Annotated in this window: 59 protein-coding genes and 1 pseudogene (1 of these 60 cut by a window edge); 22 read left to right on the plus strand and 38 right to left on the minus strand. The window is 63.3% G+C overall.

Annotation, left to right across the window (positions count from 1 at the left end):
* Positions 1-190: 190 nt before the first annotated feature.
* The 5 genes from NKJ72_RS09395 to mnmE form a co-directional block, all read right to left on the minus strand.
* The gene (locus NKJ72_RS09395) at positions 191-1,072 is read right to left on the minus strand and encodes a ParB/RepB/Spo0J family partition protein (protein WP_352476790.1); all 882 of its coding nucleotides are present in this window, start codon (positions 1,070-1,072) and stop codon (positions 191-193) included.
* A 40-nt stretch (positions 1,073-1,112) separates the two neighbouring features.
* Positions 1,113-1,913, minus strand: a complete 801-nt coding sequence (locus tag NKJ72_RS09400) for a ParA family protein (protein WP_254817943.1) — start codon at positions 1,911-1,913, stop codon at positions 1,113-1,115.
* 47 nt (positions 1,914-1,960) lie between these two features.
* Complete coding sequence (rsmG, locus tag NKJ72_RS09405) at positions 1,961-2,602, minus strand: 16S rRNA (guanine(527)-N(7))-methyltransferase RsmG (protein WP_352476791.1); 642 nt, start codon at positions 2,600-2,602, stop codon at positions 1,961-1,963.
* The gene (mnmG, locus tag NKJ72_RS09410; protein WP_352476792.1) at positions 2,599-4,503 is read right to left on the minus strand and encodes a tRNA uridine-5-carboxymethylaminomethyl(34) synthesis enzyme MnmG; all 1,905 of its coding nucleotides are present in this window, start codon (positions 4,501-4,503) and stop codon (positions 2,599-2,601) included. The genes rsmG and mnmG overlap by 4 nt, the downstream gene beginning before the upstream one ends.
* Before the next feature lie 218 nt (positions 4,504-4,721).
* Positions 4,722-6,050, minus strand: a complete 1,329-nt coding sequence (gene mnmE / locus NKJ72_RS09415; protein ID WP_352476793.1) for a tRNA uridine-5-carboxymethylaminomethyl(34) synthesis GTPase MnmE — start codon at positions 6,048-6,050, stop codon at positions 4,722-4,724.
* A gap of 59 nt (positions 6,051-6,109) precedes the next feature.
* Between mnmE and NKJ72_RS09420 the strand changes: the two genes are divergently transcribed.
* Positions 6,110-8,125 (plus strand): thioredoxin domain-containing protein, encoded by a 2,016-nt coding sequence (locus tag NKJ72_RS09420; RefSeq protein ID WP_352476794.1) that lies wholly within the window; start codon positions 6,110-6,112, stop codon positions 8,123-8,125.
* Between the two features lie 178 nt (positions 8,126-8,303).
* On the opposite strand, the gene rho is transcribed toward NKJ72_RS09420, so the two are convergent.
* The 3 genes from rho to hemE all read right to left on the minus strand — a co-directional run bounded on the left by rho (position 8,304) and on the right by hemE (position 11,312).
* Positions 8,304-9,569: a transcription termination factor Rho gene (rho, locus tag NKJ72_RS09425; RefSeq protein WP_023675925.1), complete on the minus strand. Its 1,266-nt coding sequence runs from the start codon at positions 9,567-9,569 to the stop codon at positions 8,304-8,306.
* Between the two features lie 166 nt (positions 9,570-9,735).
* Entirely contained in the window at positions 9,736-10,281 is a 546-nt protein-coding gene (hemJ, locus tag NKJ72_RS09430; RefSeq protein ID WP_502895555.1) for a protoporphyrinogen oxidase HemJ, read from the minus strand.
* Between the two features lie 2 nt (positions 10,282-10,283).
* On the minus strand, positions 10,284-11,312 hold the full coding sequence (hemE, locus tag NKJ72_RS09435) for a uroporphyrinogen decarboxylase (RefSeq protein ID WP_352476795.1): 1,029 nt from the start codon (positions 11,310-11,312) through the stop codon (positions 10,284-10,286).
* A gap of 401 nt (positions 11,313-11,713) precedes the next feature.
* On the opposite strand from hemE, the gene NKJ72_RS09440 reads away from it, so the two are divergent.
* The 5 genes from NKJ72_RS09440 to dnaQ all read left to right on the plus strand — a co-directional run bounded on the left by NKJ72_RS09440 (position 11,714) and on the right by dnaQ (position 15,527).
* On the plus strand, positions 11,714-12,532 hold the full coding sequence (locus NKJ72_RS09440) for a pyruvate, water dikinase regulatory protein (protein ID WP_254817949.1): 819 nt from the start codon (positions 11,714-11,716) through the stop codon (positions 12,530-12,532).
* A gap of 170 nt (positions 12,533-12,702) precedes the next feature.
* Positions 12,703-13,302, plus strand: a complete 600-nt coding sequence (locus NKJ72_RS09445) for a Maf-like protein (RefSeq protein ID WP_352476796.1) — start codon at positions 12,703-12,705, stop codon at positions 13,300-13,302.
* The gene (locus NKJ72_RS09450) at positions 13,295-14,137 is read left to right on the plus strand and encodes a shikimate dehydrogenase (RefSeq protein ID WP_352476797.1); all 843 of its coding nucleotides are present in this window, start codon (positions 13,295-13,297) and stop codon (positions 14,135-14,137) included. Before NKJ72_RS09445 ends, NKJ72_RS09450 begins: the two co-directional genes overlap by 8 nt.
* The gene (gene coaE, locus NKJ72_RS09455; RefSeq protein ID WP_352476798.1) at positions 14,134-14,736 is read left to right on the plus strand and encodes a dephospho-CoA kinase; all 603 of its coding nucleotides are present in this window, start codon (positions 14,134-14,136) and stop codon (positions 14,734-14,736) included. The genes NKJ72_RS09450 and coaE overlap by 4 nt, the downstream gene beginning before the upstream one ends.
* An 86-nt stretch (positions 14,737-14,822) precedes the next feature.
* Positions 14,823-15,527: a DNA polymerase III subunit epsilon gene (gene dnaQ / locus NKJ72_RS09460; RefSeq protein WP_352476799.1), complete on the plus strand. Its 705-nt coding sequence runs from the start codon at positions 14,823-14,825 to the stop codon at positions 15,525-15,527.
* A gap of 278 nt (positions 15,528-15,805) precedes the next feature.
* Here the strand turns inward: dnaQ and secB are convergent, their stop codons facing one another.
* Both secB and NKJ72_RS09470 read right to left on the minus strand, forming a co-directional pair.
* Positions 15,806-16,306 carry a protein-export chaperone SecB gene (gene secB, locus NKJ72_RS09465; protein ID WP_254817954.1) on the minus strand — a complete coding sequence of 167 codons (501 nt, stop codon included), beginning with the start codon at positions 16,304-16,306 and terminating at the stop codon, positions 15,806-15,808.
* Positions 16,307-16,419: 113 nt separating this feature from the next.
* On the minus strand, positions 16,420-16,911 hold the full coding sequence (locus NKJ72_RS09470) for an FxsA family protein (protein ID WP_352476800.1): 492 nt from the start codon (positions 16,909-16,911) through the stop codon (positions 16,420-16,422).
* Between the two features lie 198 nt (positions 16,912-17,109).
* Between NKJ72_RS09470 and NKJ72_RS09475 the strand changes: the two genes are divergently transcribed.
* From NKJ72_RS09475 to NKJ72_RS09490, 4 genes are read left to right on the plus strand one after another with little or no spacing between them, the layout of a single operon-like run.
* A complete protein-coding gene (locus NKJ72_RS09475; protein WP_352476801.1) occupies positions 17,110-17,817 on the plus strand; it encodes a Tim44/TimA family putative adaptor protein in 708 nt (235 codons plus the stop codon).
* A 23-nt stretch (positions 17,818-17,840) separates the two neighbouring features.
* Positions 17,841-18,947 (plus strand): murein transglycosylase A, encoded by a 1,107-nt coding sequence (gene mltA, locus NKJ72_RS09480; protein ID WP_352476802.1) that lies wholly within the window; start codon positions 17,841-17,843, stop codon positions 18,945-18,947.
* Positions 18,944-19,480, plus strand: a complete 537-nt coding sequence (locus tag NKJ72_RS09485; RefSeq protein ID WP_352476803.1) for a Smr/MutS family protein — start codon at positions 18,944-18,946, stop codon at positions 19,478-19,480. The genes mltA and NKJ72_RS09485 overlap by 4 nt, the downstream gene beginning before the upstream one ends.
* A 53-nt stretch (positions 19,481-19,533) precedes the next feature.
* On the plus strand, positions 19,534-19,902 hold the full coding sequence (locus tag NKJ72_RS09490; protein WP_023675912.1) for a helix-turn-helix domain-containing protein: 369 nt from the start codon (positions 19,534-19,536) through the stop codon (positions 19,900-19,902).
* Positions 19,903-19,911: 9 nt separating this feature from the next.
* Here NKJ72_RS09490 and NKJ72_RS09495 read toward each other — a convergent pair whose 3' ends face one another.
* From NKJ72_RS09495 to NKJ72_RS09505, 3 genes are all read right to left on the minus strand, one after another.
* Positions 19,912-20,529, minus strand: a complete 618-nt coding sequence (locus NKJ72_RS09495; protein WP_352476804.1) for a transglutaminase-like cysteine peptidase — start codon at positions 20,527-20,529, stop codon at positions 19,912-19,914.
* Between the two features lie 212 nt (positions 20,530-20,741).
* On the minus strand, positions 20,742-22,019 hold the full coding sequence (locus NKJ72_RS09500) for a polyhydroxyalkanoate depolymerase (RefSeq protein ID WP_352476805.1): 1,278 nt from the start codon (positions 22,017-22,019) through the stop codon (positions 20,742-20,744).
* 271 nt (positions 22,020-22,290) lie between these two features.
* Complete coding sequence (locus tag NKJ72_RS09505) at positions 22,291-22,650, minus strand: septal ring lytic transglycosylase RlpA family protein (protein WP_352476806.1); 360 nt, start codon at positions 22,648-22,650, stop codon at positions 22,291-22,293.
* A 303-nt stretch (positions 22,651-22,953) separates the two neighbouring features.
* Between NKJ72_RS09505 and NKJ72_RS09510 the strand changes: the two genes are divergently transcribed.
* Positions 22,954-23,139: a hypothetical protein gene (locus tag NKJ72_RS09510; protein ID WP_352476807.1), complete on the plus strand. Its 186-nt coding sequence runs from the start codon at positions 22,954-22,956 to the stop codon at positions 23,137-23,139.
* Between the two features lie 58 nt (positions 23,140-23,197).
* Here the strand turns inward: NKJ72_RS09510 and NKJ72_RS09515 are convergent, their stop codons facing one another.
* The 7 genes and pseudogenes from NKJ72_RS09515 to NKJ72_RS09545 all read right to left on the minus strand — a co-directional run bounded on the left by NKJ72_RS09515 (position 23,198) and on the right by NKJ72_RS09545 (position 28,218).
* The gene (locus tag NKJ72_RS09515) at positions 23,198-23,380 is read right to left on the minus strand and encodes a hypothetical protein (RefSeq protein ID WP_352476808.1); all 183 of its coding nucleotides are present in this window, start codon (positions 23,378-23,380) and stop codon (positions 23,198-23,200) included.
* A gap of 6 nt (positions 23,381-23,386) precedes the next feature.
* Positions 23,387-24,253: an ABC transporter permease subunit gene (locus NKJ72_RS09520; protein ID WP_352476809.1), complete on the minus strand. Its 867-nt coding sequence runs from the start codon at positions 24,251-24,253 to the stop codon at positions 23,387-23,389.
* A complete protein-coding gene (locus tag NKJ72_RS09525) occupies positions 24,250-25,023 on the minus strand; it encodes a taurine ABC transporter ATP-binding protein (RefSeq protein ID WP_352476810.1) in 774 nt (257 codons plus the stop codon). Before NKJ72_RS09525 ends, NKJ72_RS09520 begins: the two co-directional genes overlap by 4 nt.
* Before the next feature lie 112 nt (positions 25,024-25,135).
* The gene (gene tauA / locus NKJ72_RS09530) at positions 25,136-26,149 is read right to left on the minus strand and encodes a taurine ABC transporter substrate-binding protein (RefSeq protein WP_352476811.1); all 1,014 of its coding nucleotides are present in this window, start codon (positions 26,147-26,149) and stop codon (positions 25,136-25,138) included.
* A 368-nt stretch (positions 26,150-26,517) separates the two neighbouring features.
* Positions 26,518-26,670 (minus strand): annotated as a pseudogene (locus NKJ72_RS09535) (lipo-like protein); the annotation flags it as partial.
* 133 nt (positions 26,671-26,803) lie between these two features.
* Positions 26,804-27,748, minus strand: coding sequence for a CHAD domain-containing protein (locus NKJ72_RS09540; protein WP_352476812.1), 945 nt, complete (start codon positions 27,746-27,748; stop codon positions 26,804-26,806).
* Positions 27,745-28,218 carry a CYTH domain-containing protein gene (locus NKJ72_RS09545; protein ID WP_352476813.1) on the minus strand — a complete coding sequence of 158 codons (474 nt, stop codon included), beginning with the start codon at positions 28,216-28,218 and terminating at the stop codon, positions 27,745-27,747. The genes NKJ72_RS09540 and NKJ72_RS09545 overlap by 4 nt, the downstream gene beginning before the upstream one ends.
* 88 nt (positions 28,219-28,306) lie before the next feature.
* Here NKJ72_RS09545 and NKJ72_RS09550 point away from each other — a divergent pair, with 88 nt between their 5' ends.
* From NKJ72_RS09550 to NKJ72_RS09565, 4 genes are read left to right on the plus strand one after another with little or no spacing between them, the layout of a single operon-like run.
* Complete coding sequence (locus NKJ72_RS09550) at positions 28,307-29,023, plus strand: CerR family C-terminal domain-containing protein (protein ID WP_352477088.1); 717 nt, start codon at positions 28,307-28,309, stop codon at positions 29,021-29,023.
* On the plus strand, positions 29,020-29,973 hold the full coding sequence (locus NKJ72_RS09555; protein ID WP_352476814.1) for an HlyD family secretion protein: 954 nt from the start codon (positions 29,020-29,022) through the stop codon (positions 29,971-29,973). The genes NKJ72_RS09550 and NKJ72_RS09555 overlap by 4 nt, the downstream gene beginning before the upstream one ends.
* Positions 29,970-30,890: an ABC transporter ATP-binding protein gene (locus NKJ72_RS09560; protein ID WP_352476815.1), complete on the plus strand. Its 921-nt coding sequence runs from the start codon at positions 29,970-29,972 to the stop codon at positions 30,888-30,890. Before NKJ72_RS09555 ends, NKJ72_RS09560 begins: the two co-directional genes overlap by 4 nt.
* 8 nt (positions 30,891-30,898) lie before the next feature.
* Entirely contained in the window at positions 30,899-32,035 is a 1,137-nt protein-coding gene (locus NKJ72_RS09565; RefSeq protein ID WP_352477089.1) for an ABC transporter permease, read from the plus strand.
* A gap of 35 nt (positions 32,036-32,070) precedes the next feature.
* Here NKJ72_RS09565 and NKJ72_RS09570 read toward each other — a convergent pair whose 3' ends face one another.
* From NKJ72_RS09570 to NKJ72_RS09580, 3 genes are all read right to left on the minus strand, one after another.
* Entirely contained in the window at positions 32,071-32,724 is a 654-nt protein-coding gene (locus NKJ72_RS09570) for a glutathione S-transferase family protein (RefSeq protein WP_352476816.1), read from the minus strand.
* A 92-nt stretch (positions 32,725-32,816) separates the two neighbouring features.
* Complete coding sequence (locus tag NKJ72_RS09575) at positions 32,817-33,794, minus strand: threonine/serine dehydratase family protein (RefSeq protein ID WP_254818025.1); 978 nt, start codon at positions 33,792-33,794, stop codon at positions 32,817-32,819.
* A 202-nt stretch (positions 33,795-33,996) separates the two neighbouring features.
* Positions 33,997-34,314: a hypothetical protein gene (locus NKJ72_RS09580; protein WP_254818024.1), complete on the minus strand. Its 318-nt coding sequence runs from the start codon at positions 34,312-34,314 to the stop codon at positions 33,997-33,999.
* A gap of 180 nt (positions 34,315-34,494) precedes the next feature.
* Between NKJ72_RS09580 and mbfA the strand changes: the two genes are divergently transcribed.
* Positions 34,495-35,478: an iron exporter MbfA gene (mbfA, locus tag NKJ72_RS09585; protein WP_352476817.1), complete on the plus strand. Its 984-nt coding sequence runs from the start codon at positions 34,495-34,497 to the stop codon at positions 35,476-35,478.
* Positions 35,479-35,484: 6 nt separating this feature from the next.
* Here mbfA and NKJ72_RS09590 read toward each other — a convergent pair whose 3' ends face one another.
* The 3 genes from NKJ72_RS09590 to NKJ72_RS09600 all read right to left on the minus strand — a co-directional run bounded on the left by NKJ72_RS09590 (position 35,485) and on the right by NKJ72_RS09600 (position 36,474).
* The gene (locus NKJ72_RS09590; RefSeq protein WP_254818022.1) at positions 35,485-35,829 is read right to left on the minus strand and encodes an antibiotic biosynthesis monooxygenase family protein; all 345 of its coding nucleotides are present in this window, start codon (positions 35,827-35,829) and stop codon (positions 35,485-35,487) included.
* The gene (locus NKJ72_RS09595; RefSeq protein ID WP_352476818.1) at positions 35,826-36,158 is read right to left on the minus strand and encodes an NIPSNAP family protein; all 333 of its coding nucleotides are present in this window, start codon (positions 36,156-36,158) and stop codon (positions 35,826-35,828) included. Before NKJ72_RS09595 ends, NKJ72_RS09590 begins: the two co-directional genes overlap by 4 nt.
* A gap of 97 nt (positions 36,159-36,255) precedes the next feature.
* Entirely contained in the window at positions 36,256-36,474 is a 219-nt protein-coding gene (locus tag NKJ72_RS09600; protein WP_352476819.1) for a DUF1127 domain-containing protein, read from the minus strand.
* A 68-nt stretch (positions 36,475-36,542) separates the two neighbouring features.
* Between NKJ72_RS09600 and NKJ72_RS09605 the strand changes: the two genes are divergently transcribed.
* A complete protein-coding gene (locus NKJ72_RS09605; RefSeq protein ID WP_352476820.1) occupies positions 36,543-37,217 on the plus strand; it encodes an ArsR/SmtB family transcription factor in 675 nt (224 codons plus the stop codon).
* 124 nt (positions 37,218-37,341) lie between these two features.
* Here NKJ72_RS09605 and ligD read toward each other — a convergent pair whose 3' ends face one another.
* From ligD to NKJ72_RS09620, 3 genes are all read right to left on the minus strand, one after another.
* Complete coding sequence (gene ligD, locus NKJ72_RS09610; protein WP_352476821.1) at positions 37,342-39,843, minus strand: DNA ligase D; 2,502 nt, start codon at positions 39,841-39,843, stop codon at positions 37,342-37,344.
* A 9-nt stretch (positions 39,844-39,852) separates the two neighbouring features.
* A complete protein-coding gene (ku, locus tag NKJ72_RS09615; protein WP_352476822.1) occupies positions 39,853-40,704 on the minus strand; it encodes a non-homologous end joining protein Ku in 852 nt (283 codons plus the stop codon).
* Positions 40,705-40,831: 127 nt separating this feature from the next.
* The gene (locus NKJ72_RS09620) at positions 40,832-41,338 is read right to left on the minus strand and encodes a YciE/YciF ferroxidase family protein (RefSeq protein WP_254818016.1); all 507 of its coding nucleotides are present in this window, start codon (positions 41,336-41,338) and stop codon (positions 40,832-40,834) included.
* Positions 41,339-41,746: 408 nt separating this feature from the next.
* On the opposite strand from NKJ72_RS09620, the gene NKJ72_RS09625 reads away from it, so the two are divergent.
* The 3 genes from NKJ72_RS09625 to NKJ72_RS09635 all read left to right on the plus strand — a co-directional run bounded on the left by NKJ72_RS09625 (position 41,747) and on the right by NKJ72_RS09635 (position 44,333).
* Positions 41,747-41,893, plus strand: coding sequence for a hypothetical protein (locus tag NKJ72_RS09625; RefSeq protein ID WP_254818015.1), 147 nt, complete (start codon positions 41,747-41,749; stop codon positions 41,891-41,893).
* Between the two features lie 257 nt (positions 41,894-42,150).
* Positions 42,151-42,531: a thiol-disulfide oxidoreductase DCC family protein gene (locus tag NKJ72_RS09630; protein ID WP_352476823.1), complete on the plus strand. Its 381-nt coding sequence runs from the start codon at positions 42,151-42,153 to the stop codon at positions 42,529-42,531.
* A gap of 50 nt (positions 42,532-42,581) precedes the next feature.
* Complete coding sequence (locus NKJ72_RS09635; RefSeq protein WP_352476824.1) at positions 42,582-44,333, plus strand: saccharopine dehydrogenase family protein; 1,752 nt, start codon at positions 42,582-42,584, stop codon at positions 44,331-44,333.
* Here the strand turns inward: NKJ72_RS09635 and NKJ72_RS09640 are convergent.
* The 3 genes from NKJ72_RS09640 to NKJ72_RS09650 all read right to left on the minus strand — a co-directional run bounded on the left by NKJ72_RS09640 (position 44,222) and on the right by NKJ72_RS09650 (position 47,721).
* Complete coding sequence (locus NKJ72_RS09640) at positions 44,222-44,605, minus strand: DUF1850 domain-containing protein (RefSeq protein ID WP_352476825.1); 384 nt, start codon at positions 44,603-44,605, stop codon at positions 44,222-44,224. The genes NKJ72_RS09635 and NKJ72_RS09640 overlap by 112 nt on opposite strands.
* Positions 44,602-46,698 (minus strand): TRAP transporter permease, encoded by a 2,097-nt coding sequence (locus NKJ72_RS09645; protein ID WP_352476826.1) that lies wholly within the window; start codon positions 46,696-46,698, stop codon positions 44,602-44,604. The genes NKJ72_RS09640 and NKJ72_RS09645 overlap by 4 nt, the downstream gene beginning before the upstream one ends.
* Before the next feature lie 63 nt (positions 46,699-46,761).
* Positions 46,762-47,721 (minus strand): TAXI family TRAP transporter solute-binding subunit, encoded by a 960-nt coding sequence (locus tag NKJ72_RS09650; protein WP_352476827.1) that lies wholly within the window; start codon positions 47,719-47,721, stop codon positions 46,762-46,764.
* 237 nt (positions 47,722-47,958) lie between these two features.
* On the opposite strand from NKJ72_RS09650, the gene NKJ72_RS09655 reads away from it, so the two are divergent.
* Together NKJ72_RS09655 and NKJ72_RS09660 are read left to right on the plus strand one after the other, a co-directional pair.
* Positions 47,959-48,327, plus strand: coding sequence for a YciI family protein (locus NKJ72_RS09655; RefSeq protein WP_352476828.1), 369 nt, complete (start codon positions 47,959-47,961; stop codon positions 48,325-48,327).
* A 7-nt stretch (positions 48,328-48,334) separates the two neighbouring features.
* Positions 48,335-49,591, plus strand: a complete 1,257-nt coding sequence (locus tag NKJ72_RS09660) for an RNA polymerase sigma factor (RefSeq protein WP_352476829.1) — start codon at positions 48,335-48,337, stop codon at positions 49,589-49,591.
* A gap of 15 nt (positions 49,592-49,606) precedes the next feature.
* Here the strand turns inward: NKJ72_RS09660 and NKJ72_RS09665 are convergent, their stop codons facing one another.
* The 6 genes from NKJ72_RS09665 to hrcA form a co-directional block, all read right to left on the minus strand.
* On the minus strand, positions 49,607-50,230 hold the full coding sequence (locus NKJ72_RS09665) for a glutathione S-transferase family protein (protein WP_352476830.1): 624 nt from the start codon (positions 50,228-50,230) through the stop codon (positions 49,607-49,609).
* Between the two features lie 140 nt (positions 50,231-50,370).
* Positions 50,371-51,351: a cysteine synthase A gene (gene cysK, locus NKJ72_RS09670; protein WP_254818008.1), complete on the minus strand. Its 981-nt coding sequence runs from the start codon at positions 51,349-51,351 to the stop codon at positions 50,371-50,373.
* A gap of 162 nt (positions 51,352-51,513) precedes the next feature.
* Positions 51,514-52,131, minus strand: coding sequence for a LysE family translocator (locus tag NKJ72_RS09675; protein ID WP_352476831.1), 618 nt, complete (start codon positions 52,129-52,131; stop codon positions 51,514-51,516).
* An 87-nt stretch (positions 52,132-52,218) separates the two neighbouring features.
* Positions 52,219-53,574, minus strand: a complete 1,356-nt coding sequence (locus tag NKJ72_RS09680) for a PQQ-dependent sugar dehydrogenase (protein ID WP_352476832.1) — start codon at positions 53,572-53,574, stop codon at positions 52,219-52,221.
* A gap of 100 nt (positions 53,575-53,674) precedes the next feature.
* On the minus strand, positions 53,675-53,872 hold the full coding sequence (locus NKJ72_RS09685) for a hypothetical protein (RefSeq protein ID WP_254818005.1): 198 nt from the start codon (positions 53,870-53,872) through the stop codon (positions 53,675-53,677).
* 33 nt (positions 53,873-53,905) lie between these two features.
* Positions 53,906-54,367: the end of a heat-inducible transcriptional repressor HrcA gene (gene hrcA, locus NKJ72_RS09690; RefSeq protein ID WP_254818004.1), read on the minus strand. 651 nt of this gene lie beyond the right edge of the window; the window shows 462 of its 1,113 coding nt (coding positions 652-1,113); its start codon lies beyond the right edge, outside the window; the stop codon is at positions 53,906-53,908.

Genomic DNA, 54,367 nt, shown 5'->3' on the forward strand with positions numbered 1-54,367 from the left:
GTCGCTCCTTCGCTCAACTGCCTCTCCAAAGAATCCTTTCTCAGCCTAAACTCAACCCCAAAATCGCCATATGCGATTCCCCTGCCCTCACGGGGGGGAGATTAACTACTTCGACGATTTAGCCAATCACCGGCGCGGCGGCAGCCACACTTTGTTTGCCGGCTAAAGGCCTCGATGTCTTAGCAACCCACTACTCCCGCTTCAGCCTTCGGCAAAGCTCGTCAAGCTGCTCCAGCGTCCGGTATGCGACGCTGATCACGCCGCCGCGCTGGTTGTGCTCGATCGTGACGATCATGCCGATCGTATTGGTCATCAATTTTTCCAGCGCCAGCGTGTCGGCATCCTTTTGCGGCGGCGCTGCGGGCTGGCGCTTTGCCGCCGGCGCGCCGACCGGCATTTGCGCCAGCGCCTCGGCCTGGCGCACCGAAAGCCCTTCGTCGATGATCCGCTTGGCAAGCCCGGCCGGGTCGTCGGCCGTCACCAGGGTACGGGCGTGGCCGGCCGAGAGCGCGCCGTCGACCAGCATGTCGCGGATCACGTCGGGCAGTTTGAGCAGTCTCAAGGTGTTGGCGACATGGCTGCGGCTCTTGCCGATCACCTGGCCGAGATCGGCTTGGGTATAGCCGTGGTCGTCGATCAACTGCTGGTACCCCAACGCTTCCTCGACCGGGTTGAGGTCGGTGCGCTGGACATTTTCGATGATCGCCAACTCGAGCGCCGTGCGGTCGTTGACGTCGCGTACGATGATCGGGATTTCGGTCAGCCCGGCGCGTTGCGCCGCGCGCCAACGACGCTCGCCGGCGATGATCTCGTAGCGGCCCGTTTGGGATTTCGACGGCCGCGCCACCACCGGCTGCACCACGCCATGTTCGCGGATCGACTGGGCGAGGTCGGTCAGGTCGGCGTCGCCAAAATGCCGGCGCGGGTTCTTCGGGTTGGGGCTGAGGAACTCGATCGGCACCTTGCCGTCGGCCGCCGGCCCGGGCTTTTCCGGAGCCGCCGGGCGATCGATTTCGCCGATCAGCGCCGCCAGTCCCCGTCCCAGTCTTTTTCTCGAAGGGTCTTCGTTCATCGTCCGTCCAGATCGTTTCGGTGTCGAATCGGCTTATCGTTCAGGCGGCCCGCAATTTGCGCTCGCGGCGGATCACTTCCGAGGCAAGCTGCAGATAGGCCTGGCTGCCCGAGCATTTGAGGTCGTAGAGAATCGCCGGCTTGCCATAGGACGGCGCCTCGGAAACGCGGACATTGCGCGGAATGACGGTCTCATAGACTTTGTCGCCCATATGTGCCCGGACATCCTGCACCACCTGGTTGGCGAGATTGTTGCGCCCGTCAAACATGGTTAGCACGATGCCCTGGATCGTCAGGTCGGGGTTGATCGAACGGCGCACCTGCTCGACCGTCTCCAAAAGCTGGCTCAGGCCCTCCAGCGCGAAAAACTCGCACTGCAGCGGCACCAGCACCGAATCTGCCGCAGCCATCGAATTCAGTGTCAGCAGGTTGAGCGAGGGCGGGCAATCGATCAGCACATAGCCGAAATTGGCCGAGCGCGCGGCCGAAGCCCGCAGCGCGTTGCGCAGCCGCAGCACCCGATCCGGCGCCGAGGCGATTTCCATCTCGATGCCGAGCAGGTCGAGCGTCGACGGCACGATCGACAGGCCGGGCACCGCCGTCGGGATTGCCGCCGCTTCGAGGTCCAGTTCGCCGGTCAGCACATCATAGGAGGAGACGGTGCGGTCGCGCCGGTCGATGCCAAGCCCGGTGCTGGCGTTGCCCTGCGGGTCGAGGTCGACGATCAGCACCTGTTCGCCTATGGCCGCCAATGCGGTGGCCAGGTTGATGGCCGTCGTCGTCTTGCCGACGCCGCCTTTCTGGTTGGCGACGGTGATGATTCGGGGGCCGTTCTTCATCATGGGTCTATGCCAGAAATTCATGCCAGAAATTCATTTGGGGTCGCCGGTCACAAGCCAGAGTGCGGTCGCAAGTCGGATACTTCGAGAATGACGCCCACCGCGTCGGTTGCACTGGCATGTTCTACCAGATCGAAAGACCATCGTTGAGCGCTTTCTGCCACTTCGGCGCGGTAATCCCGGCCTTTGTGAAACAGGCCATGCGACCCCTTGATCAGCCACGGCGCCGCCAGGTCGAGCAAGTCGGGCAGCGAGGCGAGTGCCCTGGCTGTGACGATTTGCGGCGCAGGAACAAGAGGATAGCTATCGTCGATGCGGCGGGCGATGACCTTGGCGGGCAGGCTGAACTGTCCGATAACCGTTTGCAGGAACGATGCCTTTTTCCGGTTGCTTTCGACAAGATCGATGCTGGCGCCGTCCCGCTCGGCAAGCAAAAAGGCCAGCACGAGGCCGGGAAACCCGCCGCCCGAGCCGAGATCGACCCAGCGCTTCGCCTCGGGTTTGATTCGCGCCAGCTGCGCGCTGTCGAGGATGTGGCGGCGCCAGACATCGTCCTGCGTCGACAGCGCGGCCAGATTGATCCGGCGGTTCCATTTCTGGAAGACGGCCTCGAACGCGACCAGGCGATCGAATGTTTCACGTGAAACCGGGCCTGCTGCCTCTTGCAGGTTTGCCCAGGACGCAGCGCTCACGCGACCTGCTTTCGCGCAGCCGCCTCGGCATTGCGTACATGGGCGACGATGATCGCCAGCGCCGCCGGCGTCATGCCCTCCATACGCTGCGCATCGGCAATGGAGCGCGGCTGGCGTGCCAGCATCTTCTGCCTCAATTCATTGGACAGGCCGGGAACAGAGGCAAAGTCGAGCGATTCGGGAATCAGCCTGCTCTCCTCATGCCTGATCTGCGAGACGTCAGCCCGCTGGCGGTCGAGATAGACAGAATATTTGGCTTCCGTTTCAAGACGTTCGGCCGTTTTGCTGTCGATCGCCGCGAAAGCCGGTTCGATCCGCGCCAGCCAGGCGATGTCGACGCCGGGATAGGCCAGCAACCCATAGGCCGAGCGACGGACGCCGTCCCGGTTGATTTCGAGCCCATGGCGCGCCGCCTCATTGGGAGTCATGGTGGTGCCGAGGGCGAGCTGTCGCGCCTTCTCAAGGTCTTGCACGACATTGTTGAACCGCTGCATCCGCTCGGGCGAGGCAATCCCCAGTCTCATCGCCAGCGGCGTCAACCGCTCATCGGCGTTGTCGGCTCGCAAAGACAGCCGGAACTCGGCGCGCGAGGTGAACATGCGGTAGGGTTCGGCGATGCCGCGGCTGGTCAAATCGTCGACCATCACCCCGATATAGGCTTCGGTGCGGCTGAGCACGATTTCATCGCTCGCCGAAGCCTTGCGCGCCGCGTTGAGGCCGGCGAGCAGCCCTTGCGCGCCGGCCTCCTCGTAGCCGGTGGTGCCGTTGATCTGCCCGGCGAGGAAAAGCCCGCCGATCCGCTTTGTCTCCAGCGTTGGCTTGAGCTCGCGCGGGTCGACATGGTCATATTCGATGGCATAGCCCGGCTGCAGCATGGTTGCCCGCTCCAGCCCTGGAATGGTCTTTAGAATATCCAGTTGCACATCTTCCGGCAGCGAAGTCGAGATGCCGTTCGGGTACACCGTGTCGTCGTCCAGCCCTTCCGGCTCCAGAAAGATCTGGTGGCCGTCGCGGTCGCCGAATTTGACGATCTTGTCTTCGATCGACGGGCAGTAGCGCGGCCCGACGCCTTCGATTGACCCCGAATACATCGCCGAGCGGCCGAGATTGGCGCGAATCAGCTCATGCGTGGCATTGGTCGTTCGGGTAATGCCGCAATGGATCTGCGGGTTTTCGATGCGCTCGGTGAGCAGCGAGAACGGTACGGGATCTTCGTCCGCCGCCTGGCTCTCCAGCGACGCCCAATCGATCGTCCTGCCGTCCAGCCGCGGCGGCGTGCCGGTCTTCAGCCGCCCGAGCTTGAAGCCGGCGCGGCTCATTGTCGCCGACAGGCCGGCGCTCGCCTGCTCGTTCATGCGGCCGGCGACGATCTTCTTCTCGCCGATATGGATCAGCCCGCGCAAGAAAGTGCCGGTCGTCAGCACCACGGCGCCGCAGGCGAGCCGGCGTCCATCCGCCAGCAGCACCGCCGCGATGCGTCTGTCGTCGATTTCCCCGTCGTTGATTTCCCTGCCGTTGATTTCGAAGTCCAGCACCTCGCCTTCGATGACCTCGAGCCGGGCCTGCTGGCGGATTGCCGCCTGCATGGCGAGACGATAGAGCTTTCTGTCGGCTTGCGTCCGCGGACCACGTACCGCCGGCCCTTTGCGGCGGTTGAGCAGCCGGAACTGGATGCCGGCCGCATCGGCAACGCGCCCCATCAGCCCGTCCATGGCATCGATCTCGCGAACCAGATGGCCCTTGCCGAGGCCGCCGATCGCCGGATTGCAGGACATCACGCCGATCGTATCGAAGCGCAGCGTCACCAGCGCCGTTCTGGCGCCAGCCCGCGCAGCGGCGCTTGCGGCCTCGCACCCAGCATGGCCGCCGCCCACCACAACCACATCGTAGCGATTGGTCATTTGTATATTCCGATTCAAATCTGCCGACACATGTGCCCACAGCCACATGCTGTCAAGAACACTGCTCGTTTCACGTGAAACAATGTAGCGGTATCGGCGCCTGGTGTTTCACGTGAGTCACGGCGTTGGTCCCTTCGGTGGCGCAGAACGTCGGCGGGACGGCGAAGGACCGCCGTCGCTCGCCTTCCGTCACCGTTGCTTGCAATGTTTCACGTGAGTCATTTGCCGATACAGAACTGCGAAAAGATAACGTCCAGCATATCCTCGACATCGACCGCCCCGACGATTCGTCCAAGCCGATCCGCTGCCAGGCGCAGTTCCTCGGCCCGTAGCTCCTGCCCGCGATGACCACTGACCACTGCTGCGACCAGGAAGCGTTTCGTCTCGTTGAGCAACTCGACGTGCCGCAGCCGCGACGGCAGGATATCGCCGGCCTTGCCGATCTGCGCTGCGGCACGACGCCCGATCTCGTCCAGCAATTCGGCCAGACCCGTGCCGTCCCGCGTCGAGATGGCGAAATCATAGTGCGCCGTGGGCGAGGGTGACTTGTCCCCCAACAGGTCAATTTTTGTTCCGACCCTCAGCGCCGGCATGTTGCCCGGCAGCATACCGATCGCGACTGGCTCCGCCAGATCCTCCAGCAGCAACAACAGATCAGCGCTGTGCGCCTTGGTCCTGGCCTTCTCGATGCCGATCGCCTCGATCTTGCCGGGCGCCTCCCGCAGACCGGCGGTGTCGGTTACCCTGACCCGCACCCCTTCCAGGTCCAGCACCACTTCTAGCAGGTCGCGGGTCGTGCCGGGCTCGTCGGTGACGATGGCCGCTTCGCGCCGCGCCAAGGCGTTGAACAGGCTGGACTTGCCGGCATTCGGCGCGCCAAGGATGACGACTTCGAACCCGTCGCGGATAATTTCGGCGGCACGAAAGCCGGCGACATGGCGCTCGATTTCGTCGATCATGGTCTGAACATCGGACCAGACCGTATCGGCGACCGAACCCGGCACGTCGTCCTCGTCGGCAAAATCGATCTCGGCCTCGATCATCGCCCGGGCGTGGATCAGCCGTCGGCGCCAGCCCAGATAGAGTTCGCTCTGCACGCCCTGAGCGTTGCGAACGGCAAAGCGCCGCTGCGCTTCGGTCTCAGCGTTGATGAGATCGGCCAGCGCCTCGGTCTCGACCAGATCGAGCTTGCCGTTGAGAAAGGCGCGGCGGGTGAATTCGCCAGGCTCGGCATGCCTGACGCCATCGAAGCCGGCGATCGTTTCCAGCATCCTCGCCACGACGGCGCGTCCGCCATGCACGTGGAACTCGGCGACGTCCTCGCCGGTGAAACTGTCGGGCCCGGCAAAGAAGACGACCAGGCCGCTGTCCAGCACCGATCCGTCGCGCGCCCGCAGCTTGCGATAGCTGGCCACGCGGTTCGGCACGGTCGATCCGGAAATCGTTTCGACAACGAATCGACTCTGCGGCCCGGAAATCCGGATCACCGCAATGCCGGCCGGCAGGCGCCCGCTCGACAGCGCTACGATGGAGTCTTTCAAAATCATTTGCCCGCTCTGCCGAAGCGCCCTAGCTATGCCTGTTCAATCCGCCATCGAGTAGCGCCGTGACATTGCCTGCACAAAACCTGCTTGCCGAAGAGGCCAGCCCCTATCTGCAGCAGCACAGCGGCAATCCGGTGCACTGGCGGCCGTGGTCGCCCGCCGCTCTGGCCGAAGCAAAGGCGCTCGAGCGTCCGATCCTGCTCTCTGTCGGCTACGCCGCCTGCCATTGGTGCCACGTCATGGCGCATGAGAGCTTCGAGAACGACGACGTCGCCGCCGTCATGAACCGTCTCTTCGTCAATATCAAGGTCGACCGCGAGGAGCGCCCCGACATCGACCAGATCTATATGGCGGCGCTGTCCTCGATGGGCGAGCAAGGCGGCTGGCCGCTGACCATGTTCCTGACCCCGGACGGCAAGCCGTTCTGGGGCGGCACTTACTTTCCGCGCGAGGCCCGCTACGGCCGGCCGGGCTTCGTCCAGGTGCTGGAGGCGGTTGACAAGGCTTGGCGGGAGAAGAAAGAAAGCGTTAACCAAAGTGCCGACGGCCTAACCACGCATGTCGAGACGCGGCTGGCGGGCAGCCATGCCAAGGCCGTGCTCGACCGCGGCATGCTGGCAAAGTTCGCCACCGGCATTGACGGCATGATCGACCGCGAGCTGGGCGGCCTGCGCGGCGCGCCGAAATTCCCCAACGCGCCGTTCATGCAGAGCCTCTGGCTGTCCTGGCTGCGCGGCGGCACCGCATCCCACCGCGACGCCGTTCTCCTCAGCCTCGAAAAGATGCTGGCCGGCGGCATCTACGACCATATAGGCGGCGGTCTTAGCCGCTACTCGACCGACGCCGGATGGCTGGTGCCGCATTTCGAAAAAATGCTCTACGACAATGCCCAGCTCGTCAGGCTAAGCAACTGGGCCTATGCCGCGACCGGCAAGGAATTATTCCGGCTGCGAATCGAAGAGACGATTGCCTGGCTGTTGCGCGAAATGCGGGTCGAGAGCGGTGCCCTTGCCGCCAGCCTCGATGCCGATAGCGAGGGCGAGGAGGGGTTATTCTACACCTGGAGCAGGGATGAAATCGAGACCGCCCTTGGCTACGACTCAGCCTTGTTTTTCAAACACTTCACACTTGCCGATCCGCATGGCTGGGAAGGCAAGCCGATCATCCACCAAACCGAAGCCCAGCAAACACAAAGCGTCGTCGATCGTGACCTTCTGGTTGCGCTCAAGCAAAGGCTGCTGGCAGCGAGGGAACAGCGCGTTCGGCCGGGGCGTGACGGCAAGGCCCTGACCGACTGGAACGGCTTGATGATCGCAGCCCTTGCCGAGGCCGGACGATCGCTTGGCCGATCCGACTGGATCGAAGCGGCGGCAGCGGCCTTTGCCGCCATTGCGGGCGCCGCCCGCGACGCCCGCCTGCCGCATTCCATGCTCGGGGAGAAGAAATTGTTTCCCGCGCTGTCCAGCGACTATGCCGCCATGGCGAATGCCGCCATCTCGCTGTTCGAGGCGACCGGCAATCCCGACTATATCGATCGCGCCGGGAACTTCATTGAGCAACTCGATCTTTGGCACCGGGACAGCGACAAGACCGGCTACTATCTGACCGCGTCCGACAGCGCGGATGTGCCAATCCGCATCCGAGGCGATGTCGACGAAGCCATTCCTTCGGCTACCGGCCAGATCATCGAAGCCCTGGTCCGATTGTCGTCGCTGACCGGCGATCTCGATCTCTGGGAAAAAGCCTGGACAGTCGCCGAGCATGCGGCTGGGCGGGCCGAGCACCAGCCCTATGGCCAGGCGGGTATAGTCAATGCCTGTACCTTGGCGTTCGAGCCGTTGAAATTGGTGATCGTGGATAGATCTGAGAATCCAAGGCTTGTTCCGGTTGCGAATCGAAATCCGGACCCGCGCCGGGTGGACATCGTCGTGCCTGTCGGCTCGGCGACAAACCTGCCGACGCTGCCAGGCGGCGTCCTGCCACCAACCGAAAAGCCCGGCGCCTGGCTGTGCACCGGGCAGGTCTGCCTGCCGGTGATAACGGAAGCTGAGGAGCTGGAACGGATGCTGCGGCGGTGATGGACCTGGCGCTCCGTCCCTTCTCCCTTGTGGGAGAAGGTGGATTGGCGCGCAGCGCCGAGACGGATGAGGGGTGTTGGACGGAGTGCCGTCGTTGCCAAGCTGGAGCACCCGTCATCCGACCGAGCTTCGCTCGCCACCTGCTGCTCCCACACGGGAGAAGGGAAGGCCCGCAACCCTACGTATTCATCGAATCGAAGAAATCCGCATTGGTCTTGGTCTGCTTGAGCTTGTCGATAAGGAACTCGATAGCGTCGGTTGTTCCCATCGGCGCCAGGATGCGGCGCAGCACGAAGATCTTCTGCAGGTCCTGGCGCGGAACCAGAAGGTCCTCCTTGCGGGTGCCGGACTTGAGGATGTCCATGGCCGGGTAGATGCGCTTGTCCGCCACCTTGCGGTCGAGCACGATTTCCGAATTGCCGGTGCCCTTGAACTCTTCGAAGATGACTTCGTCCATGCGGCTGCCGGTGTCGATCAGCGCGGTGGCGATGATGGTCAGCGAACCGCCTTCCTCGATATTGCGGGCAGCACCGAAGAAGCGCTTCGGGCGCTGCAGCGCGTTGGCGTCGACACCGCCGGTCAGCACCTTGCCGGATGACGGCACGACGGTGTTGTAGGCGCGGCCGAGGCGGGTGATCGAATCCAGCAGGATGACGACGTCGCGGCCGTGCTCGACGAGGCGCTTGGCCTTCTCGATGACCATTTCGGCAACCTGGACGTGGCGAACCGCCGGCTCGTCGAAGGTCGAGGAGACGACCTCGCCCTTCACCGAGCGCTGCATGTCGGTGACTTCCTCCGGCCGCTCGTCGATCAGAAGCACGATCAGGTAGCATTCCGGGTGGTTGGTAGTGATCGAATGGGCGATGTTCTGCAACAGTACCGTCTTGCCGGTGCGCGGCTGCGCCACGATCAGGGCGCGCTGGCCCTTGCCCAGCGGCGCCACCAGGTCGATGACGCGCGCCGAAATATCCTTGGAGGTCGGAACCTCCATCTCCATCTTCAGCCGCGAGGTCGGATAAAGCGGCGTCAGATTGTCGAAATGGATCTTGTGGCGGATTTTTTCAGGGTCGTCGAAATTGATCGTGTTGACCTTGAGCAGCGCAAAATAGCGCTCGCCCTCTTTCGGGCTGCGGATCGGCCCTTCGACCGTATCGCCGGTCTTCAGTGAGAATCGCCGGATCTGCGAGGGTGAAATATAGATGTCGTCGGGACCCGGCAAATAGTTGGCGTTGGCGGAGCGCAGGAAGCCAAAACCGTCCTGCAGCACTTCGACGACGCCGTCGCCGATGATCTCGATATCCTGGGTCGCCAGTCTCTTCAGGATCGCGAACATCAGCTCCTGCTTGCGCATGACGCTGGCGTTCTCGACCTCGAGCGATTCCGCATAAGCGATCAGCTCTGGTGGTTTCTTGTTCTTGAACTCTGTGAGCTTCATTTCTTGCATCATTAGACGGACTCTGAGTAAGCTTTGGGAAAAATATCGGCGGGATGCGACAAATGCCGGGCGCGGCCGAAGCGATAAATGGGCGGCGCATGACGGGAAGGAAGACCCGTCTTTTATCGTCGGTCGGTTGAAAGAGCAAGCCGCCTTTTGCGGGCAACCGAGGACGTCAGAACGGTTTTACGATAACCAGGACGACGATGACGATCATCAGCAATGTAGGGATCTCATTGACGATCCGCCAGTGCCTTGCCGATTTTTCATTGCGGTCTTCGGCAAATTTGCGGACGGCGCCGGCGAGATAGCCATGCACGGCCGACAAACCAACCACCGCAGCGATCTTGGCATGTAGCCAGCCGCCCTGAAAACCAAAGCCTTTCCAGGCGAGCCACAGGCCGAATGCCCAGGTAATCACCATTGCCGGATTGATGATGCCGCGCAGCAGGCGGCGCTCCATCACCTTGAAGGTCTCCGACGGGTCGGAGCCTTTTTCGGCATCGGCATGATAGACCAGCAAGCGCGGCAGATAGAGCATGCCCGCCATCCAGGAGATGACGGCAATCACATGGATCGCCTTCGCCCACGGATAGAAATCATCAGGCCCGAAGAAAAACAGCAGCCCGGCCAGCACCAGGAAGATGGCGATCGCGATTGCCGCGCGGCGCATCGCCCCTCGACCGCTGTTGGTGCTGTTCGCATTGTCAGCGCCCATCATCGTCACGATGCGCTCCGCACCAGTTTCACCATCTGCTCGACATGCGCCAGCGGCGTCTCCGGCGTGATGCCGTGGCCGAGGTTGAAGATCAGTGGTCCGTCGCCCAGCGCCTTCAGGATCGCCGCTACGCCGTCGGCAAGCGCCTTGCCGCCGGCTACGAGCCTCAGCGGATCGAGATTGCCCTGCACGGCGCCGTCGCGCTGCAATTCCTTCGCCGTCGACAAGGGCACGGTCCAGTCGAGGCCCAGCCCGGTCACGCCGGTCTTCTGGCGATAGCTTCGATAGTGATCTCCCGCGCCCTTGGGAAAGCCGATGATCGGAACATTGGGATGGACAGCCTTCACTTGCCGGACGATCTCGGCCACCGGCTCGACGCAGAACAATTCGAAAGACGCTTCGTCGAGCACGCCTGACCACGAATCGAAGATCTGCACCACATCGGCGCCGGCTTCGATCTGGCGGATCAGATAGGCAGCCGAATGATCGGCGAGCACCTTCAGCAGCCGAAGAAAGGCCGCCGGCTCGCGATAGGCGAACAGCCTGGCCGGCGCCTGGTCGGGCGTACCGTGGCCGGCAATCATGTAGGTCGCCACTGTCCAGGGCGCACCGCAGAAGCCGATCAGCGTCGTTTCATCGGGCAGTCTGGCGCGCAATCGCCGCACCGTCTCGTAGACCGGCTCGAGATTCACGTGAAACGTTTCGCCGTCGAGAGCCTCGATCTCCACAGCCGTGATCGGCGTCAGCAGCGGGCCGCGTCCTTCCTCGAAGCGCACGTCGCGGCCGAGCGCATGCGGCACGACAAGGATGTCGGAAAACAGGATCGATGCATCGAAGCCGAAGCGTTCGATCGGCTGCAGCGTCACTTCGACGGCGAGATCCGGGTCGTAGCAAAGATCGAGGAAGGATCCGGCCCGCCTCCTCGTCTCCCGGTATTCCGGCAGATAGCGGCCGGCCTGGCGCATCATCCAGACAGGTGGCGGAAGCGCCACCTTGCCTCTCAACACGTCCAGCACAATCCGGTCTTGAGGCATTGAGCGCTAGCCTTTCCAGGCTTCCCTATAATTAAATATTCTATGTTTAGGAATCTTATGATTCTAAGAGTCTGTTGGTTGTGGTGGTTGTCTCCTGTCCCGCTTTGCCCTGGAAAAGACCAGCCAGCATATTGTCGCGCGCTTCTCCAGCGGGATTGCAGGACTTTGTGGAAAACCGCGAATTTACGACTGGAGTCAATGCGTTGCCGCCACGCCAGGGAAATTGCCCCTGTGGATGAAGCGAAGGCAAAAAGCTCCGTCCCCGGACTTGTCCCCAACCGCCCGGAGAAGCCGACAGCACATCGAATTGTGGACAAACCGGCATCTGATACAGTCGCTTTGCGGTGGCCGAGTTTTCCGCCCGGCTTATCCACATCGGCCCACAGCCTGGAATGTATCCTGTGAACAAACCGCAAAGCTTCTTTCATCTTCACCTGATTTCCGACGCGACCGGCGAAACGCTGCTGGCTGCCGGCCGCGCGGCTTCCGCGCAATACAAGGATGCGCGCGCCATCGAACATATCTATCCGCTCATTCGCACCGAAAAGCAGGTGACGAAGGTGTTCGAGGACATCGAAGAGGAGCCAGGCATCATCCTCTACACGGTGGTCGACCAGAAGCTTGCCCGCGGCATTGACGAACGCTGCGCGGCCATGGGCCTGCCTTGCGTCTCGGTGCTGGAACCGGTGCTGACGGTGTTCCAGTCCTATCTCGGCACGCCTGCCGGCCGACGCGTCGGTGCCCAGCATGTGCTGGACGCCGAATATTTCCGCCGCATCGACGCGCTCAACTTCACCATGGAGCATGATGATGGCCAGCTGCCGGCCAATATGGATGATGCCGACATCGTGCTCGTCGGCATCTCCCGCACCTCGAAGACGCCGACCAGCATCTATCTCGCCAATCGCGGCATCAAGACCGCCAACATCCCGATCGTGCTCGGCGTGCCGGTGCCCGAAAGCCTGGTCAATGCCACGCGGCCGCTGATCGTCGGCCTGGTCGCCACTGCCGAACGGATCTCGCAGGTGCGGCAGAACCGCATTCTCGGCACCAGCGCCTACGAACCGACCGACTATGTCGACCGTGCCGCGATCGCCGAAGAGCTTGCCTATGCCCGCCAGATATGCACGCGGCATGGCTGGCCGATGATCGACGTCAGCCGCCGTTCGATCGAGGAGACGGCGGCGGCCATCGTTGCCCTGCGCGGCAAGACGCGGTAGGGCATGTCGAGATTCAGGTGATGCCGGCCTGCGAACGGCGGTTTCCTGCGCTTCCGGTACTCACGGACCCAAATGTCCGCTCCGTTCCGGTTCTCGGAACCCACCATTCTCGACTCGGCCTGACCTGAATCTCGACACCCTAGTGAGCGCCAGGAAACGGGCGAAAAAAAATGGCCGAAAAAATCATCCTTGCCTCGGGCAGCCCGTTCCGCAAGGCGCTGCTCGTCAATGCCGGCGTCACTGTCGAAGCTGTTCCGGCTTCTGTCGATGAGCGCGCGCTGGAGGCGCCGCTGCAGAATAGTGGCGTGTCGCCGGAGGACGTCGCCCTGGTGCTCGCCGAAGCCAAGGCCACCGAAGTCAGTGAGCGCAGGCCCGCCGCCCTGGTGCTCGGCTGCGACCAGACGCTGTCGCTCGGCGACGAGCTGTTCCACAAGCCGGCCGACATGGAAGGGGCGCGCCGTCATCTGCTGGCGCTGTCGGGCAAGACGCATCATCTCAACAGCGCCGTCGTGCTCGCCCGTGACGGCCAGGTTCTGTGGCGGCATGTCGGCATCGCCAGTCTGACCATGCGCAAACTCGATCCGGCCTTCATCGGCCGCCATCTGGCGCGCGTCGGCGCCAAGGCGTTGTCCAGCGTCGGCGCCTACCAGATCGAAGGCGAAGGCATCCAGCTATTCGAAAAAATCGAAGGCGACTATTTTACCATTGTCGGCCTGCCACTTTTGCCGGTGCTGGCCAAGCTGCGTGAGTTCGGGGCGATCGATGGCTGAAGCCTCGAAAAAAGCCTTCGTCACCGGCCACCCGATCGCCCATTCCAGGTCTCCGAAGATCCACGGCCACTGGCTGACGAAATACGGCATCGACGGCGTCTACGAGGCCATTGACGTTGCACCGGAGGCCTTTGCCGAATTCCTGCAGACGCTGCAGGCACAAGGCTATCGCGGCGGCAACGTCACCATCCCGCACAAGGAAGCCGCCTTCGCTTTGGCCGAGCGGCGTGACGCCGACGCCGAACAGATCGGTGCGGTCAATACGCTGTGGTTCGAGAATGGCGAATTGTGGGGCGGCAACACCGATGCCCATGGTTTTGCCGCCAATCTGGACGAATATGCACCGGGCTGGGCGGCCAACGGCCCCGCCGTGGTGCTCGGTGCCGGCGGCGCCGCTCGCGCGGTCATCCATGCGCTGAAGCAGCGCGGCATCAACGACATCCGCATCGTCAACCGGACGCTTGCGAGGGCGCAGGAGCTGCGCGACCGCTTCGGTGCCGGCGTCTCCGCCCATGGCATGGCGGCGACCGGCGAATTCCTCGAAGATGCCGGCCTGCTGGTCAACACGACAGCGCTCGGCATGCATGGCAATGAAGGCCTGTCCGCGGATCCGGGCAGACTGCCGGACCGCGCCATCGTCACCGACATCGTCTACGTGCCGCTGGAGACGCCGCTGCTTGCCACCGCCAAAGCGCGCGGCCTGAGAACCGTCGATGGGCTCGGCATGCTACTGCACCAGGCGGTGCCCGGCTTCGAGCGCTGGTTCGGCATCAGGCCAGAAGTCACCGCCGAACTGCGGCAAATAGTTATTGCCGATATCGGCGCGATAAAATGATCGTGCTCGGCCTCACCGGATCGATCGGCATGGGCAAATCGACCACGGCCAAGATGTTTGCCGAAGCCGGCGTGCCGGTCCATGATTCCGACGAGGCTGTGCATCGCCTTTATGCCGGCAAGGCCGCGCCCTTGGTCGAGGCGGCCTTTCCCGGCACCACCAGATCCGGTGCGGTCGACCGCGCGGCACTGGCGGCGCGGGTGCTCGGCGACGCCCCCGCGCTGAAACGGCTGGAAGCGATCATCCATCCGCTGGTCCGTGCCGATGCCGATGCTTTCCTGGCTGAAAATCGTGCCGCCGGCGCGCCGCTTGCCGTGCTCGATATACCGCTGCTGTTCGAGACCGGCGGCGGGAACCGCGTCGACAAGGTCGTGGTCGTCACCGCGCCGCCTGAAGTTCAGCGCGCCCGCGTGCTGGCGCGGCCGGGCATGAACGAGGAGAAACTGGCGTCGATCCTGGCCAGGCAGGTTCCCGACGCCGAAAAGCGCCGGCGCGCCGACTTTGTCATCGACACTGGTCAGGGCTTTGACGCCGCTCGCGCAGCCGTCAAGGCCATCATCGCCGAACTAGTCGTGGATAAGGCAGCCAGGCCTGGTTAAGAGGCTTGCAGACCCACATTCCTTGTTGCCATTTTGTTCCTGGTGTGATTCGGCTAGAATGATGCCGGAACCAGTGGACTGATTCGATGCGTGAGATCATCTTCGATACGGAAACCACCGGCCTCGACACGCGCGAGGACCGCGTCATCGAGCTTGGCGGCGTCGAGTTGGTCAACCGTTTCCCGACCGGCCGAACCTTCCATAAATATATCAACCCGCAAGGCCGCCAGATCCATCACGAGGCGCAGGCCGTGCACGGCATCAGCGCCGCCGATCTCGTCGGCAAGCCGACTTTCATGGAGATCGCCGAGGAGTTTCTGGCCTTCATCGACGGCGCCAAACTGGTCGCGCACAATGCCGGCTTCGACATCGGCTTCCTCAATCTCGAATTCGGCCGGCTTGGCCATCCGGCCATCGATCCGGGACGGATCGTCGACACGCTGGCGCTGGCGCGCCGCAAGCATCCGATGGGCCCCAATTCGCTCGACGCGCTCTGCCGCCGCTACGGCATCGACAACGGCCGCCGCACCAAGCACGGCGCGCTGCTCGATTCGGAATTGCTGGCCGAGGTCTATATCGAGCTCATCGGCGGCAAGCAGGCAAGCCTTATCCTCGACAGCATCCTGACTCCAACGGGCGGCAGGCAGAATGTCGAAGACATCGATATTTCGATCGGCGTCAGGCCGATCGCCTTGCCGTCGCGCCTGACCGACGCCGAGCGCACCGCGCACGCGGGCATGGTTGGCACATTGGGCGAAAAGGCGCTCTGGCTGCGGGTTGAGGCGAGCTAAGACGTCTGCGTAGTAAATACAGAAAGCCGTTCTGTAGCGATCCTTCACACCCCCCTCTGTCCTGCCGGACATCTCCCCCGCAAGAGGGAGATTGGCAGCTTCAGCGCTCCGCTCACTCCTGCGGCCTGCAACGTGGAGATTGGCGAAAGCGGGGATGATAGCCGATCTCCCCCCAAGTGGGGGAGATGTCCGGCAGGACAGAGGGGGGCGCTGTCCCGCCGACGTCTCAAACAAAAAACCCGGCGCGAGGCCGGGTTTTCAAACGCTAGCAGCCGCGCTCAGCTCACCTTGACTTTGGCGGCAGCCTGGTCCTCGGCCAGCTTCTGCTGGAACATCTGCGCGAAATCGATCGGGTCCAGCATCAGCGGCGGGAAGCCGCCGTTGCGTGTTGCCTCGGCAATGATCTGCCGCGCGAACGGGAACAGCAGCCGCGGGCATTCGATGAACAGGATCGGCAGCATGTGCTCCTGCGGGAAGCCGCTGATGGCGAAGACGCCGCCATAGACCAGTTCGACATTGAACAGCACTTCCTGGTCGAACGACGCTTTGGCGTTCAGCGTCAAATTGACGTCGAACTGCTTGTCCGAAAGCGGATTGGCGTTGACGTTGACGTTGATGGCGATGCCGGGAGCCTTGTCGCGACCGCGCAGCGAGTTCGGTGCGCCGGGGCTTTCGAAGGACAGGTCCTTCACATATTGCGCAAGTACGTTGAGCGAAGGCTGCGCCGCATTTCCATTACCGTTGGCTGCGCCGGTCGGCGCGTCGTCGTTGCTGGCCATAAGCTGTGGTCCTTTTGCCTGGGCAGCGTTGCTGACCGGATTGAAATTCGGGCGTTCGCTATCATGGCCGGCCCGACAAGACAAGTTTGCAAAAGACGCTGGTTGCTTTGCGGCTACTCGTCCTTGAGGCGGCGCCAGGGAGAATCCGGTCCGCGCGTATGGTCGTCGGCACGCGAATAGTCGCCGTCGTCGAGATCGATGATCTTGCCGCGTTGCCTTGCCCGCAAACCACTGCTGAAATCGGTGGCCAGCACGATGCGGCCTTTCAGCACCCGCCAGGCAAGATCGCGCACTGGCGGCAGGAACAGCAGAATGCCGAAAATATCCGAGATGAAGCCGGGGATGATCAAAAGGATCGCGGCCAGCACGATCATGGCGCCATGCGCAAGCTGGCCGCTCGGATCACGCCCGGCGTCCATTTCGGCACGTACCCTGGCCATGACGCCAAAACCCTGGTGTCGAAGGAGCAAGGCGCCGGCGACGCTCGAGGCCAGCACCAGCCCGACCGTCGCCAGCGCGCCGATCTGGCGGCCGACAATGACGAAACCGGCTATCTCCAGCAGCGGGAGCGCGAGAATGAACAGGGGAAACAGCGAGATACGCAAATCTTGACCGATCGTTTCGATGTTTTGCCGGCCGGCGAGCAATCGCCGCTGGCACCAGAGCTGTTAGATAGGTATGGCTGCCTTTGATTTGAATGATTGCGCCATGCGTTCTATATGCTTTGGATACCGAACGCTATGTGATCGCGGCCCCTGCTTGGCCGCTGGTCCGGCCAAAGCAGGGATTGATCGGCGCAAGATATGGGCTTCTTCGACTTCGGCACGATTTTCTTTCTGATTGCGGCGGTGGTGATCTTCTTCCAGCTGCGCAACGTGCTTGGCCGACGCACGGGCAACGAGCGCCCGCCCTTCGATCCATATACGGCAGCGCGCAAAAACGACAAGGATGCCGCCCAGAAACCCGAGAACGTGGTTTCGCTGCCGCGCAAGCGTCTGACAGGAGAGCCGGCGGCCGACACCTATGCGGCGATCGATGCCTTTGCCAAGCCCGACACCGATCTCAACCGGGGCCTGCGGGCGATCAAGGACAATGATCCGACGTTCGACCCGAAGACCTTCGTCGACGGCGCAAAGATGGCTTATGAGATGATCGTCATGGCCTACGCCGATGGCGACCGCAAAACCTTGAAGAACCTTTTGTCGCGCGAGGTCTATGACGGCTTCGTCGCGGCCATCGGCGACCGTGAGGCGAAAGCCGAAAAGATCCAGTCCTCCTTCGTCGGCATCGACAAGGCCGACATCGTTTCGGCCGAGATGAAGGGCAGCGAGGCGCACATCACGCTGCGCATTGTCAGCGAGCTGATTTCGGCGACCCGCGACAAGGCCGGCGCTGTCATCGATGGCGATCCCGAGACCGTCGCCGAGGTCAAGGACGTCTGGACCTTCGCCCGCGACACGCGCTCGCGCGATCCGAACTGGAAGCTCGTCGCCACCGAAGAAGAAGAGTGAACTGGACGGCGGCGGAGGCTGTCGTGTCGCTTTCTCGAGCCTTCAGCGAAAAATCCTTTGGCGAATTGCCGGGCTGGGGCGAGGACGACCATCTCCCTGCCTTTGACGCCTTTCGCCGCTCGGCCTTTCATATCCTGACCAAACCCTACCGCTCCGGCGCGCTCGGCGTCGACTACAATGGCTTTGCCGATGCCTATGCCGAAGCGCGTACCGTTTCGTTGCCGAATCGGTTGCAGGCACGAAGCTTTTTCGAGCGCCATTTCGTTCCGGCCCGTATCGATGCCGAAGATGGTGGTCCGGGCCTGGTAACCGGCTTTTATGAGCCGGAGGTCGAAGCCTCGCCGGTGCGCACGGAACGATTTTCGGTGCCGTTGCTGGCGCGCCCGGCCGACCTGGTCGACATCGACGACGGCAATCGTCCTTCCGGCTTGGATCCTTATCTCGCCTTCGCTCGTGCGGCGCCGAACGGCCCGGTCGAATATTTCGACCGCGGCGAGATCGAACGCGGCGCGCTTGCCGGAAAAGGGCTGGAAATCGCCTGGCTCGCCGACAAGGTCGACGCCTTCTTCATTCACGTGCAGGGCGCGGCACGGCTCAACATGACCGATGGCAGGCTTCGCCGCATCACCTATGCCGCCAAATCCGGCCAGCGCTTTACCGGACCGGGTAAGATCCTGAGCGAGGAAGGCGAGATCCCGCTGGAGAAAGTGACGATGCAGTCGATCCGTGCCTGGTTCAAGGCGCATCCGGAGCGCGTCGACGAGACCCTGTGGCGCAACCGCTCCTATATCTTCTTCCGCGAGACGGGCGTCGACGACCGGGAGCTCGGCCCGATTGCTGCCGCCAAGGTGCCGCTGACACCCGGCCGCTCGATCGCCGTCGACCGGCTGCTGCACACGTTCGGCACACCCTTCCATATCGATGCGCCGTCGCTGACCGTCTTCGACGGAAAACCGTTCCGGCGGCTGATGATCGCGCAGGACACCGGCTCGGCGATCACCGGGCCGGCCCGCGGTGATCTGTTTGCCGGGTCGGGCGATGCGGCCGGCGAGATCGCCGGCGTTATCCGCAACGCCGCCGATTTTTATGCGCTGATCCCCCGGCCGCTGGTTTCAGGAGCAGGCCGATGACCCGGCGCATCGACAGGCTGAGCGAGGACGACCGGGTGCTGTGGAACCTGGTGGCGCGCACGGCAAAACCGCTGAAGGGCAGAACCGCCGTCGAAATTCCACACGTTGGGCCGGAGATCGACGAGACCAGGCAGGCGCCGCCGCCGGCACAGGGCGCGGGCAATCCTGCCGCGGCCACAAAGCCGAAGGCGCAGCATGTCTCCCACGCACTCGACGAACCGACGCTGGACAAGCTGTCGAAGGGCCGGCTGCCGATCGAGGGCCGCGTCGACCTGCATGGCCTGACCCAGGACCAAGCCTATTCGCTGCTGTTTTCCTTCCTGTGCCGGGCGCATGCCGGCGGCATCCGCTACGTCCTGGTGATCACCGGCAAGGGCTCTTCGTCGGGCGGTGATGGCGTCTTGCGGCGCGCCGTGCCGTCATGGCTGTCGACACCCGCTTTCCGGCCCCTCGTCTCCAGCCACGACCATGCCGCCCGCAAACATGGCGGCTCGGGTGCGCTCTATGTCCGCTTGCGGCGGGCACGCTCATGAGGGCATGCCGATGAGGGACGCACCTATGAGGATGCATCCATGAAGGTGCGCTTGTGACCCCGTTCGGCGAAAAGCTTCGCGTGCTGCGAAACGAGCGCGGCGTCAGCCAGAAGGACATGGCCAAGGCGATCGGCGTCAGCGCAGCCTATCTCTCGGCGCTGGAACACGGCCGCCGCGGTGCGCCGAGCTGGACGCTGATCCAGAAGATCATCGGCTATTTCAACATCATTTGGGACGACGCCGAGGAACTGGCGCGGCTGGCCGAAACCTCGCATCCGCGCGTCAAGCTCGACACGTCGGGCCTTAGCCCGGCGGCGACCGAGCTTGCCAATCTCCTGGCCGACAACATTGAAAAGCTCGACGAAGCCGAGCTTCGCCGCATCATTGCGTCGATCCGCGCCGCGCTGGCACGGCCAAAATGAGTTGCGTTGTTACTGGACCGAGCCGACCAGAACCTGCTGGCCGCCGCGGATGGAGACCCAGCGGCCGGTATTGTCGATCGCCTGCCGCTTGAGGAAACGATAGCCGGTCTGGTCCCAGGGACGGACCTGGTCGGTCAGATTGTCAAGGATGTAGTCGCCCTTGTCGGTGCGCACCGTCAGCACGGCGTGGCCTTCGCCATCCGGCTTGCGCACGACGGTCATCAGCAGATCGGCAAACGAGACGCCCAGCCGGTTCAGCTCACGGCGCTTTTCCAGGACATAGTCCTCGCAATCGCCAACGCCCTTGTCGGGATAGGCCCAGACCTCATCCTTGCCGTAGATGTCGAAGTCGCTCTCCGGCTTGACGGCGGCGTTGACCTTTGCCGTGACGCTGAGCAGCTTGCGCCACAGCGAGCCGGTCAGGCTGGCGGGCGACAGATCCTTCGGGCGGATCGAGCATTCGGAGGCGTAGCTCTTGCAGAAATCATAATGGCCGATCGGCTGCGAGGTCGGGCCACCCGTTATCATCGGGCCGGCCGCCGAGGCCGAACTGGCCCAACCTGCCGCCACAGTAAGTCCGGCCAGCGCGCACAGGCGCAGCGTTCTCGCCATTGGTGAGGAAATCATTGTCCCCGCTTGTCCCTTGTTATTAACGAAACGTTAAGGGGTATTTACAGTCCGTGTCAATTATGAGGATGGATTGATTTTTGCGGCATGGTTACCCGCGTGGCGCCAACGCGACTATTGTGCAACAGGTCGACCCGCCGCACGGCCGCGCCAACCGATGATTTTGGCATAGACCGACCTGATGCGGATTGACGGGCATCATCACTGGTCGCCTATTTCTTGCCGGTCCTGACCAGCTTGGGCTTCACCGCAACACGGTTCTGACGGCCGTAGCTGGTGATGAAGTCGACGATGCGCGGCACGATTTCGGAACGGAAGCGCGAGCCGTTGAACACACCATAATGGCCGACCGCAGGCTGCATGTAATGGGCGTGCCGGTCGGCCGGGATGTTGATGCACAGATCGTGCGCGGCCTTGGTCTGGCCGAGGCCGGAGATGTCGTCGTTCTCGCCCTCGACCGTAAACAGGGCGACATTGCGGATCGCCGAAGGGTCGACCGCCACGCCGCGATGCCTCATCGTGCCCTTGGGCAAGGCCTGGCGGACAAACACGGTGTCGACGGTCTGCAGGTAGAATTCCGCCGTCAGATCCATCACCGCCAGATATTCGTCGTAGAACTCGCGGTGCTTCTCGGCATTGTCACCGTCATGCTTCACCAGATGCATGAAGAAGTCCTTGTGGGCGGTGATGTGGCGGTCGAGGTTCATGCTCATGAAACCCGAAAGCTGCAGGAAGCCGGGATAGACCTCACGGCCGAAGCCCGGCACCGGCCAGGGCGCGCGCATGATGACGTTGTCGCGGAACCAGTCGATGCCCTTTTCCTGCGCCAGCAGATTGACCGCCGTCGGATTGCGGCGCGTGTCGATCGGCCCGCCCATCAGCGTCATCGTCGAGGGCACGAACGGATCACCCTTGGCTTCCATCAGTGCCGCCGCCGCCAGCATCGGCACCGAAGGCTGGCACACCGCCATCACATGGGTGTCGGGGCCCAGCGCATGCAGCATGTCGACGATGTAGTCGATATAGTCGTCAAGATCGAAGCTGCCGTCGGCCAGCGGCACCATGCGGGCGTCGACCCAGTCGGTGATATGCACGTCGGCATAGGGCAGCATCGCCTCCACCGTGCCGCGCAGCAGCGTCGCGTAGTGGCCCGACATCGGCGCGACGATCAACAGCTTCGGATCCGGCCGGCGCCCGGCAGGAACCGCCCGCTCGAAACGAACCAGGTTGCAGAACGGCCGCGACCAGACGGTGCGTTCGCTGACCTCGACGTTTTTCCAGTCGACCACGGTCTTGGTCAGGCCGAATTGCGGCTTGCCGTAGCGGCGCGTCGTGCGCTCGAACAGTTCGGCCGTTGCCGCAACCGAGCGGCCCCAGGACGTGTGTGAGACCGGATTGAGCGGATTGGAGTAGAACAGGCGCACCGCATCGGCATAGAGGCGCGCCGGCTGCAAGGCGGCGTGGTTCAGTTCGTAGAGCTGGTAGAACATCGAGAACCCCGCTGCCGACTGCGATCGAAGGGCCGACGAGCAGCGCCGAGCCTTGAATGCTTTGCGGGGAAGTTAGCAACAATCTGCTGCGATGCAATACGTCAATCTGCGTGATTTATGCTCGTTCTTTCGTCCAAGGCATTGAGAATCCGCCTGGAAGGGCAACAGCCGGCTCAATGTGCACATGCGAAGTGCACCTGCGAAGGCCAGGCAAGGGCACGGCTATTGGGAAGATCGTTGGAGGCGGCGTCCGGCCGTGGCGGCCGGACCGTTAGACCCGTGCCATGCAGACAGCGGTATGGCCCGAGCTGATGAAGCCAAGCTGACTGGCTGCGCCCTTCGACAGATCGAGCATCCGGCCCCTGATAAAGGGGCCGCGGTCGTTGATGCGCACGACGACGCTGCGGCCATTGTTGCGATTGGTCACCTTCAGCTTGGTGCCGAACGGCAGGCTGCGATGCGCGGCGGTCAGCGCCGACGGGTTCATGCGCTCGCCGGAAGCGGTTCTGGAATGCAGTGAGTACCAGGAGGCACGACCGCACTGAGCGGCGGCGCTGGTGGCGGATGCGCCGACCGTCAGGCCGGCCGCAATCGTGGCCGCGACGAGCGCGGCCTGATAGCTTTTCTTCATGCTTGGGGTTAGCTCCGTTGACAGACCCAAGCCGTTAGGTGCCGAACAAGGCAGCAAATGCGGCAATGATCTGTCGGTTCCATGGCAATGTTACACGTTTGGAGTCGGCGCGAAACAATTTGTCAGAGACTTTCTGCAGCGAGGCGCAGCTTCTTTGATGATGTCTGCGCCGATCTCCGGGCGTCTTGCACAAGATCAGAGATTAGCATCCAAGTAGAAGTTGGTGTAATCGAGCAGCGTCTTCTCGCTGTTTCATTCCGGCCGGAACGCGGTTTATGATCGACTTGGAACGGAGTTCTAGCGATGAGATTGATCAAAAATCTGCTGGCCTTGATTGTGCTCGCCATCGGCGTGCTGTGGACGTTGCAAGGCATCGGCGTTATCGGCGGCAGCTTCATGACCGGCCAGTCGCAATGGCTCTATGTCGGCATCGTCACCGCGCTGGTCGGCTTGGCCGGCCTGGCCTGGGCGAACCGTTCGCGCGTTTGAGCAGGCGTCGATCCTCAGGCTCCCGCCAGAGCGCCACAGCGTACCCGTGGCGGCCGGGTCACCGCGACCAGTATTGCCAGCCCCAGTAGAAACTTTCGTCGCGCGGCGGCAGGCGGTTGCGCTCCGCGTCCAGTTGCACCGGCGTTTTGCGTTCGCCGTCAGGCGGCTGTTTGTCCCCGGCCTTGATCAGGCGGAGCCAATGGCCGAAATGCGCGAACAATACAGCGATGGAATGGGGCATTGTCGGTCACTCCCGCCCTGCCCACGGGACGAGCACCCGCTCGATCCTGCGGATGATGAATTCGAGCACGAAGGCAATGGCCGCGATCACCAGTATGCCCATCACCACCACGTCGGTGACGAGGAACTGGGCAGCGGACTGGATCATGAAACCGAGCCCGCGCGTCGCGGCCACCAGCTCGGCGGCGACCAGCGTCGACCAACCGGCGCCAAGCGCGATGCGCAGACCGGTCAGGATCGAGGGCAGCGCGCTGGGCAGGGTGACGTGCCGGATCACTTGGCGCTGCGTGGCGCCAAGCGAACGCGCTGCATTGATGCGTTCCTGCGAGACGCCGCGAACACCCGATGCCGTCGACAGCGCAACCGGTGCCAGCATGGCAACGGCAATCACCAGGATCTTGGACGGCTCGCCAATGCCGAACCAGATAATGATCAGCGGCAGATAGGCGAGCGGCGGGATCGGCCGCAGGAATTCGAGCAGCGGATCGAAGAGGCCACGCCCGATCGTGCTGACGCCGATCGCCAGCCCGATGGGAACGCCGACGACGATGGCGACGATCAGCGCTGCAAACACGCGCCACAGGCTGGCGGCGATATGCTGGAGCAGCGTCGCGTCGACAAAGCCGTCACGGGCGACGACGACAAATTTGTTCCAGACTGCCACAGGCGACGGCAGGAAAACCGGCGGCACCAATTGCAGGCGGGCCGATACCGTCCACACTGCCAGCACCATCAGAATGGTGATCGCGCTAACCACGCGGGCCGAAACGCGGCTGCGTCTCGGCCGCGGCCGCGACCATGGCACCGACAGCGCGTCGGCTCCGTCGTCGACCTTGGAGCGCCGCGGCCGCTCGGTATAGGAGGTAACGGTCATGCTGCCTCCCCTTCGAAGATCGCGTCGGTCAGCTCGCCGCGCGCCGCGGCGAAGGCGGGATCGGCCTTGATGCTGCGAATGGCCTCGCCGGCTGCATAGCGCCGGCTGAAACCGGCCTCGAAACTCCGCACCACCCGGCCAGGGCCGGGAGCGAGCACAATGATGCGGGTGGCGAGCACCAGCGCTTCGTCGATACCGTGCGTGACCATCAGCACGCCGACCTGGCTTGCCGTCCACAGATCGAGCAGCGTTGTCTGCATGCGTTCGCGTGTCAGCGCATCGAGTGCGCCCAGCGGTTCGTCGAGCAGCAGGAATTGCGGCTCGGCTGCCAGCGCCCGGGCCAGGCCGACGCGCTGGCGCATGCCGCCGGAAAGCTCCCAGATGCGCTTGTCGCCGGCGCCGTCGAGCTTCACCAGCGCCAGAAGGTCGTCGGCAGTCCGCCCCCGTTCGGCAGCCCCGACACCGCGCAGCCTGAGAGCAAAGGCGACATTTTCGCGCGCGGTCAGCCACGGAAACAGTGCGTCGTTCTGGAACACGACGGCGCGGTCCGAGCCTGGCGCCGTGATCGGCCTGCCGCCTATCGTGGCGCTGCCGCGCACAGGCTGGACCAGGCCCGCAGCGACGTTGAGCAGCGAGGTCTTGCCGCAGCCGGAGCGGCCGACCAGGACAACGAAGTCATCCTTGGCGATGTCAAGCGACACGCGTTCGACGGCCGGCGCCGGCTGGCCGTCATAATGAACCGAGACTTGGTCGAGCACGAGATGCGTCATGTGGGGTCGCCGATATTGTAAACCTGCCAGCCCCGAAGCCGTTCCTCGTCAGCGGCTCCGGGGCAGGTAACGCGGGTGTCAGGGAAGAGAGGACGCGCGTATTGAGCCGCCGCTAATTCGAGGCCAGCGCCTCGCCGACATATTTCGACGACACGTATTTCGAATAATCCGGCAAGACGGCATCAATCTTGCCCTGCTCCTTGAGGAAGGCCGATGTCGCCTCGACCGCCTTGACCGTGCCGCCACCGAGGAACTTGTCCGAGGCCTGCTCCTCGAGCGTCGGGAAGACATAGCCTCTCAGCAGTTGCGGCACGTCTTCGAGCTTGGCCCCGGTGATCCTGGCGATCTTGGCCGCTTGCGGCGAGGACACCGACCATTGATCCGGCTTGGCCAGGAAGTCGGCATAGGCAGCGCCCGTCACTTTGACGAAGTCGCGCACCGCTTCCGGGTTCCTTTCGGCGAAGTCGGTGCGCACGATCCAGGCGTCGAAGGTCGGCGCGCCCCAGGCTGCGACCTGCGAGGAATCCAGCACGACCTTGCCCGTCGTCTTGATCTGGCCGAGTGCCGGATCCCAGACATAGGCGGCGTCGATGTCGCCGCGCGCCCATGCCGCCGTGATCTCCGGTGGCCGCAGGTTGAGAATATCGACCGACTTCGGGTCGACACCCTCATGCTTCAGCGCGGCAAGCAGGCTGTAATGCGTCGTCGAAACGAAGGGCACCGCCACCTTCTTGCCGGCAAGGTCGGCGGCCTTCTCGATGCCGGCGCCATTGCGGGCGACAAGAGCCTCGGATTCGCCGATCAGCCCGACAATGAAGATTGTCTGGATGGGAAGCTCGCGGCTCGCCGCCGCCGCCAGCGGGCTCGAGCCGACATAACCGATGTCGACCGAACCGGAAGCGATGGCGGCGATCACGTCGGCGCCGGAATCGAATTTCCGCCAGTCGATTGCCGCCTTGGTCGCGCTCTCATAGGCGCCGTCGGCCTGCGGCACCTTCGAGGGTTCGACGACTGTCTGGTAGCCGATAGTGATCTTGAGGTCCTGCGCATCGGCTGGGCCGAGAAAGACGGCACCTGCCAGAGCCGCCGAGGACAAGAGAACGATACGTCGCGAAATGGTGGACATGAAAGGCTCCTTGGAAACGAGAAAAACCCGGATTGCGTTTCATAGTCACCTAACTCTATCGTTCTTGTAGAGTTAAATCCTTCCAATCGGCTCGGCCTTGTTAGAAAAAGTCGTCTGGCTAGGGCAGTTGCCCATTCGCACGCTTCTGGGTGATGGCCCGGGTGAGAACCAGCGTCCTTGCCCGGGAACCCCTTCCACGCCGTCCATGCCCACAACAAGGATTTTCCCGTTTGCGCCCTGCATCGGCAAACCCGTGCTGTGAATAGCCAAGAAATTGGAAACAAATTCCCTGTGTTCGCGGTTAAGTCTAGTATCCTTATCGACATGAAGCCACTCTGAACCCTTGTTTCGGCGTTGGTAATCCAGGGCTTGTCGTCCCAAATCATCTGCCGGTAGTCGAAACCATATTCGAGGGTCGGCTTGACGATGCGGAAATAGGGCGACAGGTCGAAGTCGCGCGGCGTGTCGAGCGAGTGATGGCGGATGTGCAGGATTTCCTTGCGCGAATAGCGTCCGACGGCGTGTAAGGCTCGTAGCCGGACGATTCCTCCTGCAGCCGGCCGCCAAGCCAGCGGCCAAGTCGGTCCAGAAGCGTGTCGCCGGGCTCGGTCATGCCAGACGGCGATTATCGCAGGGCGGCAAATTACACCATGATCAGCCCACGCCAGGCGCGCCGGCGTCTTCGTGCGATACCGCTGTGAGATCGTCGCGCACCTTGCGGGCAAGCTTCCTTGTCGAGCGCTTCGGACGGTCGCCGAAAAGCTCGGCCGCCTCGGCGAGGCAGGTTTTTTTCAGGCTCTTTTCCGAGCGCTTCAGCAGCTTGGCAAGCAACCGCGTGTCCTCAGGGGGACCGAGCGGCTGGTCCTCGGCATCGAGAAGCGCGCGCATGACGAACACGTCGTGCAGTTCGCCGAGCCGCTCGCCCAATTCATCGACGGCCTTGCGCCGGGCCTTGATCGGCGTCGGCCACAGCCGGCCGAGCAGCGACAGGTGCATGCCATGCGTCTTGGCCGCCTTGCGCAGGTCGTGAAAGTCATCGGCTTCGCCGCGCGAAGCCGCCTTGTCCAGCGCTTTCCTGGCGCGGCGCAAAGTGGCGCGCGCGCCTTCGGCGAGGACGTCGGCAGCCTGCTCCGGCTGGTCGGGCAGAGCGAGCTTGTCGATCCGGCCGACACCTTCCTCGCAAGCGGCGATCGCCGCGCCTATCGCAGCATCGAGACCTGCTCCGCCATGCAGTTCATGCTGGCGCGCGACGAGCCGGTCGCGAACGGCATCGAGGCCACCGCCGGCACTTTGCTCGGGAAAGCTTGCCGCTAGCCGGTCGATTGTTTCCACCAGTGCGGTTGCCTCGCGCGGGCCGGCAAGCAGGGCCGCCACCTGGCGGTAGCATTCATTCTCAGTCACGCAGAATGTTTCGTCTCCGGAACGGACAAGGCGCAGCAAGGCGCGGACGTTCTTCAGCCGTTTGCGACAGTTGTGCAGCCCCTGCTCGGGCCTGTCACGCGCGGCGTCCAGATGCACAAGCGCCTTGCCGATCTCCTCGGCGAGGATGCGCCTGACCTCGCCGGTCAGCGACATGTGCGGATCGATACGAAAGCTCATGCGACGATCTCCGCAATCCCCCCAAGGGCGAGCGACGCGTTGTAAAATCTCGGCTCGCCGGTGACTTCGCGGCCGAGCCAATCTGGCAGCATTTCGTCCGGTACATCCTCCGGCGTCTCGAGCTCGGCGATCACCAACCCCGCAAGCGTCCCCCCGAAGACATCGACTTCGTAGAGATAGCCGCGGTGTCTAACATGATGGCGTGTCTTCTCGATGACATGTCCGATGGCAAAGGCCTGCATCTCCTGCGCCTGCGCCAAAGGCACCGGATATTCGAATTCATCGCGCTGGCGTGCCTGGCTGCCGAACTTGAGCGTCAGCTTGGCGGCGGCATCATTGCTGATGCGCACACGCACCGTACGGCTGGGTTCGGCGACAAGGTAGAATTGACGGATATGAATGTCCGCCTCGACCATTGCCCGCCATTCCTCACCTGAGACCAGGAATTTACGCTCGATTTCCTTGCCCATGGCCACGCACTAGAGCGCGCACGGCCAGAGTTGGCAAGCCGCTTGATCGCAGTTGACTTTAATCATTCGATTGATTAAATTGTCGATGATGATCAAATCGCCCAGCGCCAGCAGCCTTCCTCATGAGGCGCCCAAGACCGCCGCAGACATGACGCGGACGGCACTCGTGCGCGCGGCCCTGAAGCTGTTCGGACGCCAGGGTTTCGACGGCACGTCGACGCGCCAGATCGCGGCTGAGGCCAAGGCCAATATCGGCTCGATCGCCTATCATTTCGGCGGCAAGGAAGGGCTCCGCAACGCGGCGGCCGACTACATCGTCGACACCATCCAGACCGTTGCCGGCCAGGCGATCGGCAATCTGCAGGCGCCGGTCGCGGCATTGGCGGACACCGAAGCCGCGCGGGCACATTTAGCCGTCGCACTGGAGCGCATGGTCGCCTTCATCGCGGCAAGGCCGGAAGCAGGCGAGATTGTACAGTTCGTCCTGCGCGAGCTGTCGCATCCTACCGCGGCCCTCGACCGTATCTATGACGGCGTGTTCGAACCGGCGCATCGCCGGCTCTGCCTCATCTGGGAACAGGCGACGGGCGAGCCGGCCGAGAGCGAGCGCACAAAACTCACCGTATTCACGCTGATCGGCCAGGTCGTCTATTTCCGCATCGGCCGCGAGGCGGTTATGCGCCGGATGGGCTGGCGCAAGATCGGCGATGATGAGGCCGGCAAGATCGCGGCAACAATAACCGACAATCTCAGCGCGATTTTAGCTCGGCGCGATTTGGCTGTCCGGAAGGATCGTGGATCATGAGCCTGCTCTGTTCTTTGCCGCTTGCCGCCCAGCTTTTCAGCGCCTGCGCGCCGGCAGCACCGCTCGCCGTCGGCTACGTCGAGGGCGACTACGTCCTGCTCGCGCCGATCGAGGTGGCGCAGGTCGAGACGATTGCGGTCAAGCGCGGCGACCGCGTCGCGCCCGGCACGCCGGTGGTGACGTTGGAAAACGCCGACGCCAAGATCGCCATCGCACAAGCCGAGGCGGCCCTTGCGCAGGCCCAGGCGCAACTTGCCGACCTGAAGGTCGGCAAGCGGCCGGAAGAGATTGCGGTGCTCAAGGCGCAGGTCGACATGGCCAAGGCGCAAGCCGCCGACGCCAAACGCCGTTACATCCGCGCCAGCGATCTGTTCAAACGCGGCACCGGCACGCAGGCCGACTACGACACGGCTTCCGCGACGCTGGAGACGGCCAACGCGCAGGTCGGCCAGGCGGAGGCCAATCTCGCCGTCGGCGGGCTGCCGGCACGGCCCGAGACGATCAAGGCTGCCGACAATCAGGTCAGGCAGACGCAGTCGGCGCTGGAGCAAGCGCAATGGCGGCTGTCGAAGCGCGTGCTGACGGCACCCTCGCCCGGCCGGGTCAACGATGTCATCCGCTATCCAGGCGACACGGCCGGGCCGACCGCGCCGGTCATCTCCATACTGCCGGATGGCGCGGTGAAGCTCAGCGTCTATGTGCCGGAAAGCGCGTTCTCCTCGGTCGATGTCGGCACGCTGCTCAATGTCCATTGCGACGGTTGCGGAGCGGGCGTGAAGGCTCGCGTCAGCTACGTGTCACCGGATCCGGAATTCACGCCGCCGGTGATCTACTCGCTCGAGACCCGGCAAAAGCTGGTCTATCTGGTCGAAGCGCGGCCGGAGGGCGACGCCAGCGCATTGCAGCCCGGGCAGATCGTCGACGTCGATCTGGCGGACATCGGAAAATGAACGTCATCGACGTGCACGGCCTGGTCAAGCGCTTCGGCGACAAGACCGTCGTCGACCATGTGACGATGACGGTGGCCGAGGGCGAGATCGTCGGCTTCCTCGGGCCGAACGGCTCAGGCAAGACGACGACCATCCGCATCATGTGCGGCTTGCTGACGCCGGATGAGGGCGAAGGCACGGTTCTGGGCTTCGACATTCGCACCGACAGCCTGCGGATCAAGCGCGAAGTCGGCTACATGACACAGAGATTCTCGTTCTACGAAGACCTCACGATCGGCGAGAATCTCGAATTCGTGGCACGGCTTTACCGGCTGAAGCCGCTCGACGGGCATGTGGCTAAGACGCTTGAGGAGCTCGGCCTGACATCGCGCAGGAACCAGCTGGCCGGTACGCTGTCCGGCGGCTGGAAGCAGCGGCTGGCGCTGGCCGCCTGCATCATGCACAAGCCGAAACTGCTGCTGCTCGACGAGCCGACGGCGGGCGTCGATCCGAAGGCCAGACGCGAATTCTGGGACGAGATCCACCGGCTGGCGAGCGGCGGCCTGACCGTGCTGGTCTCCACCCATTACATGGACGAAGCCGAGCGCTGCCACCGCATCAGCTACATCTCCTACGGCAAGATGCTGGCCACTGGCACGGTCGAGGACGTGGTGAGGAATGCCGGGCTGACCACCTTCGTCCTGCAAGGGCCACGGCTCGATAAGGTCGCGGCCGCACTTCATGGCCGCCACGGCGTCGACCAGGTGGCGCCGTTCGGGGCGACGCTGCATGTCGTCGGTTCCGACAGAAGGGCGCTTCAGGCAGCGCTCGCCGATGTCGAGAAAGAGCACAAGGGCGTCACGGTATCGCCCGGCGAGACCAGCCTGGAGGATGTGTTCATCCAGTTCATGTCCGGTTCGAAGGACAACATGGGATGAAGAACGGGATAAACAGCATCTTTTCCTTCGCCAGGCTAGGCGCGCTGCTGATCAAGGAGTTCATCCAGATGCGGCGCGACCGCATCACCTTCGCCATGATGCTCGGCGTGCCGCTGATGCAGCTGGTGCTGTTCGGCTATGCCATCAACAACGATCCGAAGAGCCTGCCGGCGGCGCTGGTGGCGATGAGCAGCGATCCTTACACGCGGGCCATGGTTTCGGCGCTGCAGACCACCGGATATTACCGCTTCGACCATGTTGCGCAAAGTGCCGCCGAAGCCGAATTCCTGATGGCGCGCGGCGATGTCGCCTTCGTCGTCACCATTCCCGCCGATTTTGCCCGACGGGTCGAGCGCGGCGACAGCCCGCAGATCCTGATCGAGGCGGATGCAACCGACCCGGCCGTCGCCAGCGGCGCCATCTCGACGCTCGGCACCGTCGCCAACCAGGCGCTGCTCAGGGCACGCGGCATGCAGGAGACGGCGGCCGAAGCTGCCCGGGGCCAGCTCCAGGTGGTGGTGCACCGGCGCTACAATCCGGAAGCCGTCTCGCAGTACAACATCGTGCCCGGTCTGCTCGGCGTCATCCTGCAGATGACGATGGTGATGATGACTTCGATCGCGCTGACGCGCGAGACCGAGCGCGGCACGATGGAGAACCTTCTGGCGATGCCGTCCAGCCCGCTCGAGATCATGCTGGGCAAGGTGCTGCCCTATCTGGCGGTAGGCGCCGTGCAGGTGGTGGTGGTGCTGGCGGCCTCGAAGCTTCTGTTTGCCATACCCTTCACCGGATCTATGTCGCTGCTGTTGACGGCGGTCCTGATCTTCGTCTTGGCGCTGGTGCTGCTCGGCTACACGATTTCGACGATCGCCCGCACGCAGATGCAGGCCCTGCAGCTCACCTTCTTTTTCTTCCTGCCGTCGATCATGCTGTCCGGCTTCATGTTCCCCTATCGCGGCATGCCGGACTGGGCGCAAGTTTTCGGCGAAGTGCTGCCGCTGACGCATTTCCTGCGCATTATCCGCGCGGTGATGCTGAAGGGCGCCGAGCTGCCGGCAGTGGCAACGGAGATCGGCTGGCTGGTGGTGTTCGTGGCGCTGTTCGCCGGCATTGCGCTGGTGCGGTTCCGCCGGACGCTGGATTAGGGTCGACGCAATCAGCTTGCGCAAATGATCGAGAATCACACGGCCTTGGCCTGGCCCGGGACCGGTGTCAATTCAGGTGCATTGAGCCCTTCGAAGGGATCGCGCCAAGCATCGATTTCTTCAAGCTGCCGATACCAGCGGCCGACAGAGGGATAATCATCGAGAGGCAATCGGGCGACGTCGTTGAAGGGCAGAAACGTCGCCATTCGAAAGTCGGCGTAGGAAACCGAATTTCCGACCAGCCATTCTCGCTGGGAAAGCTCAGCATCAAGTATTGCAACGGCGGTACTGAAGTCCCTCAGGCCCTCCTCAACCCGTGCCTGATCGATCGGGCCGAGCCCATAGCGCTGTTTGGTCCCGCGTTCGAAATGAACTACATCGCAGGCTCTTGCGAAGTTCTCTTTGCCCCAACTCAGCCATCGGATCATCTCCGGCTCGTCGTCGCCGGCGCGCCAGAAATGCGAATGCGTGTCGCGTGAAAGCCGGCAGGCTATGGCATCGGCCTCCCAGAGGCTTTTTCCCAAGTCCACAAGGATGGGCAATGAAAGATTTGGATTGAGCGGCCGAAAGCGCTCGGCCTGCCCCGGAGCGAAGGGGGAGGCGAATTCAAACTCGACCTTGGCATTGAGATAACGTGCCACGGCGACCGCGAGGCGAGGATTGGGATTGCGGCTGAAGAACAGTTTCATTGATCTCAGTCCTTGAATGGGACCGGTTCGACCGGACGCAACGGAGGCTCGAGCGCCTCGAACCGGCACATGACCTGCAACTGGTTGCTATCTTAGCTGGCAGCAATGATCTCGGCATAGGTGCTGAAATCGACATTGCCGCCGGACAGCACCACGGCCACGCATTTCCCGGTAAGGTCGATCTCGCCTGACGACAGCGCGGCCAAACCGACGCAGCCGCCAGGTTCGACCACCAGCTTCAGGCAAGCCATCGCGTCGCGCATCGCCTGGGCCACCGCCCGGTCGGAAACGGCGATGGCGCCGGCAAGGTTCTTGCGGTTGATCTCGAAAGTGATGGCACCCGGCTCGGCGACGAGAAGGGCATCGCAGATCGAGGTGTGGCCGGGCGCGTTCGACACCCTGGCGCCTTGGATCAGCGAGCGGCGTGTGTCGTCGAAATGCTCGGGTTCCACGGCCCAGACGGCGGTGTCCGGCGAGGCGTCCTTGACCGCGATCGAAATGCCGCTGCTCAACCCGCCGCCGCCGCAGGGAACCACTACCGCATCGAGGCTGACGCCAAGCGCTTTTGCTTGGCGCATCAATTCGAGGCCGATCGTGCCCTGGCCGGCGATGATCGCCGGATCGTCGTAGGGCGGCACCAGGACCATGCCCTTTTCCACGTAAGAACGGACAACGGCAGTGCGATCGTCACGGACCCGGTCGAAGGTGATCACTTCGGCGCCCATCTTCCTGACATTGCCGACTTTCATCGCCGGCGCATCGGCAGGCATGGCGATGATGGCCTTGACGCCGAACATCGCCGCTGCGGCGGCAACGCCTTGCGCGTGATTACCCGACGAGAAGGCGACGATGCCGCGGGCGCGTTCTTCCGCCGAGAGCGAGGAGAGCTTGTTATATGCACCGCGGAACTTGAACGAGCCGGTGCGCTGCAACGTCTCCGGCTTGAACAGGATCCTGGCGCCGAAGCGCTTGTTCAACTCCGGCGATTCGATCAGCGGCGTTTCGACGATCAGTCCGGACAATCGCGCTGCTGCGCTGTGAATATCGGCGATGCCGGGAGGGATGGTCATGGCTGGGGTCCTGCAAGAAATGAGACCGCCTATGGTGCACGGAAAGGGAGGCCGCGCACCAATGAAAAAATGTGACCGTTACAATTCGACTTGGAGGCAGGAGTGGGGCGTGACTGTCACCCACCCGCGCCTCCACCCTCCGCTATGCATTCGTCACTTCAATCGACAAATCGTTGCCTGACCCGGCATTGCCGGCCGCTCCTCATCCCAACAGCGTCTTTTGCCGTTTGGGGCCGCCCATCTTGCGCCAGGTGTTGAAGCGATGGGTGGCAGCAGCGAAGGAGATCTTCATCTGCTGAGCAACCGAATAGCGCGACTTACCCTCGTCGAACAGGCGATAGCAGCACTCGACGCCCTCCTCGGTCAACTTGCCGTCGGGAGCTTTGTTGTGCGGATTGGCGGGATCGAATTTTTCGACCTGCTGCTCGACCAGCCCTTTCAGGCGCTGCAAGTCCGCCTCGATGTTAGCGATCAGGTCGAGAACCGGCTTGGGGTCAAACGGCTGCTGTTGCTCCGGCATCTGCGGGTTCCTTTCTCTTGGTTCAGATTCGATTATATAGGTGAACGTTCGCCGATAGCAAACGGTGCCTCGTTCGGTTTCGACGTCGATACTTTTGAGCAGATGAATGGAGCGGGCGCGATTGACCGAGGATGTGCGAAGCTCTAGTTTAGAACTATTCTAAACTGGGGTGAATTTCTCATGCTTTCCCGCGTTTTCGGCTTCGGCCGCCGTCCGTTTGAATCTCTCTCGGAGCAGGAGATCCTGGCGCTCGCAATCTCCTCCGAGGAGGATGACGGGCGCATCTATCGCGCCTATGCCGACGGGCTGGCGGAAAGCTTTCCGCAATCGGCCAAAGTGTTCGAGGAGATGGCGGAGGAAGAGGACGGCCATCGCGACGCGCTGATCGAGCTTTACCGCAAGCGTTTCGGCGAGCGCATACCGCTGATCCGGCGCGAGCATGTGAAGGGTTATTACGAGCGCAAGCCGGACTGGCTGGTGAGGCCGCTCGGTATCGATCATGTGCGCAGCCAAGCCGAGGCCATGGAGCGGCAGGCCTACCTGTTCTATATCGAGGCGGCCAAACGCACAGGCGATGCCTCGACGAGAAAGTTGCTCGACGATCTGGCGGTGGCCGAACAGGGCCACGAGACACTGGCGCAGCGGCTGGAGCAAAAGCATATATCGGGCGCGGTCAAGGACGAAGAGGCGGCAGCCGAGCAACGTCAGTTCATCCTGACTTACGTGCAGCCCGGGCTGGCCGGGCTGATGGATGGCTCGGTGTCGACGCTGGCGCCGATCTTTGCCGCGGCCTTTGCCACACACGACACGTTCCAGACCTTTCTGGTCGGGCTTGCCGCCTCGATCGGCGCCGGTATCTCGATGGGATTCACCGAAGTGGCCTCCGACGACGGCAAGCTATCCGGCCGCGGCTCGCCGGTAAAACGCGGGCTGACCGTCGGCGTCATGACGACGCTGGGCGGGCTCGGGCACGCGCTGCCCTATCTCATCCCGCTTTTCTGGACGGCGACGATCGTCGCCGCGATCGTGGTGTTCTTCGAACTTTGGACGATCGCCTTCGTACAGAACCGCTACATGCAGACGCCATTCTGGCGCGCCGCCTTCCAGGTGGTGCTGGGCGGCGCGCTGGTGTTTGCGGCAGGGGTGCTGATCGGGAATGCATAGCAGTCGCTACCCATTCACCGCCCGGCTGTCTGCTGGCGCCTCGGCGCGTTCGGTCAGGCCGTAGTCGCGCATGACATGGGCGATGCGCAAACGGTAGCCGGCAAAGATGCCGCCGCGCCCAGCCCTCTGCGCCTGCCGATGTTCCTGCGTGTTGCGCCAGGCCTTCACCGCATCCTCGTCGCGCCAGAAGGACAGCGACAGGATGCGGTTCGGATCGGCAAGGCTCTGGAAGCGCTCGATCGACAGGAAACCGTCGATGCCGTCGAGCAGTGGGCGCAGATCGGCGGCGATGCCGAGATAGGCATCGCGCATGCCCGCCGCCGGCTCGACCTCGAAGATGACGGCGATCATGGCTTCACCAAAGAAGCATGTGGCCCGGACGCCAGCTTGAGGAAGACGCGGTCCTCCTTCAGGATAAATTTTTCCCGCCGGGCGAACTCGTAATTCGCCTTGCCGGCGGGATCGGCGGCGAGCCGGGCGCGGTAGGCTTCGTAGGCCGCAAGACTGTCGATGTTATAGGCGGCATAAGCCGTAGTGGCCGAGCCTTCGTGCGGCGCGAAATAGCCGATCAGATCGGCGCCGCAGCGCGGGATCGCCTGCCCCCAATTGCGTGCATATTCCTCGAACGCCGCCTTGCCGAACGGATCGATCTCGTAGCGGATGAAGCAGGTGATGGTCATTTTCGCCTCCTTGGCGGTGGATGTTTTCTGGCGGTCACAGTTCGAGCCGGGTCGAAACGTTCCGAAGATCGATATGCCAGGCAAATTCGCTGAACGGTCAGGTTTGCCAGAAGGATTTCGCGCATTCGCGGCGGACGTCTTCGGGTGTCAGGCCAAGGTCACGCAGCAGATGATCGTCGATCTCGGCGAGGTCGAGACGCTGCAAATGACGGTCGTACCACCGCTTCAGGAGCCGCAGCCGCCGCAGGCGGCGCAAGACAATGAACGGGAACGGCCGGCGAGCAGGCGCGGCGCCGAGAATGGTCCTTGCAGGCATTGTCGTCTCCTTGATTTGCATCGAGATTAATGCTTGTCTGACGAGGATGCTTCGATGAGGAACGAACCATGCGCGAAGGACCTGACATAGCCCGCATTGCCAGCCTGGTGGGCGATCCGGCGCGGGCAAACATGCTGTCCGCACTGATGGGCGGCACGGCACTGACGGCGAGTGAACTGGCACTCGAGGCCGGCGTGTCGCTTCCGACAGCGAGTTCCCATCTGTCGAAGCTGATGGAAGGCGGGCTGCTGACGCTGGCAAGCCAGGGACGGCATCGCTACTACGGCCTCGCCGGCCCGCAGGTAGCAGGCATGATTGAGGCGATCACCGGTGTTGCCGCCGCGGTCGGGCCGCAACGAGTGCGGCCTGGCCCACGCGACGCCGCCATGCGCGTGGCGCGGGTCTGCTACGACCACCTAGCCGGCGACCAGGCGGTGGCGATGCTGGACCGTCTCGTCGCCCGACAAGTGCTCCTGCGCAATGATGAGGAGATCCGGCTTGGGCCGTCGGCCGCCTCGCATTTCGCCGCGATCGGCATCGATGTCGAGGGCAAGGCGCGGCGACCGGTGTGCCGGGCCTGCCTCGACTGGAGCGTGCGGCGTTCGCACCTCGCCGGCACGCTGGGCGCCGCCATTCTCGATAAGATCCTCGCCGAGAAATGGGCGCGGCGCGAGAAGGACAGCCGTGCGGTGATCTTCTCGCCGACAGGCAAGCAGGCATTCGAGAAGACGTTTCTCGCCTGATGGCTCGCTTCGACGCACCAGAACGGCCCGTCGTCTCCACGGAAACGCCGAACCGCTCTATCTTTTTTGTTTTGACGCAATTCCGGACGGAAAATCGTTCCACGCACTTTTTCCTGGAATTGCTCTAGCCGCGCTTGAGCGGCTTGGCCTGCTTGAAAAAATCCTCCCAGGGATCGGCTTGCCCAAGCCGCTTCAGCGTCGTCTTGTCGCCGATCGGAAAGGCGTTCGGCGGCAATCCGGCCTCGATTTCCGCCCAGGTCACCGGCATTGATACCGTGGCGCCTTTCTTGGCGCGCGACGAATAGGGCGCGACCGTGGTCGCGCCACGGCCATTGCGCAGATAATCGACGAATATCCTGCCGGTGCGCGCCTTCTTCGACAACGTCGCCGTGTAGCGGTCGGGTGCGGCTTGCTCGAGCGCTCGGGCGAACTCATGGGCGAAGCCTTTGACCTCGTCCCAGTCCGCCGACGGCTTCAGCGGGACGAGGACATGATAGCCCTTGCCGCCCGAGGTCTTGACGAAATTAGGCAGGGACAGTTCGTCGAGCCGGCTGCGGATATCGAGCGCCGCGGCACGCACCGCCTTCACGTCGACACCCTCGTCGGGATCGAGATCGAAGATGATCTGGTCTGGTTTTTCCAGCTCGTCCGTGGTCGAGCCCCAGATGTGGATCTCGACGACGCCAAGTTGAACAAGGGCCACGACACCGTCGAAATCGCGGATGAACAATATCTCCTCGCCGTCGGTGGGATCCTTCATCACGGCGATCTTGTCGTGCATGCCGGCCGAGGCATGCTTCTGGAAGAACCGTTGGCCGCCAACACCGTCCGGCGCCCGCACGAGGCTGAGCGGCCGGTTGATGACGAATTGCTTCATGCGCGGCCAGACCAGCGCGTAGTGATCGACCAGATCCTGCTTCGATACGTCCTCCTCGGGCCACAGAAGCTTGTCGGGGCGGGACAGCGTAACCGAGGTTTTCGCGGTGGCCGCGGGTTTGGCGGGCTTTGGCTTCGACTCTGCCGGGGCTGAGCGTGCTTTCGGTTTCTCCTGCACGACTTCCTCCGCCGGCTTGTCCTCGCGCAATCCCTGGAACGACGCGTGGCGTATTATACGGTCCGACGTCCAACTGCGAAACTCCACTTCGCCGACAAGTTCGGGCTTGACCCAGACCAGCCCCTTGCCCCTTGGCACCGCCCTGTCGAAGGGCGAGGTTGTCGTCTTCAGCGCATCAAGCCTCTTCTTCAGCTCGTTGGTGCTTTTGGCCGTGAAGCCGGTGCCGACGCGGCCGGCATAGCGCAGCTTGCCGCCCTCGTGATAGCCGACCAGCAGCGAGCGCAGGCCGCGCCCGGTCTTGTCCGACGGCATGTAGCCGCCGATGACGAATTCCTGGCGCGCCGTACATTTCGACTTCACCCAGGACGGGACACGGCCGCTGCGGTAGGGCGCGTCGGCGCGCTTGGAGACGACGCCTTCGAGCCCCAGCCGGCAAGCATGCTCCAGCATGATCTTGCCGGGTTCGGCAAAGTGGTCGCTGAAGCGCACGGCCCGATCCTCGGTCTGTCCGGCGAGCAAAGTGCGCAGCCTTTCCTTGCGCTCGACCAGCGGTTCGGAACGGATATCCTCACCGTTAAGACGCAGCAGGTCGAAAACGTAGTAGATGAAACGATCCGTGCGGCCTGCCGACAGATCTTGCTGCAGCAGCGAGAATGACGACACGCCATTATCCGCCAGCACGACGATTTCGCCGTCGATGATAGCATCGGTGCATTTCAGGCCGCCAAGTGCCGCGACAATTGCGCCACCGAACTTGTCGGTCCAGTCGAGGCCGGCGCGTGTCAAAAGCCGAACCTCGGTGCCGGCAAGCTGCGCCTGCATGCGATAGCCGTCGAACTTCACCTCATGCAGCCAGTCCTTGCCGGGCGGGGCGTCCCGCTCCAGCGTTGCGAGCGCCGGTTCGATGAATTCGAGCCGCCTTGCCGCGACGGCCTTCGCTTTGCTGGCGGCCGGCCTGTCGGACTGCCAGACGCTTGGCTTCTTGCCGTCGGTGGTCTTGCCTTCGCCGACCTCCTCGATGGTCAGGCCGGATTTCACCGATTGCGGCGCCTCCTGCAAAATGTCCTCGCCCGGACGCGCGGCGGCATCGTCGGATTTGATCAGCAACCAGTTGTCACGCTTTTCGCTCGGACGCGGCTTCAGCCGCACCAGATGCCAGGCGCCATGCAATTTGTGGCCATGCAGTTCGAAACTGATATGGCCTTTCTTCATCGCTTTTGCCGGGTCGCCATCGGGGACCCAAGTTCCCTCGTCCCAGACAATGACCGAGCCGCCGCCATATTGGTCCTTCGGGATAGTGCCTTCAAACGGCGCATAGTCGATCGGGTGGTCCTCGACATGCACGGCGAGCCGCTTTTCGTGCGGGTCGAGGCTCGGGCCCCGCGTCACTGCCCAGCTCCACAGCACGCCGCCATGCTCGAGACGAAGGTCGTAGTGGAGCCTGGTGGCGGCATGCTTGTGGATGACGAAGATGCCACCTGGCTCGGCTTTCTTGCCGCGCGAAACCTTGCCGGCCGGTTCGGTGGTCTTCTTGAAATTGCGCTTGGCGTGATACTGCTCGAGGCTGACCATGGTCTGATCCTAAGCAGATTCGCGCCGAGCGGCTTTGGACTTGGCGCCCTTTGCCGGGCGTCCGGTCTTTGCCGGCGCACCGGCTTCCGACGAAAGGCTCTTCTTCAGTGCATCGAAGAGATTGACGACGTTGGAGGGCCGTGGTTCCGCCTTTGTCTTCGGTGCCTTCCTGCCGGCCTTCTTGGCGCGGACCAGCTCGATCAGGGCGTTTTCGTATTTGTCCTCGAATTCGGAAGGATCGAACTTCGCCTGTTTCTCATCGACGATGTGTTCGGCCAGCCTGATCATTTCGGCGTCGGTCTTCACCGGCTTGATGTCGCCGAACACCATCTCGGGCCTGCGAACCGTATCGCCATAGCGCAGGGTCGTCAGCAGCAGACCCTTGCCCAACGGCTCGATGACCACCGGACGTTCGCGGCGATAGAGCACGATACGGGCCAGCCCCGCCGTCTTCTTGGCGGCCATGGCGTCGCGGATGACGGCGAAGGCCTCTTCCGAGACCTCGTCCGCAGGCGTCACATAATAGGGCGTATCGAGATAGATCTGCTGGATCGAGGATTTTTCGATGAAACCATCGAGGCTCATCGTGTGCGAGGATTCGATCTGCACGGCTTCGATCTCCTCCTCCTCGATTTGGACGAAGTCGCCGTCGCCGATCTCGTAGCCCTTGATCTCGTCCCCTTCATCGAGCGGCTTGCCGTTTGCCGAATCGACATAGACGCGCTTGACGGTATTGCCGGTCTTGCGGTTGAGCACGCGGAACGAGACTTTCTCCGCCTGGGTCACGACATTGGTCAGTTCGACGGCGCACGTGACCAGCGAAAGCTTGAGATATCCTCTCCAGGCGGGGCGCGGCGCCATGACAAACTCCCTGCGCGACAAGGTTCAACCGAGAACGGCCAAAGCCCGTTCCGGTTCCGGCGGCGCAAAAAGGCAAGTCCGGGCTTTCGGCCCGGCCTTGCCTTGAACTCAATTCTCTATCGCTGCCCTACTCGGCGGCCTGCAGGTTGATCTTGCTTTCCGCTATCTCGGTAAGCTTGCGGTCGGTCGCCTGCTCCTCCTTGAGATTGTTGGCCAGCACATTGGCGCAGTCGCTGCGGCCCAGTTGCTTGGCCCAGGCAATCAAGGTGCCGTAACGGGTCATCTCATAATGCTCGACCGCCTGGGCCGAGGCGATCAGCGCAGCGTCGAGGACCTCCTTGTCGGCGATGTCGCCGCTGATGTCGTCGGCCTCTTCGAGAATGCCGTCGATGGCCGGGCAGTCGACCTGCTTGGCCTTCACGCCGTGCAGTTCGAACACCTGCTCGACACGCTGGATATGACCCTTGGTCTGGGCGAGATGTTTCTCAAAGCCGGCTTTCAGCTGCGGATCACTCGCCTTGTCGATCATCTTCGGCAGCGATTTCTCGATCTGTTTTTCAGCGTAATAGATGTCGCGCAGCGTGTGCACGAACAGGTCATCGAGTGTTTTGATATCCTTCGAAAAGAAGCCCATGGCCTTTGCCTTTCCATTGCTCTTGCAGTTTCGGATTTTTGGCTGCGGCCCAACCCGAGCACCACAGCCTGCGGAACCGGTTCGTCCCGGCACTGGGAAATCAACGTGCGGCTGACGGGCGGGTTCCTGGTTTTCCGGCCGCGTGCACGGAAATTTCGCGGTCCAGCAAAAAGCTGAAACAAAATCGCGCCTCAGCGACATTCAGGCGAAACATATGTGATGCAAAAGTCACACTGGGCGAAATGCCGACGGACTGCATGGAAACACCGCGAATCAGCCGCATTCCAGCCATGAACGAAGGCATTTTCGACCAGAGATTAACATCGCGTTCACCGACTATTCACGCCTGGACGCTATGATCCCCGAAATTCGGAAGGGACATCCGAAACGGGACAGGGACCGAGTAAAATGAGCTTCTGGAATCACATCGCCGGCTATGCTGCCGCCATCCGCGAATTCGTCGCACCGACCTATCGGCCCGAGCGCTATTACATGCGCGGCCCAGGCCCCGCCTGCGCGCGCCGTGGCAACACGCTTGGGATCAGCGTGCACTGATGATGAGCATGGAGAGCCGTCACGACAGCCGGATATGCCGGCCCGACGCCGACAATCGGTCAACGACCTATCGCGCCGAGCGCCCTGCGCTGACCGACAGACGGCGTGCGACAACGCCAAGCCTTCAGCAGTCCGGGCTTTGATCCAGCCGCCGGCAGGTTTAGTGTCGCCTGACACCAGCTGCCGGGCGTCACGTGATCGTCAAGCCGAACCATTCTCCTGAGCCGCCAGAATTCGAATCACGTCGCCCGTTGATCGTGTTCGACGGTATTTGCGTGTTGTGCTCGGGCTTTGTGCGCATGGTGGTGAAGCTCGACCGCAAGGGCCGCTTCCATTTCGCAACGGCGCAGTCGCCCTTCGGCGAGATGCTGTTCAAGAAATACGGGCTGCGAACGGATCGCTACGAGACCAATCTCGTCATCGTCGATGGCGCCGCTTTCACCCGCCTGGATAGTTTCGTTGCCGTCATGGCCGAACTCGGCTGGCCGTGGCGGGCGGCGCGGATCCTGCTGCTGTTGCCGCGCCCACTTCGCGACTGGCTCTACGACCGCATCGCAAAGAACCGCTACGCCCTGTTCGGCAAGAAGGACAATTGTGAAATCCCTTCCGCCGAGGTGAGGGCAAGGTTGATCGGCTAGGCTCACTGCCGTGGCCGGGAGCGGCGCGGGGCATTTTGGGGGAACTGCGGATGAAGGTTCTTGTCGTCGGCGGCTATGGCACCTTTGGCGGTCGCACCGTCGAGCTTTTGGAGGGCGAACCGCGTCTGATCCTCTTCGTCGCCGGGCGCTCGCTTGCCAAGGCTGACGCTTATTGCAACAGGCGTGCGCCGACAGCAGCCCGGCTGCAGCCGGCCCTGTTCGACCGTGACGGCGATCTCGCCGCGCAACTCGCTGCATTTGAGCCTAATATTGTAGTCGACGCGAGCGGCCCGTTCCAGGCCTATGGCGAGGGACGCTATCGCCTGATCGAGGCCTGCATCGCCCGGCGCATCAACTATCTTGATCTAGCCGACGGCTCGGATTTCGTCGCCGACGTCTCTGCGTTCGACGAGGCGGCGCGAAATGCAGGGGTTTTCGTGCTGTCCGGCGTCTCGAGCTTTCCGGTGCTGACGGCCGCGGTTGTGCGCCGCCTGTCGTCGGACCTGACGCGGGTCGACGGCATTCGCGGCGGCATCGCGCCGTCGCCCTTTGCCGGTGTCGGCGGAAACGTCATTCACGCTATCGCCGGTTATGCCGGTCAGCCGGTGCGGCTTGTTCGCAATGGCCGTCCGGAACAAGGCCGTCCGTTCACCGAACAACTGCGCTACACCATCGCGCCGCCGGGCCGGCTGCCGCTTCGATACACGCTGTTTTCGCTTGTCGACGTTCCCGACCTGCGCGCCTTGGCCGAGCTTTGGCCGGAGGCGAGGACCATCTGGATGGGAGCCGGGCCGGTACCCGAGTTGCTGCACCGCGCCCTGATCTGCCTCGCCTGGCTGGTGCGCGCCGGATTGATCGGTTCGCTTTTGCCGCTGGCGCCGCTGATGCATCAGGCAACGAACCGGCTGCGCTGGGGCGAGCATCGCGGCGGCATGTTCGTCGAGGTGGAGGGATCTGACCGGGCGGGCGCCATCGTCAAGCGCTCGTGGCATCTCTTGGCCGAGGGCAATGATGGGCCGCTGATCCCGTCGATGGCGGTCGAAGCGCTGGTCCGCAAAGCGCTGGCCGGACATCAGCCCGCGCCGGGCGCACGGGCGGCGGTGCGCGATTTGGAGCTCCGGGATTATGAAGCGCTGTTCGCCGGCAAGACAATCTACACCGGGTTCAGGAATGAGCCCGCTGACAGGGACAAGTCGCTTTATGCCGTCTTGCTCGGCGACGCCTGGCATGGCCTGCCCCGGGAAATCCGCGCCATGCACGATTGCACAACAATGGCGGCAGGCCGCGCGCGCGTCGAACGCGGGCGCAATGTTCTTGGCCGGCTAATGGCCCGGATGGTCGGCTTCCCCGGGGCAAGCGAGGACATCCCGGTTCACGTCCGCTTCGACACCGACAAGGAGAGCGAGACCTGGACGCGGACATTCGGCAAGCACAGTTTTTCTAGCCTGCAGTTTGCAGGCCGGGGTCGATCGCAGCGCCTGCTGTGCGAACGCTTCGGCCCGCTGACCTTCGCGATGGCGCTGGTTGCGGAGGACGGCCGGCTGGCGCTGGTCTTGCGCCGCTGGAGCTTTTTTGGCCTGCCGCTCCCGATGTGGCTCGGTCCACGCTCGACTTCCTACGAAACGGTGGAGGATGGCCGCTTCCGCTTCCACGTCGAGATCTCGCATCCACTTGCCGGCATGATCGCCTGCTACCGCGGCTGGCTGGAGCCCTCCGGCCCGCACGGCTCCAGCGAGATCGTGTCGCCTGCCAGCTTAGCCAGTTCGCGGCAGTCCTGCGCCGTGCACAGCGTCCAACCCTGACCCGTAGCGCCCGACGCGGCGAGCACGAGGCGCCGCTGTGGCCCGACCTTGGGCGCATAGACCCACCAGCCGTTTCTCAGCACCGAGCCTTGCGGCGGCTCCATCCCGGCGCCCGATCCCTTGATGCGGGCCTCGACCAGCTGCAGGCCGGACGGCAGCACCTTCCAGTCTTCCTGCCACTGGGTCTTCTCCACCGAATGCACCCAGGAGAGCGTGAAGGCAGCGACCGCGAGCGTCACCGTCTTGCCGGCCGCGGCAATGCAGAGGCTCATGCCGAGTTGGCCAGCGAAGCCTGCCGCGCACGCCAGCAGTGCCAGCCGATCCAGGCAAGGGACAGCGCCCAGCCCGCCTCGTCGGTAAGCGGCAGCGCCGCAACCAGCAGCACGCCGGCGGCGAAGGTGACGAGGCGTTCCCACCAGGCCATGCGCCGGGCCAGAAATCCGACGGCAGCGGCGCCCCACAGGACGATGCCCATGCAGGCTTTGATGACGATATAGGCGACCTCGACGGGATAGCCGAACTGGGCGGCGATCGGGCCGGGGTCCTGCAGCATCAGCGCCGGGGTATAGACCGCCATGAACGGCACAACGAAGCCGGCAATGGCAAGCTTGGTGGCCTGGATGCCGATCTTGAGGCCGCTTTCCTTGGCCATGGGTGCGGCGGCGAAGGCGGCCAGCGCCACAGGCGGGGTGAGATCGGCCATGATGCCGAAATAGAAGACGAACATATGGCTGACCACCAACGGCACGCCGAGCGACAGCAGCGCCGGCCCGGCCAGCGACGAAGTGATGATGTAATTGGGAATGGTCGGTATGCCCATGCCGAGCACCAGGCAGGTGAGCATGGTCAAAAGCAGCGACAGGAACAGATTGTTCTCGCCGATCGAGATGATCCAGCCGATGAAGGTCGAGGCGATGCCGGTAAGCGTCAACGTGCCGATGACGATGCCGACGATGGCGCAGGCAATGCCGACCGGCAGCGCGTTCTTTGCTCCCTCCGCAAGGGAATCGATGCATATGCGCAGCGTCTCGCGCCCGCCCTTGAACGTGAGGCAGGCGATGACCAGCACGGCGATGACCAGGCTGAGGATGTCGACGCCGAATTTCATGAAGGAAGCCGCGGCAAGCCCGAGCGCCAGCCAGAAGACGATGCGGAAGGCGAGCGGCCCGATCGATGCTGCCAGCGGCGTGCCGAGGATGAGCACGATGGTCAACGCGAGGCCCATGGTGCCGGCGAACACCGGTGTGTAGCCGGCAAACAGCAGGTAGATCAGTGCTGCGAGCGGCAGTACCAGCGGCCAGTGCTGTCTCACCGCATCCCACGGATTGGGCAGGTCGGCCTTGGCCATGCCGTGCAGGCCGGCCTTGCCTGCCTCCAGGTGCACCTGCCAGAAACAGGCGCCGAAATAGAGCAGCGCCGGGATGATCGCCGCCTTGACCACCGCGGCATAGGGGATGTTCAGGGTCTCGGCCATGATAAAGGCAACCGCTCCCATCACCGGCGGCATGATCTGGCCGCCCATCGACGAGGTCGCCTCGACGGCGCCGGCGAAAGCCGAGCGGAAACCGAAGCGCTTCATCAGCGGGATGGTGAACTGGCCGCTGGCCACCACATTGGCGACGCCGGAGCCGGAAATGGTGCCCATCAGCGCCGAGGACAGCACACAGACCTGTGCCGGACCTCCGCGCCATGAGCCGACCAGGCCAAGCGCAAAATCGTTGAACAGCGCGATCATGCCGGCGCGCTCAAGAAGGGCGGCGAAGACGACGAAGATGAAGATGTAGGCGGCCGAAACATAGATCGGCGTGCCGTAGATGCCTTCGGTGCCATAGGCGAAGGTGTCGACGAGCTGGGCGAAATCATAGCCGCGATGGATGAAAGGCGGCGGCAGATGATTGCCGACAAATGCGTAGGCGAGAAAGATGAGGGCAATGACGGCGAGCGGCAGCCCCATCAATCGCCGCGCCGCCTCGAAGACCAGCACGACCAGCACCGCGCCGACGATCAGGTCAGGCGTGGTGAGAAAGCCGGAGCGGCGGATGAGGTCGGCATAGAACACCCAATTGTACAGACCGGTGGCGAAGCCAAGCACGCCGAGCGTCCAGAACACTGCTTTCGCCGGGACGCTTTTGGCGCGCAGATTGGCGATTAGGGCAAAGCCGAGCAGCAGCAAGAAGCCGACATGCATGGCGCGTACGACCTGGCTCGGCAGGCTGCCATAGGCGGCGATGTAGATCTGGAAGATGGAGAAGGCGATGGCGATGAGAAAAGCCGCCTTGCCGGCGATGCCTTCGCCGAAGCCCGGCGGCAATCCTTCGACAGGAGCTTCCGCTGTGGGGGAAAGAACGGTCGGGGTTGCGGTCATTGGCGGGGTTCCTGGCGGGGCGATCCCCTCCCCGAGGGAGGGTGCGGAGCGAGGCGAGGCTCCTTACTTCACCAATCCCTTTTCCTTGTAATACCTCTCGGCGCCTGGATGCAGCGGCACCGGCATGCCGTCGAGCGCCTTGGCGGGGTCGATCGCCTTGGCGGCGGCGTGGGCAGCGGTGAGCTGGTCGAGATGCTCGAACAGCAATTTGGTCATCTGGTAGGCGGTCCCGTCAGGGACATCGGCGCTGGTGATCAGGAAATTGCCGACGGCGGCGGTCGCAACATCCTCGGTCTGGCCCTCATAGGTGCCCTTGGGGATGACCACGGAAAGATAGGGCGAGCCGATCTTGGCGACGTCCTCCGCCGGCACGGCAACGATGTTTACCGGCACCGAGGTGGCGAGGTCACGGATCGATGCGACCCCAAGGCCCGCCGACTGCAGCGTGGCGTCGAGCTGGCGGTTCTTGATCAACTCTACGGATTCGGCAAAGGGCAGATATTCGATCCGCCCGAGGTCTTCGTATTTCAGCCCGGCAGCGGCGAAAATGGTGCGGGCGTTGAGCTCGGTGCCTGAGGCCGGCGCGCCGACCGAAAGGCTCTTGCCCTTGAGATCGGCGAGCGTCTTGATGCCGGATTCCTTGCTGGCGACGATCTGGATATAATTGGGATAGATGGCCGCAATGCCGCGCAGCTTGTCGAGCTTGCCTGGGAAGCCTGCTTCGGTGTTGCCTTCGGCGGCCAGCTTGACGGAATCGCCGAGCGCAAAGGCGATCTCGCCCTTGCCCTGCTGCAGCAGGTTGAGGTTTTCGACCGACGCTTTCGTCGCCTGCACCTGGGTGCGCGCGCCTTCGATGCCCTTGCCGTAGATTTCCGACAGCGCCACGCCGAGCGGATAGTAGACGCCCGACGTGCCGCCGGTCAGCACGTTGATGAATTCCTGTGCCTTGACCGATATCGCGCCAAGGCCAAGCGACAGCGCTATCGCGCCGGCGGCAACGAACTTCGTCCTGAAATTGAGCATTCGGTTTCCTCCCTGAAGTATCTGCCGCACTCTCCTCGTCAGCGCGATCCGGGACGAGTTTAGAGAGCGGACGGGAAATGCCAACCCGCAATTGTCGCCATTAGACGAACGGTTGAGCTTGCGTGAAATGCCATGGGAGCCGAAAGATTTTTGCAGCGCCTGTCGAAATCGGGCGAGGCCGCGCGACATACGTTCGGCCCGCAACGGAGCGGCCTTCGAGAAAAACGGGAGAAGACCATGCGATACATGCTTTTGATCTATGCGAACGAAGCCGCGATGGCGGCCTCGCCGACGGAGAAGACCTATGAAATCAGTGCAGCCTATGGAGCCTATACCGAGGCGTTGAAGAAATCCGGAGCGTGGCTGGCCGGCGACCGGTTGAAGCCGACCCAGACCGCCACCACGGTGCGGATGGCCAACGGCAAGACCAATGTGCTCGACGGTCCCTATGCCGACACCAAGGAGCAGCTCGCCGGCTTCTACATGATCGAGGCTGAGGACGCCGACGCAGCAATTGCCTGGGCGGCTCGCTGCCCGGGTGCCAGCACCGGCACGATCGAGGTGCGGCCGATCTGGGAAATGACCGAGTACCCATCCCAGAAGTGACCGTGTGATGGACAGTCGTCCGGAGATCGCGCGGGCGGCGGCGGAAGCGGCCGCCCGGCAAAGCTACGGCAAGCTGGTCGCGTATCTCGCCGCGCGCACACGCGACGTGGCCGCTGCCGAGGACGCCTTGGCAGATGCCTTTGCAGCGGCGCTCGAGCGTTGGCCACAGGCGGGCGTGCCCGACAAGCCGGACGCCTGGCTGCTGGTGGTGGCACGCAAGCGCTGCGTCGACGCGGTCAGACGGCGACTGACAAGCGAGGCGGCCCGCGACCACCTTAGGCTGATCGCCGAGGAGATGGAGGCACGCATGGTCGACGAAGACCTGCCGGACGAGCGGCTCCGGCTGATGTTTGCCTGCGCCCATCCGGCGATCGAGGCCGGCGTCCGCGCGCCGCTGATCCTGCAGACGGTCCTGGGCTTCGACGCAGCGACGATCGCCTCGGCTTTCCTTGTCTCGCCAGCCACGATGAGCCAGCGCCTGGTGCGCGCCAAGACGCGAATTCGCGAGACAGGTATTCCGTTCCGCGTGCCGGAGCGGGCCGAACTCGGCGAGCGGCTGGGCACCGTTCTGGAAGCAATCTACGCGGCGTTTGCCGAAGGCTGGTCCGACCCGGCCGGCACCGAAACGCGGCGCCGCAACCTCGCGACAGAAGCCATCTGGCTCGGCCGTCTGATGGCCACGCTGATGCCGGACGAGCCGGAGGCGCTCGGCCTTTTGGCGCTGATGCTGTTCGCCGAAGCGCGGCGCGCGGCGCGGCGCAATGCGGCGGGCGATTATGTGCCGCTGGCCGAGCAGGATCTTGCACTTTGGGACGATACACTGATCGATGAAGCGGAGACGCTGCTCGGGCGCGCCGCGGCCAAGGGCGTTGTCGGCCGCTACCAGCTCGAGGCCGCCGTGCAGTCCGCCCATGCGACAAGACGGCTGACCGGCGGCACCGACTGGGTCGCGATCAAGGAGCTCTATAACGCGCTGTCGGTGATTGCCGGCTCGCCGGTGGTTTCGATCAACCGTGCGGTAGCCATTGCCGAGGCCGAAGGTGCCTCGGCAGGATTGGGCGCCCTTGATCAACTCAGCGGCGATAAGCGGCTGTATGACTATCAACCTTACTGGGCCGCCCGCGCGGGCCTGCTGGCCAGGCTCGGCAAAGTTCCGCAGGCGAGCGAGGCCTATGACCGGGCTATCGGCCTCGAACGCGATCCAGCCGTGCGCCGGTTCCTGCAGGAACGACGGGCAGAGCTCGGCCGCGCGGAAAAAGACTGAGACAAGGCGGAGTGCTCAGGCCGGCCACATGTTGTGGGAAGCATTCAGCCTCTTCATCACCCGATGTTCCCGCAAATTGGCCCACAGGCGTTCGATGTTCGGCCAAGCGGTTGGAACCTTCGCGACCTCCGGATGCCAGGCCACCAACATGACGAGATAGATGTCGGCCAGCGAGAGTTGGTCGCCGGCCAGCCAGTCGCGGCCGTCGAGGGCGGCATCGAGAATGGCGAAGCTGCGATCCATTTCCGAGAAGGCCGCCTGTTTGAGGGCGTCCACGCCAGCGGCGTCGGCCGTGTAGCGATGCGCGTAGAAGAACCGCAGGTTGGCTGGATAAATGACGGAGGACATGAAAAACATCCAGCGCAGGAAATCCGCACGGTCAGGCGAACTTGCCGCGGGCGCCAGTCCTGCTTCCGGGTGGCGCTCGGCCAGCAGGATGCAGATCGCCGCGGATTCGGTCATCGAGCGTCCGTCCGGCAAGATCAGCACCGGCACCTGGTTCAAGGGGCTGATATCAAGAAAGGCCTGATCGAGGCGGCCCTTCGGAACGTCGACCTGGTGGAAAGGCACGCCTGCCAAAGCGAGCGCCGCCTCGACGACAAAGCCGCCGGTATTGGCACGCGTATAGAGCTTATACATGAAGTCCTCCACCTGCCGGGCAGCGACGATTTGGTGGTTTTTTCAGCGGTCCACGCCGAAGCGTCGATACAGAATGTTTGATGCCGGAGGGGCAGCGCGAAGGATCGCTACAACCGGTCAAACACTCTCGTGTCCAGACTCTAAGTCCCCAATCCCTCGAACAGGATAGTCGAGAGATAGCGCTCGGCGAAGGAGGGGATGACGACGACGAGAGTCTTGCCCTTGTTCTCGGGCCGCGAGCCGACGACGATCGCCGCTTGCAGGGCGGCACCCGACGAAATGCCGACCGGCACACCTTCGAGCCGAGCGACGAGCCGTGCATTGGCAACCGAATCCTCGTTCGAAACTTTGACGATCTCGTCGTAGATCGTCGTATCGAGGATTTTTGGCGCGAAGCCGGCGCCAATGCCCTGGATCTTGTGCGGGCCTGGCTGGCCGCCCGACAGCACCGGCGAGGCTTCCGGTTCGACGGCGACGACATGCACCGAGGGCTTGCGCTTCTTCAGCACCTGGCCGACGCCGGTGATGGTGCCGCCGGTCCCGATGCCGGCAACGAAGATATCGACTTCGCCATGGGTGTCGTTCCAGATTTCCTCGGCCGTGGTGCGGCGATGGATTTCCGGATTGGCGGGGTTTTCGAATTGCTGCGGAATGACGGCGTCGGGCAGTGTTGCCGCCAGCTCGTCCGCCTTGGCGATGGCGCCCTTCATTCCTTTCGGCCCTTCGGTCAGCACCAGCTCGGCACCGAGCAGCGCCAGCATCTTGCGGCGTTCGACGGACATGGTTTCCGGCATGGTCAGGATCAGCTTGTAACCCTTGGCGGCGGCGGCAAAGGCGAGCGCGATGCCGGTATTGCCCGAGGTCGGCTCGATCAGCGTGGTCTTGCCGGGTGTAATCCTGCCCGAAGCCTCCAATGCCTCGATCATCGAGACGCCGATGCGGTCCTTGACCGAGGCGATCGGGTTGAAGAATTCGAGCTTGGCCAGCAGATTGGCGACGACACCCTTCTCCCTGGCGAATTTATCCAACCGCACCAGCGGCGTGTCGCCGATCGTCTCGGTGATCGAATTGTAGATGCGGCCGCGGCCGGGCACGTGTGTGTGGGTGGCGGGCTTGTTCATTGATTTTCCTCCCAGAGGTCAAGCGGCAAGAGCCGGGCGGGCATAGGATAGTGCCATCCACCGCGCAAGATAGGCTCGTTCGAAAAATATCCGAGTGACGTTCGTGCTGAATACCGGCACCTTGCAAGGCGTGACAATCGTTGGGCGGATTGGCGAAGAGACCTACTGGCGGGCGGCAATTGCCGCCGCCGCACCGACCATGAAGCCGGCGGCGGTGCGGTTGAGTGCCCTCAGCGCCCGCGGCGACTTCAGGAACCAGCGCGCCTTGGCCGCCAGCGCCAGATAGGGCACCAGCACCACGAGTAGAACGACGATAGTGAGCGCGACCAGGATGCCGTAATCGGCCAGCGTGATCGTCTTCAGATCGACGATGGTCGGGGTGATGGCGAGATAGAAGATCATCGTCTTCGGATTGCCGAGTGTGACGGCGAGACCGGCTACAAAGCTGGATGCCAAGCCGCCTTTGCCGTTCTTCGCCTCTACCGTTTCGGGCGTGATGCCGCTCGTCCAGAAACGCCAGCCAAGAAAAGCGAGGTAGGCGACGCCCAGCCATTTGATGGCCAGGAAGACCATGCCGAACGTCTGTGCGACGAAAGCCAGGCCGAGCACCACGGCAGTTAAATAGGTCAGGTCGCCGAGCATCAGCCCGAACGACATGGCCAGCGACGAGCGGAAGCCGGAACCCAGCGCACGCGCAACAAGCGCGGTGACGCCTGGGCCGGGGATGGCTGCGGCGATGCCGAGGGCGGCGCTATAGGCGAGGAACCCGGTGAGCGTCATGGTTCGCGCTTGTCGCACAATGTTGAAGTTGGGTGAATTCCCTCGGGCCGAATTCGATTGCGCCAGCGCAGCAGGCGACGCCGCCGTTCAGGAGCGGCCGTCTTCGTAGGTAACGCGCCAGATGGTGCCGTTACCGTCCTCGGTGACGATCAGGGAGCCGTCCTTGGCCATGGCGACACCGACCGGGCGGCCCCAGACGGCGTCGTTCGAGATGACGAAGCCGGTCATGAAGTCCTCATACTCGCCGGTCGGCTTGCCATCCCTGAATTTGAGCCTCACCACCTTGTAGCCGGTCCTGGCGCCACGGTTCCACGAACCATGCATGGTGACGAAAGCATCACCCCGGTAATCCGCCGGAAAGTTCTCGCCGTCGTAGAAGGCTATGTTCATCGGCGCCGAATGCGCCTGCATCAACACGTCGGGGACAGTGGCCTTGCCGGCGAGGTCTGGCCGCTCGCCCTGATGGCGCGGATCCTCGTGATTGCCGATGTAGTACCAAGGCCAACCATAGAACGCACCGTCCTTGACTTCAGTTGCAAACTCGAACGGCACATTGTCGCCGAGCTCGTCACGCTCGTTGACGACGCACCACAACGCGCCGCTGGCGGGCTGCACCGTCATGCCCGTACAGTTGCGCAGGCCGGTGGCGACAGTTCGGGGATTTTTCCCGTCCGGGTCAAAGGCGAGCACATCGGCACGGCCTTCCTCGGGGCCCCAGGCCGCCCCGAGCGGCTTTGATTTCGCCCAGGCGTCGAGGCCGCCATCCGGCTGCTTGTCCATGTCCTCGGCGACATTCGAGTCCGAGCCAACCGATAAAAAAAGCGTCTTGCCGTCAAGCGAGAAGGCGATGTCACGGGTCGAGTGACCGCCCGACGGGATTTTGGCGACAATGGCTTCTGGTTTACCGGACGCCTTCAGGTCACCGTCGCGATAGGGGAAGCGGACGATGCTGTCGCTGTTTGCGACATAGACCCATTGCGGCTTGCCGCCTGGCGGATAGAAGGCGATGCCGTATGGATAGTTGAGGCCTTGGGCGAAAATCGCTTTCTCGATGGGTTTGGCGCGGCCCTCGGCCAGACGGTAGACGCGTATTTGGTCGGCATGGCCGTTTGCGATGAACAGGTCGCCGTTCGGAGCGACGCGAACGACGCGCGGATTATAGAGTCCGGAGGCGATCATTTCGGCCGAAAAGCCCGGCGGCAATTCTGGCTCGGCGCTTTCGGGCCGTTCCGCCACGCCGCCGCCGTTCGAAGCGGATTGAGCGGGGTCGGCTGCCGGCATGTCTTGCGGCCCGATCAGGCGGCGGACGCCAGGCCTGTCGGCGTGCCAATCGCCAAAAGCGGCTTCGCCTTTGAGCACCTTTTGATCCGCCTGCTGGGCGGCTGCCGGTGTCGCGACAAGGAGGGCAGCGGCAACGGCCGCAAAGCCGCCAGATCGGATCATTAACGTCCTCCGAGGTTTGCCTCGAAGAGGGCAAACGGGATCAGGCATTGGTCGTTCCAAGCGGTGGTCCAGCACACGAGGATTTGAAGCCGAACCCCGTTCAGTTGCCAGAGGCGTAGAAGTCGTCGTCGAGGCGCTTTTCCAGCGCGACCAGATCGGCCGGCAGCGGCAGGCCCATGGCCCGCATCTCTTGCAGCTTCTCACGCAACTGCTCTTGCACCTCGTGCTGATCCTCAGGCTGATTGACCATTTCCTCGAGCAGCAGGCTGATCTGGGCCTTGAACGATTCCAGCGCCATTCTTTTTCTCCTTGCGGCAGGCCGCGGCGGCTCCTAGCGCAGCATGCGCGAAATCAGCTGGGCGGTATAGTCCACCATCGGTACTATGCGCGCATAATTCAGCCGCGTCGGCCCGATGACGCCGAGCGCACCGACGACGCGCGCGTCCTTGTCGCGATAGGGTGCCACCACCAGCGAGGAGCCCGACAGCGAAAACAGCTTGTTTTCCGAACCGATGAATATGCGCACCCCCGGGCCTTCCTCGGCGAGGTCGAGGAGCTGGATCAGCCCATCCTGCGTCTCCAGATCCTCGAACAGATGCCGCAGCAATTCTATGTCGGCCTGGGCGGTGACGTTTTCCAGGAGATTGGCGCGGCCGCGCACGATAAGCCGCCCAGGCACCCCGCTTTCGGCGCCTGCCCAGACCGCCAGGCCCTTCTCGACCAGATCCTGCGACAGCGTGTCGAGGGCTGCCCTGGTCTCTTCCTTGATGCGGGCGATTTCGACCCGGGCCTC

Source organism: Mesorhizobium sp. M0045 (assembly GCF_040323385.1).
GTDB lineage: Bacteria > Pseudomonadota > Alphaproteobacteria > Rhizobiales > Rhizobiaceae > Mesorhizobium.

Excerpts from the sequence above, each read along its gene's own strand:
- NKJ72_RS09395 (WP_352476790.1), bottom strand. The coding sequence starts at position 1,072 with ATGAACGAAGACCCTTCGAGAAAAAGACTGGGACGGGGACTGGCGGCG.
- NKJ72_RS09400 (WP_254817943.1), bottom strand. The coding sequence starts at position 1,913 with ATGATGAAGAACGGCCCCCGAATCATCACCGTCGCCAACCAGAAAGGC.
- mnmG (WP_352476792.1), bottom strand. The coding sequence starts at position 4,503 with ATGACCAATCGCTACGATGTGGTTGTGGTGGGCGGCGGCCATGCTGGG.
- mnmE (WP_352476793.1), bottom strand. The coding sequence starts at position 6,050 with ATGATTTTGAAAGACTCCATCGTAGCGCTGTCGAGCGGGCGCCTGCCG.
- rho (WP_023675925.1), bottom strand. The coding sequence starts at position 9,569 with ATGCAAGAAATGAAGCTCACAGAGTTCAAGAACAAGAAACCACCAGAG.
- hemJ (WP_502895555.1), bottom strand. The coding sequence starts at position 10,281 with ATGATGGGCGCTGACAATGCGAACAGCACCAACAGCGGTCGAGGGGCG.
- hemE (WP_352476795.1), bottom strand. The coding sequence starts at position 11,312 with ATGCCTCAAGACCGGATTGTGCTGGACGTGTTGAGAGGCAAGGTGGCG.
- NKJ72_RS09445 (WP_352476796.1), top strand. The coding sequence starts at position 12,703 with ATGGCCGAAAAAATCATCCTTGCCTCGGGCAGCCCGTTCCGCAAGGCG.
- NKJ72_RS09450 (WP_352476797.1), top strand. The coding sequence starts at position 13,295 with ATGGCTGAAGCCTCGAAAAAAGCCTTCGTCACCGGCCACCCGATCGCC.
- coaE (WP_352476798.1), top strand. The coding sequence starts at position 14,134 with ATGATCGTGCTCGGCCTCACCGGATCGATCGGCATGGGCAAATCGACC.
- dnaQ (WP_352476799.1), top strand. The coding sequence starts at position 14,823 with ATGCGTGAGATCATCTTCGATACGGAAACCACCGGCCTCGACACGCGC.
- secB (WP_254817954.1), bottom strand. The coding sequence starts at position 16,306 with ATGGCCAGCAACGACGACGCGCCGACCGGCGCAGCCAACGGTAATGGA.
- NKJ72_RS09475 (WP_352476801.1), top strand. The coding sequence starts at position 17,110 with ATGGGCTTCTTCGACTTCGGCACGATTTTCTTTCTGATTGCGGCGGTG.
- NKJ72_RS09485 (WP_352476803.1), top strand. The coding sequence starts at position 18,944 with ATGACCCGGCGCATCGACAGGCTGAGCGAGGACGACCGGGTGCTGTGG.
- NKJ72_RS09495 (WP_352476804.1), bottom strand. The coding sequence starts at position 20,529 with ATGATTTCCTCACCAATGGCGAGAACGCTGCGCCTGTGCGCGCTGGCC.
- NKJ72_RS09500 (WP_352476805.1), bottom strand. The coding sequence starts at position 22,019 with ATGTTCTACCAGCTCTACGAACTGAACCACGCCGCCTTGCAGCCGGCG.
- NKJ72_RS09505 (WP_352476806.1), bottom strand. The coding sequence starts at position 22,650 with ATGAAGAAAAGCTATCAGGCCGCGCTCGTCGCGGCCACGATTGCGGCC.
- NKJ72_RS09510 (WP_352476807.1), top strand. The coding sequence starts at position 22,954 with ATGAGATTGATCAAAAATCTGCTGGCCTTGATTGTGCTCGCCATCGGC.
- NKJ72_RS09515 (WP_352476808.1), bottom strand. The coding sequence starts at position 23,380 with ATGCCCCATTCCATCGCTGTATTGTTCGCGCATTTCGGCCATTGGCTC.
- NKJ72_RS09520 (WP_352476809.1), bottom strand. The coding sequence starts at position 24,253 with ATGACCGTTACCTCCTATACCGAGCGGCCGCGGCGCTCCAAGGTCGAC.
- NKJ72_RS09525 (WP_352476810.1), bottom strand. The coding sequence starts at position 25,023 with ATGACGCATCTCGTGCTCGACCAAGTCTCGGTTCATTATGACGGCCAG.
- tauA (WP_352476811.1), bottom strand. The coding sequence starts at position 26,149 with ATGTCCACCATTTCGCGACGTATCGTTCTCTTGTCCTCGGCGGCTCTG.
- NKJ72_RS09540 (WP_352476812.1), bottom strand. The coding sequence starts at position 27,748 with ATGAGCTTTCGTATCGATCCGCACATGTCGCTGACCGGCGAGGTCAGG.
- NKJ72_RS09545 (WP_352476813.1), bottom strand. The coding sequence starts at position 28,218 with ATGGGCAAGGAAATCGAGCGTAAATTCCTGGTCTCAGGTGAGGAATGG.
- NKJ72_RS09550 (WP_352477088.1), top strand. The coding sequence starts at position 28,307 with ATGATCAAATCGCCCAGCGCCAGCAGCCTTCCTCATGAGGCGCCCAAG.
- NKJ72_RS09555 (WP_352476814.1), top strand. The coding sequence starts at position 29,020 with ATGAGCCTGCTCTGTTCTTTGCCGCTTGCCGCCCAGCTTTTCAGCGCC.
- NKJ72_RS09560 (WP_352476815.1), top strand. The coding sequence starts at position 29,970 with ATGAACGTCATCGACGTGCACGGCCTGGTCAAGCGCTTCGGCGACAAG.
- NKJ72_RS09570 (WP_352476816.1), bottom strand. The coding sequence starts at position 32,724 with ATGAAACTGTTCTTCAGCCGCAATCCCAATCCTCGCCTCGCGGTCGCC.
- NKJ72_RS09575 (WP_254818025.1), bottom strand. The coding sequence starts at position 33,794 with ATGACCATCCCTCCCGGCATCGCCGATATTCACAGCGCAGCAGCGCGA.
- NKJ72_RS09580 (WP_254818024.1), bottom strand. The coding sequence starts at position 34,314 with ATGCCGGAGCAACAGCAGCCGTTTGACCCCAAGCCGGTTCTCGACCTG.
- mbfA (WP_352476817.1), top strand. The coding sequence starts at position 34,495 with ATGCTTTCCCGCGTTTTCGGCTTCGGCCGCCGTCCGTTTGAATCTCTC.
- NKJ72_RS09590 (WP_254818022.1), bottom strand. The coding sequence starts at position 35,829 with ATGATCGCCGTCATCTTCGAGGTCGAGCCGGCGGCGGGCATGCGCGAT.
- NKJ72_RS09595 (WP_352476818.1), bottom strand. The coding sequence starts at position 36,158 with ATGACCATCACCTGCTTCATCCGCTACGAGATCGATCCGTTCGGCAAG.
- NKJ72_RS09600 (WP_352476819.1), bottom strand. The coding sequence starts at position 36,474 with ATGCCTGCAAGGACCATTCTCGGCGCCGCGCCTGCTCGCCGGCCGTTC.
- NKJ72_RS09605 (WP_352476820.1), top strand. The coding sequence starts at position 36,543 with ATGCGCGAAGGACCTGACATAGCCCGCATTGCCAGCCTGGTGGGCGAT.
- ligD (WP_352476821.1), bottom strand. The coding sequence starts at position 39,843 with ATGGTCAGCCTCGAGCAGTATCACGCCAAGCGCAATTTCAAGAAGACC.
- ku (WP_352476822.1), bottom strand. The coding sequence starts at position 40,704 with ATGGCGCCGCGCCCCGCCTGGAGAGGATATCTCAAGCTTTCGCTGGTC.
- NKJ72_RS09620 (WP_254818016.1), bottom strand. The coding sequence starts at position 41,338 with ATGGGCTTCTTTTCGAAGGATATCAAAACACTCGATGACCTGTTCGTG.
- NKJ72_RS09625 (WP_254818015.1), top strand. The coding sequence starts at position 41,747 with ATGAGCTTCTGGAATCACATCGCCGGCTATGCTGCCGCCATCCGCGAA.
- NKJ72_RS09635 (WP_352476824.1), top strand. The coding sequence starts at position 42,582 with ATGAAGGTTCTTGTCGTCGGCGGCTATGGCACCTTTGGCGGTCGCACC.
- NKJ72_RS09640 (WP_352476825.1), bottom strand. The coding sequence starts at position 44,605 with ATGAGCCTCTGCATTGCCGCGGCCGGCAAGACGGTGACGCTCGCGGTC.
- NKJ72_RS09645 (WP_352476826.1), bottom strand. The coding sequence starts at position 46,698 with ATGACCGCAACCCCGACCGTTCTTTCCCCCACAGCGGAAGCTCCTGTC.
- NKJ72_RS09650 (WP_352476827.1), bottom strand. The coding sequence starts at position 47,721 with ATGCTCAATTTCAGGACGAAGTTCGTTGCCGCCGGCGCGATAGCGCTG.
- NKJ72_RS09655 (WP_352476828.1), top strand. The coding sequence starts at position 47,959 with ATGCGATACATGCTTTTGATCTATGCGAACGAAGCCGCGATGGCGGCC.
- NKJ72_RS09660 (WP_352476829.1), top strand. The coding sequence starts at position 48,335 with ATGGACAGTCGTCCGGAGATCGCGCGGGCGGCGGCGGAAGCGGCCGCC.
- NKJ72_RS09665 (WP_352476830.1), bottom strand. The coding sequence starts at position 50,230 with ATGTATAAGCTCTATACGCGTGCCAATACCGGCGGCTTTGTCGTCGAG.
- cysK (WP_254818008.1), bottom strand. The coding sequence starts at position 51,351 with ATGAACAAGCCCGCCACCCACACACACGTGCCCGGCCGCGGCCGCATC.
- NKJ72_RS09675 (WP_352476831.1), bottom strand. The coding sequence starts at position 52,131 with ATGACGCTCACCGGGTTCCTCGCCTATAGCGCCGCCCTCGGCATCGCC.
- NKJ72_RS09680 (WP_352476832.1), bottom strand. The coding sequence starts at position 53,574 with ATGATCCGATCTGGCGGCTTTGCGGCCGTTGCCGCTGCCCTCCTTGTC.
- NKJ72_RS09685 (WP_254818005.1), bottom strand. The coding sequence starts at position 53,872 with ATGGCGCTGGAATCGTTCAAGGCCCAGATCAGCCTGCTGCTCGAGGAA.